The sequence below is a fragment of the Pseudomonas sp. OA65 genome (assembly GCF_017498305.1).
GTDB lineage: Bacteria > Pseudomonadota > Gammaproteobacteria > Pseudomonadales > Pseudomonadaceae > Aquipseudomonas > Aquipseudomonas zanjanensis.
This window is the reverse complement of the sequence record NZ_JAGDEZ010000037.1, coordinates 1-52,447: the sequence shown is the minus strand read 5'-3', so window position 1 is coordinate 52,447 and position 52,447 is coordinate 1. Positions and strand designations below refer to the sequence as shown.

General features: G+C 61.6%; 46 protein-coding genes and 1 pseudogene. 24 read left to right on the top strand and 23 right to left on the bottom strand.

Going from position 1 to position 52,447, the window contains the following annotated elements:
• Positions 1–347: 347 nt before the first annotated feature.
• Positions 348–2,120, bottom strand: a complete 1,773-nt coding sequence (locus J3361_RS23795; protein ID WP_207966583.1) for a sigma-54-dependent Fis family transcriptional regulator — start codon at positions 2,118–2,120, stop codon at positions 348–350.
• A gap of 285 nt (positions 2,121–2,405) precedes the next feature.
• Between J3361_RS23795 and J3361_RS23790 the strand changes: the two genes are divergently transcribed.
• The 6 genes from J3361_RS23790 to J3361_RS23765 all read left to right on the top strand — a co-directional run bounded on the left by J3361_RS23790 (position 2,406) and on the right by J3361_RS23765 (position 11,478).
• The gene (locus J3361_RS23790; RefSeq protein WP_207966582.1) at positions 2,406–3,878 is read left to right on the top strand and encodes a benzaldehyde dehydrogenase; all 1,473 of its coding nucleotides are present in this window, start codon (positions 2,406–2,408) and stop codon (positions 3,876–3,878) included.
• A gap of 68 nt (positions 3,879–3,946) precedes the next feature.
• The gene (locus J3361_RS23785) at positions 3,947–4,714 is read left to right on the top strand and encodes a coniferyl-alcohol dehydrogenase (RefSeq protein WP_207966581.1); all 768 of its coding nucleotides are present in this window, start codon (positions 3,947–3,949) and stop codon (positions 4,712–4,714) included.
• Between the two features lie 91 nt (positions 4,715–4,805).
• Positions 4,806–6,455: a DUF1302 domain-containing protein gene (locus J3361_RS23780; RefSeq protein WP_207966580.1), complete on the top strand. Its 1,650-nt coding sequence runs from the start codon at positions 4,806–4,808 to the stop codon at positions 6,453–6,455.
• Positions 6,456–6,470: 15 nt separating this feature from the next.
• Complete coding sequence (locus J3361_RS23775) at positions 6,471–7,832, top strand: DUF1329 domain-containing protein (protein ID WP_207966579.1); 1,362 nt, start codon at positions 6,471–6,473, stop codon at positions 7,830–7,832.
• A gap of 69 nt (positions 7,833–7,901) precedes the next feature.
• Positions 7,902–9,005 (top strand): YCF48-related protein, encoded by a 1,104-nt coding sequence (locus tag J3361_RS23770; protein ID WP_207966578.1) that lies wholly within the window; start codon positions 7,902–7,904, stop codon positions 9,003–9,005.
• A 52-nt stretch (positions 9,006–9,057) separates the two neighbouring features.
• On the top strand, positions 9,058–11,478 hold the full coding sequence (locus tag J3361_RS23765; protein ID WP_207966577.1) for an MMPL family transporter: 2,421 nt from the start codon (positions 9,058–9,060) through the stop codon (positions 11,476–11,478).
• Positions 11,479–12,404: 926 nt separating this feature from the next.
• On the opposite strand, the gene mhpT is transcribed toward J3361_RS23765, so the two are convergent.
• Positions 12,405–13,622, bottom strand: a complete 1,218-nt coding sequence (gene mhpT, locus J3361_RS23760) for a 3-(3-hydroxy-phenyl)propionate transporter MhpT (RefSeq protein WP_207966576.1) — start codon at positions 13,620–13,622, stop codon at positions 12,405–12,407.
• A gap of 314 nt (positions 13,623–13,936) precedes the next feature.
• Between mhpT and J3361_RS23755 the strand changes: the two genes are divergently transcribed.
• Positions 13,937–15,244, top strand: a complete 1,308-nt coding sequence (locus J3361_RS23755; RefSeq protein WP_207966575.1) for an OprD family porin — start codon at positions 13,937–13,939, stop codon at positions 15,242–15,244.
• A gap of 141 nt (positions 15,245–15,385) precedes the next feature.
• Here J3361_RS23755 and J3361_RS23750 read toward each other — a convergent pair whose 3' ends face one another.
• Positions 15,386–15,871 carry a MarR family transcriptional regulator gene (locus J3361_RS23750; RefSeq protein ID WP_207966574.1) on the bottom strand — a complete coding sequence of 162 codons (486 nt, stop codon included), beginning with the start codon at positions 15,869–15,871 and terminating at the stop codon, positions 15,386–15,388.
• A 213-nt stretch (positions 15,872–16,084) separates the two neighbouring features.
• On the opposite strand from J3361_RS23750, the gene J3361_RS23745 reads away from it, so the two are divergent.
• The 3 genes from J3361_RS23745 to J3361_RS23735 all read left to right on the top strand — a co-directional run bounded on the left by J3361_RS23745 (position 16,085) and on the right by J3361_RS23735 (position 20,494).
• Positions 16,085–16,915 (top strand): p-hydroxycinnamoyl CoA hydratase/lyase, encoded by an 831-nt coding sequence (locus J3361_RS23745; RefSeq protein WP_207966573.1) that lies wholly within the window; start codon positions 16,085–16,087, stop codon positions 16,913–16,915.
• 112 nt (positions 16,916–17,027) lie between these two features.
• A complete protein-coding gene (locus tag J3361_RS23740; RefSeq protein WP_207966572.1) occupies positions 17,028–18,476 on the top strand; it encodes an aldehyde dehydrogenase in 1,449 nt (482 codons plus the stop codon).
• Between the two features lie 140 nt (positions 18,477–18,616).
• On the top strand, positions 18,617–20,494 hold the full coding sequence (locus J3361_RS23735; RefSeq protein WP_207966571.1) for a feruloyl-CoA synthase: 1,878 nt from the start codon (positions 18,617–18,619) through the stop codon (positions 20,492–20,494).
• Between the two features lie 179 nt (positions 20,495–20,673).
• Here J3361_RS23735 and J3361_RS23730 read toward each other — a convergent pair whose 3' ends face one another.
• Complete coding sequence (locus J3361_RS23730; RefSeq protein ID WP_207966570.1) at positions 20,674–20,991, bottom strand: DUF883 family protein; 318 nt, start codon at positions 20,989–20,991, stop codon at positions 20,674–20,676.
• A gap of 161 nt (positions 20,992–21,152) precedes the next feature.
• Between J3361_RS23730 and J3361_RS23725 the strand changes: the two genes are divergently transcribed.
• Complete coding sequence (locus J3361_RS23725; RefSeq protein WP_003181187.1) at positions 21,153–21,407, top strand: hypothetical protein; 255 nt, start codon at positions 21,153–21,155, stop codon at positions 21,405–21,407.
• Positions 21,408–21,414: 7 nt separating this feature from the next.
• On the opposite strand, the gene J3361_RS23720 is transcribed toward J3361_RS23725, so the two are convergent.
• The gene (locus J3361_RS23720; protein ID WP_207966569.1) at positions 21,415–22,323 is read right to left on the bottom strand and encodes a LysR substrate-binding domain-containing protein; all 909 of its coding nucleotides are present in this window, start codon (positions 22,321–22,323) and stop codon (positions 21,415–21,417) included.
• Between the two features lie 85 nt (positions 22,324–22,408).
• Between J3361_RS23720 and J3361_RS23715 the strand changes: the two genes are divergently transcribed.
• Positions 22,409–23,332, top strand: a complete 924-nt coding sequence (locus J3361_RS23715) for a carbon-nitrogen hydrolase family protein (RefSeq protein ID WP_207966568.1) — start codon at positions 22,409–22,411, stop codon at positions 23,330–23,332.
• 1 nt (position 23,333) lies between these two features.
• Here J3361_RS23715 and J3361_RS23710 read toward each other — a convergent pair whose 3' ends face one another.
• The gene (locus J3361_RS23710; RefSeq protein WP_207966567.1) at positions 23,334–23,804 is read right to left on the bottom strand and encodes an LEA type 2 family protein; all 471 of its coding nucleotides are present in this window, start codon (positions 23,802–23,804) and stop codon (positions 23,334–23,336) included.
• A gap of 291 nt (positions 23,805–24,095) precedes the next feature.
• Between J3361_RS23710 and J3361_RS23705 the strand changes: the two genes are divergently transcribed.
• The 4 genes from J3361_RS23705 (at position 24,096) to J3361_RS23690 (ending at position 27,129) form a co-directional block, all read left to right on the top strand.
• Positions 24,096–24,812 (top strand): YafY family protein, encoded by a 717-nt coding sequence (locus J3361_RS23705; protein WP_060742566.1) that lies wholly within the window; start codon positions 24,096–24,098, stop codon positions 24,810–24,812.
• Between the two features lie 51 nt (positions 24,813–24,863).
• On the top strand, positions 24,864–25,205 hold the full coding sequence (locus tag J3361_RS23700) for a nuclear transport factor 2 family protein (RefSeq protein WP_053122268.1): 342 nt from the start codon (positions 24,864–24,866) through the stop codon (positions 25,203–25,205).
• A gap of 251 nt (positions 25,206–25,456) precedes the next feature.
• Positions 25,457–26,578, top strand: coding sequence for a cell division protein ZapE (gene zapE, locus J3361_RS23695; RefSeq protein WP_207966566.1), 1,122 nt, complete (start codon positions 25,457–25,459; stop codon positions 26,576–26,578).
• Positions 26,579–26,634: 56 nt separating this feature from the next.
• Positions 26,635–27,129, top strand: coding sequence for a GNAT family N-acetyltransferase (locus tag J3361_RS23690; RefSeq protein ID WP_207966565.1), 495 nt, complete (start codon positions 26,635–26,637; stop codon positions 27,127–27,129).
• Between the two features lie 24 nt (positions 27,130–27,153).
• Here the strand turns inward: J3361_RS23690 and J3361_RS23685 are convergent, their stop codons facing one another.
• The gene (locus J3361_RS23685; RefSeq protein ID WP_207966564.1) at positions 27,154–28,893 is read right to left on the bottom strand and encodes a phosphoethanolamine transferase CptA; all 1,740 of its coding nucleotides are present in this window, start codon (positions 28,891–28,893) and stop codon (positions 27,154–27,156) included.
• Positions 28,894–29,309: 416 nt separating this feature from the next.
• Positions 29,310–29,483 (bottom strand): DUF6026 family protein, encoded by a 174-nt coding sequence (locus J3361_RS23680; protein ID WP_013693491.1) that lies wholly within the window; start codon positions 29,481–29,483, stop codon positions 29,310–29,312.
• 252 nt (positions 29,484–29,735) lie between these two features.
• Here J3361_RS23680 and gnd point away from each other — a divergent pair, with 252 nt between their 5' ends.
• The 3 genes from gnd to J3361_RS23665 are packed head-to-tail and all read left to right on the top strand — an operon-like array spanning position 29,736 to position 33,075.
• On the top strand, positions 29,736–30,740 hold the full coding sequence (gene gnd, locus J3361_RS23675) for a phosphogluconate dehydrogenase (NAD(+)-dependent, decarboxylating) (RefSeq protein WP_347709639.1): 1,005 nt from the start codon (positions 29,736–29,738) through the stop codon (positions 30,738–30,740).
• On the top strand, positions 30,737–32,257 hold the full coding sequence (gene zwf / locus J3361_RS23670; RefSeq protein WP_207966562.1) for a glucose-6-phosphate dehydrogenase: 1,521 nt from the start codon (positions 30,737–30,739) through the stop codon (positions 32,255–32,257). Before gnd ends, zwf begins: the two co-directional genes overlap by 4 nt.
• Positions 32,254–33,075: an HAD family hydrolase gene (locus J3361_RS23665; protein WP_207966561.1), complete on the top strand. Its 822-nt coding sequence runs from the start codon at positions 32,254–32,256 to the stop codon at positions 33,073–33,075. Before zwf ends, J3361_RS23665 begins: the two co-directional genes overlap by 4 nt.
• 166 nt (positions 33,076–33,241) lie before the next feature.
• On the opposite strand, the gene nhaB is transcribed toward J3361_RS23665, so the two are convergent.
• The 3 genes from nhaB to J3361_RS23650 all read right to left on the bottom strand — a co-directional run bounded on the left by nhaB (position 33,242) and on the right by J3361_RS23650 (position 36,579).
• Positions 33,242–34,744, bottom strand: coding sequence for a sodium/proton antiporter NhaB (gene nhaB, locus J3361_RS23660; RefSeq protein ID WP_207966560.1), 1,503 nt, complete (start codon positions 34,742–34,744; stop codon positions 33,242–33,244).
• A 94-nt stretch (positions 34,745–34,838) separates the two neighbouring features.
• Positions 34,839–36,128: a hypothetical protein gene (locus J3361_RS23655; protein ID WP_207966559.1), complete on the bottom strand. Its 1,290-nt coding sequence runs from the start codon at positions 36,126–36,128 to the stop codon at positions 34,839–34,841.
• Between the two features lie 184 nt (positions 36,129–36,312).
• A complete protein-coding gene (locus J3361_RS23650) occupies positions 36,313–36,579 on the bottom strand; it encodes a hypothetical protein (protein WP_013693488.1) in 267 nt (88 codons plus the stop codon).
• Between the two features lie 341 nt (positions 36,580–36,920).
• On the opposite strand from J3361_RS23650, the gene J3361_RS23645 reads away from it, so the two are divergent.
• Positions 36,921–38,246, top strand: a complete 1,326-nt coding sequence (locus tag J3361_RS23645; RefSeq protein ID WP_207966558.1) for a sigma-54 dependent transcriptional regulator — start codon at positions 36,921–36,923, stop codon at positions 38,244–38,246.
• A gap of 163 nt (positions 38,247–38,409) precedes the next feature.
• Here J3361_RS23645 and J3361_RS23640 read toward each other — a convergent pair whose 3' ends face one another.
• From J3361_RS23640 to J3361_RS23600, 9 genes are all read right to left on the bottom strand, one after another.
• Positions 38,410–39,687 (bottom strand): hypothetical protein, encoded by a 1,278-nt coding sequence (locus J3361_RS23640; RefSeq protein ID WP_207966557.1) that lies wholly within the window; start codon positions 39,685–39,687, stop codon positions 38,410–38,412.
• A gap of 46 nt (positions 39,688–39,733) precedes the next feature.
• Positions 39,734–40,480: a hypothetical protein gene (locus tag J3361_RS23635; RefSeq protein WP_060742555.1), complete on the bottom strand. Its 747-nt coding sequence runs from the start codon at positions 40,478–40,480 to the stop codon at positions 39,734–39,736.
• Between the two features lie 58 nt (positions 40,481–40,538).
• Positions 40,539–41,219, bottom strand: coding sequence for a C39 family peptidase (locus J3361_RS23630; RefSeq protein WP_207966556.1), 681 nt, complete (start codon positions 41,217–41,219; stop codon positions 40,539–40,541).
• 234 nt (positions 41,220–41,453) lie between these two features.
• A complete protein-coding gene (locus tag J3361_RS23625; protein WP_207966555.1) occupies positions 41,454–42,431 on the bottom strand; it encodes a heme utilization protein in 978 nt (325 codons plus the stop codon).
• A gap of 62 nt (positions 42,432–42,493) precedes the next feature.
• Positions 42,494–43,087 carry an adhesin gene (locus tag J3361_RS23620; protein WP_207966554.1) on the bottom strand — a complete coding sequence of 198 codons (594 nt, stop codon included), beginning with the start codon at positions 43,085–43,087 and terminating at the stop codon, positions 42,494–42,496.
• A 1-nt stretch (position 43,088) separates the two neighbouring features.
• A complete protein-coding gene (locus J3361_RS23615) occupies positions 43,089–43,535 on the bottom strand; it encodes a hypothetical protein (protein WP_207966553.1) in 447 nt (148 codons plus the stop codon).
• Positions 43,536–43,858: 323 nt separating this feature from the next.
• Entirely contained in the window at positions 43,859–44,383 is a 525-nt protein-coding gene (locus J3361_RS23610; protein WP_207966591.1) for an AAA family ATPase, read from the bottom strand.
• On the bottom strand, positions 44,380–44,943 hold the full coding sequence (pnuC, locus tag J3361_RS23605) for a nicotinamide riboside transporter PnuC (protein WP_207966552.1): 564 nt from the start codon (positions 44,941–44,943) through the stop codon (positions 44,380–44,382). Before pnuC ends, J3361_RS23610 begins: the two co-directional genes overlap by 4 nt.
• Positions 44,944–45,208: 265 nt before the next feature.
• Positions 45,209–46,843: a methyl-accepting chemotaxis protein gene (locus J3361_RS23600; RefSeq protein ID WP_207966551.1), complete on the bottom strand. Its 1,635-nt coding sequence runs from the start codon at positions 46,841–46,843 to the stop codon at positions 45,209–45,211.
• 273 nt (positions 46,844–47,116) lie between these two features.
• Between J3361_RS23600 and J3361_RS23595 the strand changes: the two genes are divergently transcribed.
• Together J3361_RS23595 and J3361_RS23590 are read left to right on the top strand one after the other, a co-directional pair.
• Positions 47,117–47,947 (top strand): undecaprenyl-diphosphate phosphatase, encoded by an 831-nt coding sequence (locus J3361_RS23595; RefSeq protein ID WP_207966550.1) that lies wholly within the window; start codon positions 47,117–47,119, stop codon positions 47,945–47,947.
• Positions 47,944–48,363 (top strand): DUF1294 domain-containing protein, encoded by a 420-nt coding sequence (locus tag J3361_RS23590; RefSeq protein WP_207966549.1) that lies wholly within the window; start codon positions 47,944–47,946, stop codon positions 48,361–48,363. Before J3361_RS23595 ends, J3361_RS23590 begins: the two co-directional genes overlap by 4 nt.
• A gap of 3 nt (positions 48,364–48,366) precedes the next feature.
• On the opposite strand, the gene J3361_RS23585 is transcribed toward J3361_RS23590, so the two are convergent.
• Both J3361_RS23585 and J3361_RS23580 read right to left on the bottom strand, forming a co-directional pair.
• Positions 48,367–48,717 (bottom strand): MmcQ/YjbR family DNA-binding protein, encoded by a 351-nt coding sequence (locus J3361_RS23585; protein WP_013693486.1) that lies wholly within the window; start codon positions 48,715–48,717, stop codon positions 48,367–48,369.
• Entirely contained in the window at positions 48,714–49,622 is a 909-nt protein-coding gene (locus J3361_RS23580; RefSeq protein ID WP_207966548.1) for a LysR substrate-binding domain-containing protein, read from the bottom strand. The genes J3361_RS23585 and J3361_RS23580 overlap by 4 nt, the downstream gene beginning before the upstream one ends.
• A 129-nt stretch (positions 49,623–49,751) precedes the next feature.
• Here J3361_RS23580 and J3361_RS23575 point away from each other — a divergent pair, with 129 nt between their 5' ends.
• On the top strand, positions 49,752–50,360 hold the full coding sequence (locus tag J3361_RS23575) for an FMN-dependent NADH-azoreductase (RefSeq protein ID WP_207966547.1): 609 nt from the start codon (positions 49,752–49,754) through the stop codon (positions 50,358–50,360).
• A gap of 183 nt (positions 50,361–50,543) precedes the next feature.
• Positions 50,544–51,581, top strand: coding sequence for a dienelactone hydrolase (locus tag J3361_RS23570; RefSeq protein ID WP_207966546.1), 1,038 nt, complete (start codon positions 50,544–50,546; stop codon positions 51,579–51,581).
• Between the two features lie 667 nt (positions 51,582–52,248).
• Here J3361_RS23570 and J3361_RS23565 read toward each other — a convergent pair.
• Positions 52,249–52,447, bottom strand: a pseudogene (locus J3361_RS23565) (hypothetical protein); the annotation flags it as partial.

The following is a 52,447-nucleotide window of genomic DNA, read 5'->3' as shown; positions in this document are numbered from 1 at the left end:
CAGACGCCAGTGTGGGAGCGGGCTTGCTCGCGAAGGCGCCAGCCCAGCCAACATCAATGCTAACTGACCCACCGCTTTCGCGAGCAAGCCCGCTCCCACAGGGGATTTGTGCTGGACACAGACTCGCGGTCACCCAGACGCCAGTGTGGGAGCGAGCCTGCTCGCGAAGGCGCCAGCCCAGCCAACATCAATGCTAACTGACCCACCGCCATCGCGAGCAGGCTCGCTCCCACAGGTTATGTTGTTCACTTAAGGCCGTCGACAAACCCGTGGCGAGGGAGCTTGCTCCCGCTGGGCCGCGAAGCGGCGCCAAAACCTACCCTTGCAGCATCTCCCAGGTTCTGTATTTAGTCCGGGACACCCCGTTGATGCTTCTTCAACCGATACGCGAACTGCGCCCGGCTCAGCCCCAGCGAGCGTGCGGCCGCCGCCAGGTTGCCGCTGCTCAGTTGCAGGGCTTCGTTGATCAGCCGCGATTCCAGGCCGTCAATGGAGAAGTCCGCGTCCAGTTGGCTGAGGGACTGGAGCAACGCCGGTTTTTCTGCCACGTCGTTGGCGACCAGGCCCATGGTCGAGAGGCCGCCGAGGTGGTCCACGGAGTACGCATCCACCGGCAATTGCTCATTGCGAAACAGGTGAACCAGATCGATCGCCTGGCCTTCTTCGCTGGCGATCAGGCCGCGTTCAATGAGGTTCTGCAATTCGCGCACGTTGCCCGGAAAGTCATAGCGCAACAGCACCTTCAAGGCGCGCATGGTCAACCCCATCGGCGTGCGGCCGTATTCCTGGCAGAAACGCTTGAGGAAGGCGTTGATCAGCAAAGGTATGTCGTCGCGACGCTCGCGCAGGGGCGGCAGGGCGATGGGGTAGACGTTGAGCCGGTAGAACAGGTCTTCACGGAACGCGCCGTCCGCCACGGCCTTGCGCAAGTCGATGTTGGTGGCCGCCACGACCCGCACATCGACCTTGATGCCCTGGCCGCCGCCAACCCGTTCGATTTCCCGCTCCTGCAAGGCGCGCAGCAGCTTGCTTTGCCCGGCCAGGCTCAGGCAGGTGATCTCGTCCAGAAACAACGTCCCGCCGTGGGCGCGCTCGAAGCGACCGGGACGTGAATGGGTGGCGCCGGTGTAGGCTCCGCGCTCGACGCCGAACAGTTCGGCCTCGATCAGGTTGTCGGGGATGGCCGCGCAGTTGAGGGCGATGAACGGACCGTCACGGCGGCGACTCAGTTGGTGCAGCTGGCGGGCGAACATTTCCTTGCCGACGCCGGACTCGCCGCTGACCAGCACGGTGGCGGGGGTCAAGGCCACCCGTTGCAAGGCCTGGGTCGCGGCGTTGAAGGCGGCGCTGGCGCCGATCAGCGGCTGTTCGCTGTCCGGCAGCGGGGCGGTTCCGGCGACGTTGTCGGACTGAGTATCGGCGCGCGGAACGACCGTCGTCGGTGATGCATTGAGGTAGTTCAGGTCCTGCTCGATGTCACCCCATTGCTCGGCAGTCTTGCCGATGACTCGGCAGCGTTCATGACCCATGCCCCGGCATTCCACTTCGCGAAAGACCACCAGTTGGCCGAACAGCCCGCTGACGAATCCGATGGCGTAGCCCAGTTCGGTCCAGCACACCGGATCCTGCCCGGTGCCATAGGCGGCGACATGCTCATCGGCCTCGCAGGAGTGATGCCAGAGAAATTCACCTTCATAGAACCCCGAGTCGGCGTCGAATTTGAAATGCAGCGGCTCGACCTTGGTCATGCCTTCGAGGGTATGCAGGTGCGTGCCGGCGCGGAACACCGCCGCGGCATCGGCGTGGGGCCAGCGTTCACGAATCAGCCGGGCGTCGCGGGCGCCGGAGGAATAGCCGGTGCGGGTGAGCATGCCGCGGGCCTGCTCCAGCCCCTGGCGCTCGATGATTTCCCGGCGCAACGCACCGAAGGAGGAACTGTGCAGCAGCAACATGCGCTGGTCGTTGAGCCAGATACGGCCATCGTCGGGGGAGAAAAACAGGCACGCGGTGAGCTCTGCCGTGGTGGGCGAACTGCTGTCGCTCAGCTCTTTGCTGTCGCCCCGTGGATGGAAATGCTCGGTGGCGATCCGGTCCGGCAACTGGCAGTGGGGATTATTCATTGTTATGCCCCTGATGACGCAGTGATCGAAATGATCACCTGGCGAGATAGTTATTAAGCATAACTTTATCAAATGAACAAGCGGCAGCTGGCCAACGGCCAGGACAGCGACGGCTCCCGCCCCGTCGTGTCCGGCGAAGAACCCTGAGCCAGAGCCCTGCGCCAGGTTTATCAAGGCCTGCGGGCAAAACCGGCACAGCGCTTGCTCAAGCACTTGCACGGCGTTTGCGTCGACACCGTCCAGGTGCGGCAAACGATGACAACAACAAAGAGCCGGGAGTGTTAAATGTCTGCATCCAAGAGCCACCTGTTGTCCCAGGTGATCGAGTCGGAATGTGTCTTCAACGGTGACTGGGTGCCTGCCTCGGGCCCGCTGCAAACGATCATCGAACCGGCCACCGGTGAGCGGCTGATGCGCTGTGCCACGGCCGACACCGCCGACATCGCCAAGGCCAGTCGCGACGCAGCCCTCGCTCAGCCGGCATGGGCGGCCCTGGGCCCGCGGCAACGGGCGGCGATCTTCCGCAAGGCCGCCGATGTAGCCGAGCAGTCCTTCGACGAACTGGCGTTGTACGTGGCCCGGGAGACCGGCGCTGCACTGTTCAAGGGACAGCACGAGGTACGCGAAGCCATCGTGCTGTTGCACCAGGCCGCCGGCTTGCTGTCCCAGGCCCATGGGGTGGTCTTGCCCAGCGAGGCGGGGCGCCTGTCCTATGCGCGGCGCCAGCCCCACGGCGTGGTCGGGGTAATTTCACCCTTCAACTTTCCCTTGGTGCTGTCCATGCGCTCTGTCGCGCCGGCCCTGGCGGCGGGCAACGCGGTGGTGCTCAAGCCGGATCCGCAGACCCCGGTGAGTGGCGGTTTCCTCATCGCCTGCTTGTTCGAGGCGGCAGGCCTGCCCAAGGGCTTGTTGCAAGTGTTGCCCGGCGCGGCGGATGCCGGTGAGGCGCTGTGCCGCGACCCTAACGTGCGCATGATCGCCTTCACCGGTTCCACCGGCGCCGGGCGCAAGGTCGCTGAAGTGGCCGGGCGCAACCTGAAGAAGGTCGCCCTGGAGTTGGGTGGCAAGAACCCGCTGATCATTCTCGAAGACGCCGACCTCGACCTCGCGGCTCGGAACGCAGCCTGGGGCGCCTGGCTGCACCAAGGGCAGATTTGCATGGCCACCGGCTTGATCCTCGCCCATGAATCCATCGCCGCCGAGCTGACCCGCAAACTGGTGGAAAAGGCCCAGGCCATGACGACTGGCAACGCTGCCCGGGAAGAAGCCGCGATGGGGCCGCTGATCAATCAGCGGCAGTTGCAACGGGTCCACGACATCGTCAGCGACACCGTGCTTGCCGGGGCTCGGCTGGAAGCGGGCGGCGACCACGATCGGCTGTTCTACGAGGCCACTGTGCTCAGCGGCGTGAAGCCGGGCATGCGTGCTTTCGACGAAGAGATCTTCGGGCCCGTGGCCACGGTGGTCAGCTTCGCCACCGACGACGAAGCCATCGAGTTGGCCAATCGCACCGAGTATGGCTTGGCCGCAGCGATCATTTCACCGTCGGTGGGCCGGGCCATGGCCATCGGTGAGCGGTTGCAGTGCGGCATGTTGCACATCAATGACCAGACCGTCGCCGATGAGTGCGTCAACCCGTTCGGCGGACGTGGCGCCTCGGGCAATGGCGGCAGTGTCGGCGGCCCGGCGGACTGGGACGAATACACCCAATGGCAGTGGGTCACGGTCAAGGACACGGCGCCGGTCTACCCGTTCTGACCGGCCGTTTTTACCGGGCTCGATGAGCTGGGCCCGGCGGGTACACAACAATAAGAAGAGGACTCAACATGAAACTCGACAACAAGATTGTGCTGGTGACGGGGGTCTCGTCGGGTATCGGTGCTGCCACGGCGAGCTTGCTGCGTGCCCACGGCGCCCAGGTGATCGGCGTGGACCTCAAGGCGCCGCACATGACCCTGGACGGTTTTGTACAGGGCGACTTGAGCAGCGCCGAGAACATCGACCGTTTGCTGCCACAGCTGCCCGCACGGCTCGACAGCCTGTGCAACATTGCCGGTGTGCCGGGCACCGCCAATCCGCGACTGCTGGCGCGGGTCAACTACCTTGGGCTGCGCCATTTGAGCGGTGCGCTGCTGCCGCGTATCAATGCTGGCGGCAGCATCGTCAATATCGCCTCGATCCTCGGCGCCGAATGGCCGCTGCGTCTGGAACAGCACAAGGCGCTGGCGCGCATCGAGGATTTTGCCGCCGCGCAAGCCTGGCTGGCCGACCACCCGGTGCCGGACCAGACCTGCTACCAGTACTTCAAGGAAGCCTTGATCGTCTGGAACTACCTGCAGGCCCAGCCCTGGTTCCTCGAGCATTCGGTGCGCATGAACAGTGTCGCCCCAGGCCCGGTGTTCACGCCCATTCTCGACGACTTCGTGAGCATGCTCGGCGAGGCCCGGACCCAGGCCGATGCCCACCGCATGAAACGTCCCGCCTACGCCGATGAGGTGGCGGCGGTGATCGCGTTCCTGTGTGCCGACGAGTCGCGCTGGATCAACGGCGTGAACCTGCCGGTCGATGGGGGATTGGCCTCCACCTACATCTGAACTGCGCACCTGTGGAAAGCGGCGCAAGCCGCGACCTGAGCGTGTTGGCTGCCAAAGCCATGCCCAAAAATAACAATAATGAGAAGCGTCCATGGATAACGTCAAAGAGAGCTTTCGTTTCAAGCATTGCGCGCTGTTCCTGGCGTTATGCAGCACCGGTGTGATGGTCGATCGGGTCGAGGCCATGCAAATGGACCTGGGTGACTCTGACTGGAAACTGCGCTGGGACAACACCATCAAGTACAGCCAGGCCTGGCGCCTGCAAGGGCAGGACAGCCGCTTGGTCAACGCGCCGACCGCCAACGGCCTGTACCCCTCGATCCAGAGCCAGGGTGACAAGAACTTCAGTCGCGGCCTGGTCTCCAATCGCCTGGACCTGTTCTCCGAAATGGACCTCAGCCGGCAAAACTATGGTCTGCGAGTGAGCGGCGCGGCCTGGTACGACGATATCTACAACCAGGACACCGACAGCAGCGAGCAACCGCATTTCCTCAGCGAAACCCGCGAGCTCCACGGTCGCGACGCGGAAATTCTCGATGCCTTCGTGTTCGTGCGCGGTGATCTGGGTGAAGACTCCCAGGGCGTGGCGCGCCTGGGCCGCCACAGCCTGATCTACGGCGAAAGCCTGTTCTACGGTGGCAACGGCATCGCCAATGCCCAGGGGCCGACCGACGTCGTCAAGTTGCTCAGCGTGCCGGGTACGCAGTTCAAGGAGATCCTGCGCCCGGTCAACCAGATCTCCGGGCAGTTGCAGATCAACCCGCAGTTGTCCGTGGGCGCTTACTATCAGTTCGAGTGGGAGCGTTCCAACCTGCCCGGTGCCGGCAGCTACCTGAGCGACGTCGATGCCATCGGTTATGGCAGCGGTCCGCTGCGCGAAGTCTTTGGCAACGACACGGTGAATGGCGGTGACCTGAAACCGCGCAATTCAGGGCAGGGCGGTATGCAGATCCGCTTCAAGCCGAGCGGCACCGAGCTGGAGCTGGGTTTCTACGCGGCCCAGTATCACGATAAAGCGCCGATCGGGTTGTATGCCTACCTGGACGGTCCGGCGGCAGCGGCCAGCGGGTTGCCGATCCTGGGTTCCTATCGTCAGGTCTACGCCGAAGACATCAAGACGGCCGGCGTCAGTTTCTCCACCGCCTATGGCCCGTTCAACTTTGCCGGTGAAACATCGTTGCGCTGGAACGCGCCGCTGGTGAGCAACCTGCAAGTGGTGGCCCCCGGCGTGGAGGCCGATGGTGGCGACAATGAGTTGTTCGCCAGGGGCAAGACCGCCCACGCCAACCTGTCGGCGATTTACCTGTTATCGCCCAATGCGTTCTGGGACGGCGGCTCGGCCTTGGCCGAACTGGCTTGGAACCGCACCCTGAGCGTGACCAAGAACCCGGCCGCCCTGGATTCCAACACCACCCGCGATGCCACGGCGCTGCGCGTGCTGCTGGAGCCCGCGTACTTCCAGATTATCGACGGGATCGACCTGACGGTGCCGATCGGCATGGGGATCGTGCTCGATGGGCGCTCATCGGCCGTCAACAAATCCGGCTTCGGCAACACCCATTCCGGTGACTGGAGTGTCGGGCTCAAAGCCACCTACCTGCAACGCTGGGACGTCGGCCTCAATTACGTGAACTTCTTCGGTGCCCCGAAAGCCGGGCTGCGCGAGGACGGCAATTTCAGTTACGGACAGTCGTTGGCCGACCGCGACTTCGTCTCGCTCTACGTGAAAACCTCATTCTAATAAGGTGGATTCGCCATGCAGAACACAGCTTTCCTGAACACCTGCGTCCTGACCCTGGCCCTCGCCGGCATGGGGCTGGCGCAGGCAGCGGTGTCGCCCGAACAGGCCGCCCGTTTGAAAACCGATCTGACCCCCCTGGGCGGCGAGCGTGCCGGCAACGCCGATGGCAGCATTCCGGCATGGCAGGGCGGTTACACCCAGGTCACGCCTGGCTACAAATCGGGCGACAAGCGCGCCGATCCGTTCGCCAGCGAGAAACCGCTGTATTCGATCAAGGCCGCGAACATGGAGCAGTACGCCGGCGAATTGGCCGAAGGCACCAAGTTGCTGCTGAAAAAGTACCCGGACTACCGCCTGGACGTGTACCCGACCCATCGCTCGGCTGCCGCGCCGCAATGGGTCTATGACAACACCAGCAAGAACGCCACCCGCGCCACGCTGGACGTGGACAGTGAGAAGGTCTCCAGTGCGTACGGCGGCATCCCGTTCCCGATCCCGGAAAACGGTGCGCAGGTGCTATGGAATTATCGGTTGTCCTGGCAGGGCGGTGACACCATCAGCTCGCCTTTCGATACCTGGCTGATGACCGCCGGTGGCAAGAAAGTCCAGGCGACCCGGGCCCAATACACCTACCAGTTTCCCTACTACGTCGAAGGCGGCAGCCTGGAAAACTATTCGGGCAAGTACCTGCTGGGCAAGCTGTTCACCGAGTTGCCGTCATCCAAGGCCGGCGAAGGCCTGATGACCCATTGGGACCTGGACCCGGCCAATCGGGCGGCCTGGCAGTACCTGGTTGGTCAGCGCCGGGTTCGTCGGGCGCCGAACATTGCCTATGACACGCCGGACTTCGTGACCTCCGGCGTCGGCTTGTTCGACGAAGCATTCATGCTGTTCGGGCCGACCGATCGTTATGACCTCAAGCTGGTGGGCAAGAAAGAGCTGATCGTCGCCTACAACAATAACCGCGCTGCGTTGGCCAAGAGCGACGACCTGGTCAAGGCGAACTTCCTCAACCCCGATCTGGTGCGTTGGGAGAAACATCGGGTCTGGGTGGTCGAGGCCACGCTCAAATCCGGCAAGCGCCATGTCGTGCCACGTCGCACTTACTACGTCGACGAGGACTCCTGGCAGATCCTGATGGCCGACGGTTATGACGCCCAGGGCAAGCTCGGCCGGCAGATGTATTCGCTGACGCTGCTGGCACCGGACCTGCCGGCCCTGACCGCCCAGGTCATGTGGGGCAGCTACAACCTCGACACGGGGGCCTACTTCCTCAACTCATCGAGCAACGACCTGGCCGTTCAATACCAGAAGGTCGCGAAGCCTTCAGCGTCCTATTTCACCCCGGATGCCATGGCCAACGAAAACATGCGTTGAACCGGTGGCGGCCGTGACGAGGAGGTGGTTCGTCGCGGTCGCTAACGATTTTCCAGGCGGAATAACGATATGAACGTTGAAAAAATCTTTGCGCGCCGCGGTCCGTTATGGGGGGCTTGCGCCTTGCTCGGATGCCTGTTGGCGAGCGTGCCTTGGGTCGCACAGGCCACGACCCTGGCGGTGCTGCAGCAACCGGCACTGCCGACGGCCAAGGCCCCACGCGCGGTCTTGCTCGGGCTGGGCCGGGCCGGCGAACGCCTGGTGGCGGTGGGCGAGCGTGGGATCGTGCTGCTTTCCGATGACGCAGGCGTGACATGGCGCCAGGCCAAGGTGCCGGTCAGCGTCAGCCTGACGGCAGTGCAGTTCGTCGATGCCGAGCAGGGCTGGGCGGTCGGTCATCTGGGCGTGGTGCTGCACACCCAGGACGGCGGCGAAACCTGGCAAAAACAACTCGACGGCGAGCGTGCCATCGCCCTGGCGGTGCAAGTCGCTGAGCGCGATGCCAACCAACCTGACGGTGCCAGCCACTTGGCGCAGGCACGGCACATGCTCGATGACGGGCCGGACAAGCCGTTTCTTGACTTGTACTTCAGTGACCGCCTCCACGGCTACGTCGTGGGTGCCTACAACCAGATCTTCCGTACCGACGATGGCGGGCGCAGTTGGCAACCGTGGATGCAGCATGTGGACAATCCCCAGGGCTTGAATCTGTATGGCATCCGCGCCTTGGGCAAGGATTTGCTGCTGGTGGGGGAGCGCGGCCTGTTGTTGCGTTCGACCGATGCCGGGCAGTCATTCCAGGCCTTGAAATCACCTTATGAAGGCAGCTTTTTCGGCCTGCTCGGCACCCGTGATGGGGCCTTGATTGTCTATGGCCTGCGTGGCAACGCCTGGTGGTCAGATGACCGTGGCGGCAGTTGGCGACGTCTGGAAACCGGCATCGAATCAACCTTGGTAAGCGCCCTCGAACTGCGCGACGGCGGCCTGCTGTTGGCGAGCCAGAGTGGCGAGCTTCTCTTCAGTCATGACCAGGGACGCAGCTTCGACAAACGTCAGAGTCGCAGCGGCGGGACCGTCGCTGCCGTGCAACAGGCGGTCGATGGCAGCCTGGCCAGCGTCGGCTTGAGCGGCGTGGCCGCTGACCAGGATCCGCGTGCCTCGGGTAAACCTTGAAATTTCACGGTGTAGCGCTATCGGGCCACGGCTCGTGCAACAGGAGTCAAACTTGAAAGACGACAGAACCCAAACCGTGATCGGCCGCCAGGAAGACTTCGACCGGGCGTCGGGCAACTTCGCCGAGCGGGCGATCTTCAACCATCGACCGCTGGTGATCCTGCTGTGCCTGCTGGTGACCTTGGTGCTTGGTTGGCAAGCCACGCGCATCGGCATCAATGCCAGCTACGAGAAGACCATTCCCACCGGGCATCCTTATGTCGCCAATTTCCTCGAGAACCGCAGTGAGTTGAGCGGCCTGGGCAACTCGCTACGCATTGCCGTGGAGGTCAAGCAGGGGAGTATTTTCACTAAGGATTACCTCGACACCCTGGCCAAGCTCAACGACGAGCTTTATCTGTTGCCGGGTGTCGACCGTCCCTACATGAAGTCGCTATGGACCCCGACCACGCGCTGGACCGCCGTGACCGAAGAAGGCCTGGACGGCGGCACGGTGATCCCCGACGACTACGACGGCTCGGCCGCCAGCATCGAGCAGGTGCGGACCAACGTGGGCCGCTCCGGGGAAGTCGGTCAATTGGTTGCGGGCAACTTCAAGTCCAGCGTGATCTTCGTGCCGTTGCTGGAAATCAATCCGCAGACGGGCAAGGCGCTGGATTACGGCGAATTCTCCCGGCAACTGGAGGCGCTACGGGACAAGTACCAGACCGACGACCTGCGGATTCACATCACCGGCTTTACCAAAATCGTCGGCGACCTGATCGAGGGGATGACCCAAGTCCTGCTGTTCTTCGTGGTGGCGGTCCTGGTGACGGTACTGGTGCTGTTCGGCTACACCCGTTGCGCGCGCAGCACCCTGGTGGTGGTGACGTGTTCACTGGCGGCGGTGCTTTGGCAACTGGGGCTGCTTGCCTTGCTCGGTTATGAGTTGGACCCGTACTCGGCACTGGTGCCGTTCCTGGTCTTCGCCATTGGCATGAGCCATGGTGCGCAGAAGATGAACGGCATCATGCAGGACATCGGCCGAGGTACGCACCGGGTGGTCGCCGCGCGTTATACCTTCCGCCGGTTGTTCGCTGCCGGCATCACCGCGTTGCTCTGTGATGCGGTCGGTTTTGCGGTGCTGCTGCTGATCAACATCCGAGTGATCCAGGACCTGGCGATCACCGCCAGCCTCGGTGTGGCGGTGCTGATTTTCACCAACCTGATTCTGCTGCCGATCCTGCTCAGCTACATCGGCGTCAGCCCGGCGGCGGCGCAACGCAGCCTGAGTGCGGAAACCACCGAACAGCAGGCGCAAATCAAGCACCCGCTGTGGCGCCTGCTCGATCTGTTCACCCAACGGCGCTGGGCCATTGGCGCCATGCTGGTTGGCTTGGTGTTGGCGGCGTTTGGTTTTGCCGTGAGCCTGCACCTGAAGATCGGCGACCTGGACCCCGGCGCTCCGGAGCTGCGGGCCGACTCCCGCTACAACCGCGATGCGCTGTTCATGACGCAAAACTACGCGGCCAGCTCGGACATCTTCGTGGTCATGATCAAGACACCGGAGGATCAGTGCACCCGTTACGCCAGCCTGTCCGCGGTAGACGCGCTGGCCTGGCAACTGGAGCAATTGCCCGGCGTGGAGTCGACCACCTCGATGGCGGCGCTGAGCAAGATCGCCACGGCCGGTTACAACGAAGGCAACTTCAAATGGTATGAACTGATCCCCAACGACGGTGCGCTGGGTGCTGTGCAAACCCGTGCACCGCGGGAGTTGTTCAACCAGGGTTGCTCGATGCTGTCGCTGTACGTCTACCTGGCCGATCACAAGGCTGACACATTGAACCGGGTGGTGGAGGCCAGCGAGCAATTCATTGCCGAGCATCAGATGCCGGAGGTCAAGTTCATGCTGGCGGCCGGCAGCGCGGGCATCGAAGCGGCGACCAATATCGTGGTGAAGAAGTCCATGCGCGAGATGCTGTTCTGGGTCTACGGTGCGGTCAGCCTCCTGTGTTTGCTGACCTTCCGCAGCTGGCGGGCGACCCTGTGCGCGATGCTGCCGCTGATGCTCACCTCGATCCTGTGCGAGGCGCTGATGGTGGGGCTGGGCATGGGGGTGAAAGTCGCGACACTGCCGGTCATTGCATTGGGCGTGGGCATTGGCGTCGATTATGCGCTCTACGTGTTGAGCGTGATCCTGGCGCGGATGCGTGCCGGCGACACCCTGGCCCAGGCGTATTACCAGGCGCTGCTGTTCACGGGCAAGGTGGTGTTGCTGACGGGCATGACCTTGGCGGTGGCGGTGTCGACCTGGGCGTTTTCGCCGATCAAGTTTCAGGCTGACATGGGGGTGTTGCTGGCCTTTATGTTCCTGGTGAACATGCTTGGGGCCTTGATTCTGCTGCCGGCCTTGGCTTGGTTGCTGTTGCCGCAGAGGGTGTTTGTAAAAAAGCCTGTGCTTAGTCGGCGGGAGCGGTGGGTTAGGGGGTGATGTTTTCTCAGGGCGAATATCCGTTATTTGGGTAACGGCTACTTAGGGTTCCGCCCTTACGGCGGCTCACTTTTTTTCAAACGCCAAAAAAAGTAAGCAAAAAAGGCTTGCCCCACCACTCGGTGCCTCGCTTAGGCTCTGCATGCCCGAACGAAGGCATTGCTCCGTGGGCCCGCCGCGAAGGGCCATCCATGGCCCAGCGCGGCTATCCCGGCATCCATGCCGGGATGCCCACTGCGCAATACCTGCGCTCGGCCAGCGTGGTTAACGGGGCCTCAAGATCAAAAGCCAAGCCGAGGCGGCCTTAAAGCCGACCTGGCTCTCCCGCTCGTACACCCATCAGATCTGTGGGAGCAAAGCTTGCTCGCGATAGCGGTGGTTCAGTCACATGAATGTTGTGCTGGCAGGCCTCTTCGCGAGCAGGCTCGCTCCCACAGTGGTTCTGTGTTGGACATGAATTTTGTATTCACTGGAGATTGAATGTGGGAGCGAGCCTGCTCGCGATGGCGGTGTATCAGTTTGCAGTGATGTTGACTGTGCCGGCCTCTTCGCGAGCAAGCCCGCTCCCACACTGGATTTTCAGCAGGCACAAAAATTCAGGTGTACCGTGCCCCCCTGTGGGAGCGAGCCTGCTCGCGATGGCGGTGTATCAGTTTGCAGTGATGTTGACTGTGCCGGCCTCTTCGCGAGCAAGCCCGCTCCCACACTGGATTTTCAGCAGGCACAAAAATTCAGGTGTACCGTGCCCCCCTGTGGGAGCGAGCCTGCTCGCGAAGAGGCTGGCACAGCCAACATTTTCATTGACTGAGCCACCGCCATCGCGAGCAAGCTTTGCTCCCACAGATCTGATATCTGATAGGGGACGACCCGCCGTCACGGCGGAACCATAAGCGGCCGTTACCGCAGCAACGGATATTCACACCAAGTCAAACAACCGATTTCGCCGCACCCAACCCCGGCCCAGCCGAATAACGAACCACACTAAGAACAGCCAACGTAGCAACCACCAACCCCGGAGAAGTCGCCAGCAATACAGCAGTGGTCCCACCCCCGGCTGCCAGGATCTGCCCAGCGGCCAAAGGCCCGGCAACCGACCCCAGGCGTCCGATGGCCACCGCGGCACCCACCCCCGTCGCACGCACCGCCGTAGGATAGGAGGGCGGTGCCAACGCATAGAGAACCAACTGCGCAGCCATGACAAACAACCCGGCGGCAAACCCGGCGATGGCCATTGGCACGATGCCAACGGACAACCCGACCCCGGCCAGGGCGCTCAGCAGACCAGCGTAGACAAACAGCACCACCTTGACCCCATTGCAACGGTCCAGCAACAGGCCGCCCAGCAACGAGCCAAGGGCTCCGCCAATGTTGAAGAGCATCTGCACCAGGCCGGCCTGGGGTTTGCTGAAGCCCTGTTCAAGTAGCAACGATGGCAGCCAGTTGAGCAACATGTACATCACCGTCAGGGTGAAGAAGTAGCTCAGCCACAGTGCCAAGGTCGTACGGCCGCGACCTTCACCGAACAGTGCCTGGGCGGTGGAACCGCGCGAGGAGCCGCTGTCACCCTGTGCCTGACGAAAGGCGCTGGATTCGGGAAGCCACAGAAGCATCAGCGGGACCACCAGCAAGGGCGCCAACCCGCCGATGAAAAACGTCATCTGCCAGTGCTCGCCGAACAGCATCGCGACCACTGCCGCCAACGCACCACCCAACGGCACCCCCGCGTACATCACGCTGATGGCCGTGCCCCGGCGCTGCTCGCCCACGGCTTCGGCGCACAAGGCAATGAGGTTGGGCAGGGCGGCACCCAAGCCCAGGCCGGTCATGAAGCGCACCAGTAACAGGCTGGAGAAATGTTCGACATAAGCGGTGCTGAGGGAGAACACCCCGAACAGCAAGACCGCGGCGATGAGGATTTTCTTGCGGCCGATGCGATCAGCGATCCAGCCACCGAAGAAAGCGCCCGGCAGCAACCCGATGATGCCGGCGCTGAACACCCAGCCCATCATTTTCGGGTCGAGGGCAAACGTCTGTCGCAACCCTGCGGCGGCGGTCCCGGCTGATTGCAGGTCGAAACCCTCGATCAACGCAACGATGAAACACAAGGTGATGGTCAGCGTCGCACGACGCGCCGGACGGTCCATGGGCAAATCCTCTTATTGTTTTTGTAAGGGAACACCGGCTCGGAGAAAAACCGGCGGGTGCATTTAAGATTAACAAAGCTAACTAAAAAATGAAGGGCGCGGACGGGGCGTCTAAAACTGGCCAGTTCACGATGAAAATCAGCAGCTTGGCAAGAATTCGGGGGTGGATTAGTAGATTAGTTAATTATATTAATGTTCGATTATCGGTCACTCCGGATTGACGAAGCGCCCGTGCCGTTTCCATTCTTTGCTCGCACGGCCCCCCTCGCCAAGGTTGGGCCGATCAAAACAACAACAAAAAATGGACACCAAACATGCCAAACCTTGCCCGGGATGCGCTGAAGGCGCGCCCTGTTTCATCGCTTGTCCCTCTGCTGGCCTGTCTCGGATTGAGCCTGGGTTCTCCGGTCTCGTGGGCGGAAGGTTTCATCGACGACAGCCACGGCACCTTGACCTTGCGCAACTACTACATGGACCGCGACTACAAGGACGACGGCGCCAAGACCGCGGCCAGGGAATGGGCCCAAGGCGTGTTCATGAACGTCGAGTCGGGGTTCACCCCAGGCACGGTCGGGTTCGGCCTCGACGTGAGGGGATTGCTGGGCATCAAGCTCGACTCGTCGCCGGATCGTAGCGGCACTGAACTGTTGCCGGTGTCGAGCAGCGACAAGCGCGCGGCGGATGAGTATTCGCGCCTGGGCGTGACCGGCAAGCTGCGTTTCGCGCAAACCACGGTGAAGACCGGCGACGTGTCGATTTTCCTGCCGTTTGCCTTTGCCAGCCCGTCGCGGCTGCTGCCGCAGACCTTCCGCGGCACGACCCTCAGCTCCAAGGATTTCGATGGCTTGACGTTGAACACCGGATATATCGACCGCATCGCCCGGCGCGATTCCACCGATTACCAGCCCATGAGCATCGCCTCGCCCAATCGTCGTTTCAACGGTGCGGCGACTTCATCCCATATGGCCTATGTGGGCGGCGACTACCAGGTCAACAAAGACCTCAGCCTGCGTGCCTATCACGCCGAAGTAGCGGATCTGTACCAACAGAACACCCTGGCGTTGCTGCACAACCTGCCGTTGGGCGACGGTGTTCTAACCACCGACCTGCGCAGTTTTTTCAGTGATGAAGACGGCGCGGCCAAGGCAGGCAAGGTGGATAACCGCAACGTTTCGGCGCTGGTTGGGTATCGTCTGGGCGGGCACCGCGTCAGCCTCGGCTACATGCACGCCAGTGGCGATACGGCCACGCCTTATGTGTCCGGCACCGAGCTGATGGGCTTGAGTGAAATGACCATGAGCTCGGATTTCCTCAATGCCAAGGAGCGCACCTGGCAGGCGATCCATGATTACGACTTCGCGGCCATGGGCGTGCCGGGCCTGAGGAGCCGACTGCGTTATGTGCGTGGTGACCACATCGAGCTGGCGGCCCTCAATGCCGAGGATCGCAAGGAACGCGAGTTCCAGATGGAGCTGGGATACGTGATCCAGAGCGGCCCACTGAAAAACGTCGGGCTGCTGGCGCGCAAATCGATCTACCGCAACGACTTCCCGGGCACGGCGGCGTTTCGCGATGAGAACCAGACCCGCTTTCTGGTGACGTACAGCGTGCCGATCTGGTGAGTTTTGAGGTGCCTGGCGAGCTGTTGTGGGAGCAAGGCTTGCCCGCGATGTACGCACCGCGGTTCTTCAGAAATCGAGGTGCCTTCGTCGCGAGCAAGCTTTGCTCCCACATAGCGGGAGCAAGCGCCCTCGCCACAGGGGTTATTGATAAACCTTTTTCAACAACCGCAGCAACTCCTCACGCTCAGCCGCTGAGAGGGCCGTGGTGGAATCAAGGTCGCTCTGGACGGCGATGTGCTTGAGTTCCTTGAGCAGGGTTTCGCCGGTCTTGCTCAGGAAAATGCCATAGGAGCGCTTGTCCGGTTTGCAGCGCACACGCACAGCCAGGGCGCGGCTTTCCAGCTTGTTTAGCAGCGGCACCACCTGCGGCGGTTCGATCGCCAGGGCCTTGGCCAGGTCGGCCTGCATCAGGCCGGGATTCTGGTCAATGATCGCCAGGGCTGAAAACTGGGCGGGGCGCAGGTCGTGGACGGCGAGCCGGCCAATCAGGTTCTGGAACAGTTTCAACTGGGCGCGACGCAGGGCATAGCCGATCAGCTCGTCCAGCGCGGAGTCCAGCGGTGCCTGCGCGTCGGTACCGGCGACCAGCGGCTCGGCGGGTTCGGCAAGCTTGGAAGACTTGGCCATCGAAGTGAGCTTCCTCAAGGTAAGTGATTAATAAGGCTATGCAGTTTGCCGAGGTTGCGGCGCGCTGGCTATGGGCTTGGGCACATTCAGTTTTTTGAATCTTCAACCCAGTCTCTGAAAAATACAGATAAACCGATTAATAGTTAATTGACATAACTATTTTTCCGGTTTAGTTTTTGATCATCTTCAGCCAAGAACAAGAGAGCACGCATCATGAGCAATTACGAAGGTCGCTGGACAACGGTCAAGGTCGATATCGAAGAGGGCATCGCTTGGGTCACCCTTAACCGCCCGGAAAAACGCAACGCCATGAGCCCGACCCTCAACCGCGAGATGATCGACGTGCTCGAGACCCTGGAGCAGGATCCAGCGGCCGGCGTATTGGTGCTGACCGGCGCCGGTGATGCCTGGACTGCTGGCATGGACCTCAAGGAATACTTCCGCGAAGTGGATGCGGGGCCGGAAATCCTCCAGGAAAAGATCCGTCGCGAAGCGTCGCAATGGCAGTGGAAACTGCTGCGCATGTACGCCAAGCCGACCATCGCCATGGTCAATGGCTGGTGCTTCGGTGGTGGTTTCAGCCCGCTGGTGGCGTGCGACCTGGCGATCTGCGCCGACGAAGCGACCTTCGGCCTCTCGGAAATCAACTGGGGCATTCCGCCGGGCAACCTGGTCAGCAAGGCCATGGCCGACACCGTGGGCCATCGCCAATCGCTGTACTACATCATGACCGGCAAGACCTTCGGCGGGCAGAAAGCCGCCGAGATGGGCTTGGTCAATGAAAGCGTACCCCTGGCGCAGCTGCGCGAAGTCACCGTGGAACTGGCGCGCAATCTTCTGGAAAAAAACCCGGTGGTGCTGCGGGCCGCCAAGCATGGCTTCAAACGCTGCCGCGAACTGACTTGGGAGCAGAACGAGGATTACCTGTACGCCAAGCTCGACCAGTCGCGCCTGCTCGACACCGAGGGTGGCCGCGAGCAGGGCATGAAACAGTTCCTGGACGACAAGAGCATCAAGCCGGGCCTGCAAACCTATAAGCGATGAGCTGCAAGCTTCAAGCTTCAAGCTTCAAGCTGCAGGTGCAACTCGAACCGCTTCTACTTGAAGCTTGCAGCTTGTGGCTTAAAACTGCGTTCTCATAACTAGGAGTCATCTCATGCTGGACGTGCCCCTGTTGATTGGCGGCCAGTCGTGCCCGGCCCGTGACGGCCGGACCTTCGAGCGCTGCAACCCGGTGACAGGTGAGGTGGTGTCTCGCGTGGCTGCCGCCACCCTGGAAGACGCCGATGCCGCCGTGGCCGCAGCCCAAGCGGCGTTTCCCGCCTGGGCCGCGCTGGCGCCCAACGAGCGCCGTACACGTCTGTTGCGTGCGGCCGAGCAATTGCAGGTCCGCAGTGGTGAATTTATCGCCGCCACTGGTGAGACCGGCGCCATGGCCAACTGGTACGGCTTCAACGTGCACCTGGCGGCGAACATGCTGCGTGAAGCCGCGTCCATGACGACCCAGATCAACGGCGAAATCATTCCTTCCGACGTGCCCGGCAGTTTCGCCATGGCCCTGCGTCAGCCTTGTGGCGTGGTGCTGGGCATCGCCCCTTGGAACGCTCCGGTGATTCTTGCGACCCGCGCCATCGCCATGCCCCTGGCCTGCGGTAACACCGTGGTACTCAAGGCTTCCGAGATCAGCCCGGCGGTGCACCGCTTGATTGGCCAGGTGCTCCAAGACGCCGGGCTGGGCGACGGCGTGGTCAACGTGATCTGCAATGCCCCGGCGGATGCGCCAGCCATTGTCGAACGGTTGATCGCCAACCCGGCGGTGCGCCGAGTGAACTTCACCGGCTCGACCCATGTCGGGCGCATCGTCGGTGAATTGTCGGCGCGCCATCTCAAGCCGGCGTTGCTGGAACTAGGCGGCAAGGCGCCGCTGCTGGTATTGGACGACGCCGACCTGGACGCCGCCGTACAAGCAGCGGCCTTCGGGGCCTACTTCAACCAGGGGCAGATCTGCATGTCCACCGAGCGATTGATCGTCGATGCCCGCGTGGCGGATGCGTTCGTCGCCAAGTTGACCGCCAAGATCGCCACCTTGCGTGCCGGCGATCCGGCGGCTGGCGATTCGGTGCTGGGCTCGTTGGTCGATGCCAGTGCTGGCCAGCGCATCAAGGGGCTGATCGACGATGCCTTGGCCAAAGGCGCGACGCTGGTCACCGGTGGGCAGTTGGAGGGCAGCATCCTGCAGCCGACCTTGCTCGACGGCGTCACCCCGCAAATGCGCCTGTACCGTGAAGAGTCCTTCGGGCCGGTGGCAGTGCTGCTGCGCGGTGACGGCGATGAAGAACTGCTGCACTTGGCCAACGATTCCGAGTTCGGCCTGTCGGCCGCCATCTTCAGTCGCGACACGAGCCGCGCCCTGGCCTTGGCCCAGCGGGTCGAGTCGGGCATTTGCCACATCAACGGGCCGACGGTGCACGACGAGGCGCAGATGCCCTTCGGCGGGGTCAAGTCCAGCGGTTACGGCAGCTTTGGCGGCAAGGCGTCCATCGAGCATTTCACCCAGTTGCGTTGGGTGACCTTGCAGAACGGTCCGCGGCATTACCCGATCTGAAACCCGTCGCATCACGGGCGGTCGAGCCTCGAAAGCCGCCGCCCGGATGCAGGCCAGAATAATAATGACAAGGCCGCAGCCCAGGCTGCCACGCTCCGCTCGCATCGCGACCCGAGTGTGCCTTGGTGGAGGAAATGTACGTGAGTTCCGAGTCCAGATCGTCCTCCCGACCCGAGGCCGGGCGTTATCGCCAGGTGTCGATTGGTCATCCTGCTGTCGAAGTCCGGGAAGAGCGCGGCGTCTTGCACATGCGCTCCCTGGAACCCCTGGCCCCATTGCCCGCGCGTTTGCTCGAGCGCCTGGTGCACTGGGCCGAGGTGCGCCCACAGCAGACCTTTATCGCGGCCCGTGAAGCGGGCGGTGACTGGCGTCGCGTCAGCTATGCGCAGATGCTCGACAGCGTCCGGGCCATCGCCCAAAGCCTGCTGAGTTACGGATTGTCGGCGGAGAAACCCTTGGCGTTGCTCTCCGGCAACGACATCGAGCACCTGCAAATGGCCCTTGGCGCGATGTACGCCGGGATTCCCTATTGCCCGGTGTCGCCGGCCTATTCCTTGCTGTCCCAGGATTTCGCCAAGCTGCGCCACGTCTGCGATCTGTTGCAGCCGGGTCTGGTGTTTGTCAGCGAAGCCGCACCGTTCGAACGGGCGATCAATGCCGTATTGCCGGCGGACGTCCCCTTGATTACCGTGCGTGGCGAGATGGCCGGCCGGCCCAGGACAAGCTTCGCCAGCCTGCTGGCCCAACCTGGTGGCGTCGAGGCCGAGCAGGCGTTCGCCGCTACCGGCCCGGACAGCATTGCCAAGTTTCTGTTTACTTCCGGCTCCACCAAGCTGCCCAAGGCGGTAATCACCACCCAGCGCATGCTGTGTGCCAATCAGCAGATGCTGCTGCAGACCTTTCCAGTGTTCGGCGAGACGCCGCCAGTGCTGGTGGACTGGCTGCCGTGGAACCACACCTTCGGTGGCAGTCACAACCTCGGCATCGTGCTGTACAACGGCGGGACGTTCTACCTGGACGACGGTAAACCCACCGCCCAGGGCTTTGCCGAAACCTTGCGCAACCTCAAGGAAATTTCGCCGACTGCCTACCTGACCGTGCCCAAGGGTTGGGAGGAATTGGTCAGCGCCCTGGAGCGGGACGGTGAATTGCGCGAGCGTTTTTTCAAGCGTATCAGCCTGTTCTTCTTTGCCGCGGCGGGCTTGTCGCAAACGACCTGGGACCGGCTCGACAGGGTCGCCGAACAGCATTGCGGCGAACGTATCCGCATGATGGCCGGCCTGGGCATGACCGAGGCGTCGCCGTCCTGCACCTTCACCACCGGGCCCTTGTCCATGGCCGGCTACATCGGCCTGCCGGCGCCTGGTTGCGAAGTCCGGATGGTGCCGGTGGACGGCAAGTTCGAGGGGCGCTTTCGCGGGCCGCACATCATGCCTGGCTACTGGCGCTCGCCGCAGCAGACTGCCGAGGTGTTCGACGAGGACGGTTTCTACTGCTCGGGGGACGCGATCAAGCTGGCCGATGCGAGCAATCCGCAACTGGGACTGATGTTCGATGGGCGGATCGCCGAGGATTTCAAATTGTCCTCCGGGGTATTCGTCAGCGTCGGCCCGTTGCGCAACCGAGCGGTGCTGGAAGGCACGCCCTATGTCCAGGACCTGGTGATCACCGCACCGGATCGCGAATGCCTGGGCGCACTGGTGTTTCCACGACTTGCGGAATGCCGACGCCTGTCAGGCCTGGGGGCGGAGGCCAGCGATGCCCAGGTCCTTGCCAGCCCGCCGGTACGCCGATGGTTCGCTGACTGGCTGCAGCGCCTGAACCGCGAAGCCAGTGGCAACGCCAGCCGTGTGGAGTGGATTGCGCTGCTCGATGAGCCGGCCTCCATCGACCGCGGTGAAATCACCGACAAGGGCTCGATCAACCAGCGGGCGGTGTTGCAGTGGCGGGCAGGGAAGGTCGAGGCGTTGTATCGCGGGGAGGATGTGTCGATCCTGCGGGTGGGGCCTGTGGCTTAAGGCGATACCTTGTGGATGGTTAGACATTGCATGCCATTCAACAGATCCCTGTGGGAGCGAGCCTGCTCGCGAAGGCGGTGGTTCAGCAGCATTGAGGCCGGCTGACATACCGCCATCGCGAGCAGGCTCGCTCCCACAGTTTTAATCAGTCTTATAATTGTGGGAACTCTGGAAGAGTGTTAACGCCGCCCCAACAGCAAGCCCACCACCAGCCCGAACCCCGCGGAAATCGCCACAGTCTGCCACGGGTGGCCGCCGATATAGACCTCGGTGGCATCGACCATCGGACGGGTGCGCTCCCGGGCGCTGGCGACCGAATCGAGGGCCTGTTGCAGTTTCTGGGAGATCTGGCCTCGCAGGTCTTCAGCTTCTTCGCCCACCAACGAGGCACTGCTTTTGAGCAGCTTCTCCGATTCTTCAATCAACGCCTTCAGTTCGCTGAAGGCTTGATCCTTGATTTGCTCTCCGTTCGTTTGCACGGTGCCTTTACGGGCCATGGAAGTACTCCTTGTGGATTGATGGCATTGAACAATGGAGTGTTGCGCTTGTACAAAAGTTGCAGCGCTCGGGCCTGATAGGGCCCTCCATCGCAAATCGTGGTTAAGACGTTTCCCTGCAAGGTGTAAGATGGCGCCTATTTACGCAACAGGTAATTCCCATGAGCTTCAATCTGGCTGACAAGCCCCTGGCCGAGCGCGCCGCGCTGGAAGACGAAAAATCCCGACTCTTTGAACTGTGGCAGAACAATTTGGGCAAAGCCAAGGGCGATGCCGCCCGCCTGTTCGGCGAGCGCTCCAAGCGCAAGGGCAAGTGGGCCGAGTGGGTGCGTGCCGAACTGGACGGCATGTCGCCGCCGGAATACGCCAACATGGTGCGCAGTGAAGTCAATCGCCTGATGGCCGCCAACAAGTAAGTAAGCTTCAGGCGAACGTGGCGGTAATGGCCTCGCGAACCTTGATCACCGCTGGGTCCATTTGCGTTTGGGTTCGCCAGCCCAGTTCGATGGGGTAGCGGGGCAAGGCCAGGGGGCAGGGCAGCAAAGCCAGGCCGCTGAGGTCGGCGATGGCCCGGGCGGCGTGGGTCGGAATCGTCGCCACGGCCTGGCTGCCCTTGAGCAGGAACGGCAACGCCGCAAAGTGCGTGGTCGAGGCGCAAACGCGCCGACTCAGGCCAAGCCCGGCCAGCCCCTCGTCGGTGATGCCGATGAAGCCCCCCGAAGACACCAGCAGATGCTCGCGGGCCACGAAGTCCTCCAGGCTGAGGGTTTGTTGGTCTTGGGCCAGGCTCACCGCGTCCAGGAGGCAGGCGTAGTCGCCTTCGCCCAACACCTGGCGGCTGAGCAACCGTTGGGCGAAACCGCCCGCCGTGATCGCCAGGTCAAAGTCGCGCTCCATCAAGGCCCGGCCAACGATCTGGCTGTGGGTCTGGCGGAAAATCAAGCGCAGGCCCGGCGCGCGGCGAGCCACTTCCTCGATCAGGCGGCGTCCATGGGCAATCTCGAAATCGTCCGACAGGCCGACGATGACCGAACGACCGTCATAATGACTGGCGTCCGGGTCGATCATCGCCAGGCTCTGGCGACATTTATCCAGGGCTTCGCTGATCACTGGTTTCAGTTGATTGGCCCGCAACGTCGGTGCCAGCCCCCGTCCCGTACGCACGAACAATTGATCGCCATACACATCGCGAAGCCGGCGCAATGCGGCGCTGATGGCCGATTGCGTTACCCCCAGGCGTACGGCGGCGCGGCTGGCGCTGGATTCGTCATGCAGAGCTTCGAAGATCTTGAGCAGGTTGAGGTCGATGTCAGCGATATTCACGGGGTTCATAACATTTAGCAGTGTTCGGGGCTTTATTCATGATCGGTCGCTGCTTGAGAATCAGCAACACCTGATGATCAAGGAGTTTAAACCCATGCCCAAATCCATTGTGGCTGCCCTGCAGATCGGCTCGTTGCCCGGTGGCAAGGACGAGACCCTGGCGCAGATCCTTTCCTACGAAGACGCCATTCGCCAATCCGGTGCGCGCCTGGTAGTGATGCCTGAAGCACTGCTGGGTGGCTATCCCAAGGGCGAGGGGTTCGGGACGCAACTGGGTTACCGGCTGCCGGAGGGGCGCGAGGCGTTTGCCCGCTATTTTGCCAACGCCATTGATGTGCCCGGCGTGGAAACCGAAGCGCTGGCTGGGCTGTCGGCGCGTTCCGGGACGAGCCTGGTACTGGGCGTCATCGAGCGGGTCGGTAGCACCCTGTACTGCACCGCACTGTATTTCGAACCCGATGCGGGCCTCGTGGCCCGGCACCGCAAGTTGATGCCTACCGGCACCGAGCGGCTGATCTGGGGCAAGGGCGATGGCTCGACCTTGCCGGTGATCGACAGCCAGGTCGGCCGGGTCGGCGCCGCGGTGTGCTGGGAGAACATGATGCCGCTGCTGCGCACCGCGATGTACGCCAAGGGCGTGGAAGTCTGGTGCGCACCGACAGTTGATGAGCGGGAGATGTGGCAGGTGACCATGCGCCATATCGCCCACGAAGGGCGCTGTTTTGTGGTCAGTGCCTGTCAGGTCCAGGCGTCGCCGCAGTCCCTGGGTATCGACGTCGCGCACTGGCCGGCCGAGCGGCCGCTGATCGCCGGGGGCAGTGTGATTGTCGGGCCGATGGGAGATGTGCTCGCCGGGCCGCTGAAAGACACCGCCGGGTTATTGACCGCCGAAATCGACACTGATGATCTGGTGCGGGCACGCTACGACTATGACGTGGTCGGGCACTACGCCAGGCCGGACGTGTTCGAACTGGTGGTGGACGAACGCGCCAAGCCCGGCGTGCGCTTCACGGCGTGATTCACCACGTCGCCGCGGAGCCCGGCAGCTCGAGGGTCCCGCGGTCGACGAAGCGCATCGTGCCGAACATGCCGCCGGCGAGCTTGCCCTTGAGCACATAGGGCAGGTTGTCCAGGCTTTGGGTCTGGCTCAGGCCCAGGGTCTGGCGCAGCACGGAAAACGCCGAAATGCTCACCGGCACACTCAGGACCGCTTCGGAAAAGCGCGGGATCGAACCGGCCTGGTCACTGACCCCGGTCGCCAGGCTACGACCGTTGACCTCCAGGTCCAAGGCCATGCCGTTATAGTCGATGGCGGTTTCGTTGGGGTTCTGCACACGCAGCTTCACGGCGAAGCGCACCTCCAAGCCTTGGTTGGGCAATGGCTCGATGCCGACCACGTTGATGTTCAGCGGGTCACGGTGCGGGAAGAGGGCGCAGGCGCTCAGGCTGAGCATGATCAGGAAAACGGAAAGGCCGAGGATTCTGCGCATGGATAGACTCTCAGTGGATGAAAAAACTCGGAAGCGATTGAGCACGATACCCTGGCGAGAGCGCTTTTGTGGCGAGGGAGCTTGCTCCCGCTCGGTTGCGCAGCAACCGCAACAGCTTGGGCCGCTGCGCAGCCCAGCGGGAGCAAGCTCCCTCGCCACAAAAGCCCACACACCACAAAGACTCATTCCACAGATTCATACCACACTGACTCATCCGTCAAAGGGCTCCTGACAGTTTCTGACACCAGCCTCTGCTAATCTGCGTCATCTTTTCTTTGCGGACAGTCCATCGTGTCGCGTACCACTCGGCTGCTCACTTTGTTGCAAGTCCTGCGGGGCAAGCGTTGCCCAGTCACCGCCGCGACATTGGCGGGGGAACTGAACGTCTCCGAGCGCACCTTGTACCGCGACATTGCCGAACTCACGGCCCTTGGCGCGCCGATCCAGGGCGAGGCGGGCATCGGTTATGTGTTGCGCAGCGGCCTGTTCCTGCCACCACTGATGTTCACTGCCGATGAAATCGAGGCCATTGTGCTGGGCTTGCGTTACGTGGATCAGCGCGCCGACGAGGTGCTGGGCAAGGCCGCCGCCGACGCGCTGGCGAAGGTTGCCGCGGTGCTGGCCCCGGATGTGCGGGACGCGTTGCGCAACCCCACGGTGCTGCCTGGCCCGCCGGGTTATGGCTATCCGCAGAACACCGTGGAGCTGAATGTCTACCGCCAGGCCATTCGCGCCCAGGCCAAGCTGCACATCGACTACGCCGATGTGAACAAGACCCCGAGCCAACGGCTGATCTGGCCGCTGGCCCTGGGCTTTTTCAATGAGGCGCGGGTGGTGGTGGCCTGGTGCGAATTGCGCGGCGCCTATCGGACCTTTCGCACCGACCGGATTGCCTCGGCCACCGAGCAGGGCGAGCGCTATCCAGGCCGGCGCAGCGATTTGCTGCGGGACTGGTTTGCACTGATGAAGCTGGACGAAACCGGGCGTTTCACTCCTGACAAAAACTGACACAACGCTGTTCTAGCATGGTGCCAGATCGATAAAACAAGGAGCCATGCCATGTCCAACCCCGTCTCTTCCCTGGCCCCGGCCATCGCCGGCTACATCGCGGCTGCCAATGCCCGTGACAGTTCGGCGGTGACGCGTTTCTTCGCCGAGGACGCCAATGTCTTCGATGAAGGCCAACACCGTGTCGGCACCCAGGCCATCGCCCAATGGATGGAAGACACCGCCCAGCGCTTCCAGCCGCGCGTCGAGGTCCTCAATGTGCAGCAGCGCACGGGCAAGGTGCTGGTGCACAACCTGATCTCCGGCACATTCCCTGGCAGCCCGCTGGAGCTGCGTTATACCTTCCGGCTCGATGAGCAGGGCAAGATCAGTCGGTTGGATATTTCTATTTAACATCCTGCCCCCTGAAATGAGTGCTGTTGTGCCAGGAGGTGAACGCTGTTGTGGCGAGGGAGCTTGCTCCCGCTGGGCCGGTCCGACGCTTCGGGCGCAGCGGCCCCAAGTTTTTGCGGTTGCTGCGCAACCGAGCGGGAGCAAGCTCCCTCGCCACAGGGGGTCGCGTTGAGTCCACAAGCAGGTGAATGACTCATCACCCCATGCTGTCATGGCATACTTCCCACCTTCGTTTTCCGGATCCGGGCCGTATGACTTTTGACTCCCCCTTGGGTGCCTGGCAGCATGCCATCGAACACCACGGTTTCGTCCAGGATGAGGCCCAGGAATTGGCCATCATGGCCCTGGAACAATGCCACCAGGCGTTACACGAAGGGCGCAAGTCGATCAAGGGCGTTTATCTCTGGGGTCCGGTGGGGCGTGGCAAGACCTGGCTGATGGACCGCTTTTACGAAAGCCTCAAGGTGCCGGCCCGTCGTCAGCACTTCCATCATTTCATGGCGTGGGTGCATCAGCGTTCATTCCAGCTCACCGGCACGCCGGACCCTTTGCAGGCCCTGGCCCGGGAGTTGAGCGCCGAAGTACAGGTGCTGTGTTTCGACGAACTGTTCGTCAACGACATTGGCGACGCAATCATCCTCGGGCGCTTGTTCCAGGTGATGTTCGAGCTGGGCATGGTGATGGTGAGTACCTCCAACCTGCCGCCGGAAGAGCTTTATGCCAACGGCCACAACCGTGAGCGCTTCCTGCCGACCATCACCGCGATCAAGCAGCACATGCAGGTCGTGCCGGTGAACGGCTGGCAAGACCATCGCCAGCACCCGGGCCAATTGCAGCAGCGTTACTGGTTGCGCGATCCAGGGCAACCCGACCCGCTGGGCGATGTCTTTGACCTGTTGACCGCCGGGCAGGTGTCGAGCCGCGCGCCGATCGAAGTGGGCCATCGTCTGCTTGAATCGGTCCAGGCCAGCGATACCGTGCTCTGGAGCCGTTACGCCGACGTGTGCGAACAACCGTTCTCAGCGTTGGATTTCATGGCGCTGTGCGACCGCTTCGGCGTCATCCTGCTCAGTGACGTGCCCTGCCTGAGTGCCGAACAGCGCGAAGGGCGCATTGCCCGTGGTACCGAGGATGGCGTTGAACGGGTCGTGGCCGGTGATCGTGAGTTGCCGCAGTTGTCGGTCCACGACGACGGCGTACGGCGGTTCATTGCCTTGGTCGATGAATGTTATGACCGCAAGGTGCCGCTGTGCCTTTCGGCGGCGGTGCCGATGGATGAGTTGTACACCGAGGGCTATCTGCAATTCCCGTTTCGCCGTACGCTCAGTCGCCTCCAGGAAATGCAAATGCAACGTTTTGGTCAGTACGCCTGACCTGTATCCCGCCGACGGCATTGTGCCGCGGTACTACTGAAGTGAGATGGAAGGTCATGGAAGAAGCCAAGGACATCCTTGTTCTACAAGCCAGCTACACCAACCCGGTCCACGCCGAAGCGATCTGTCATGTGCTTAACGGGTATGCACAGGACCCGATGGGTGGCGGGCATCCGTTGCCGGCCGAGGTGCTGCTGCACCTGCCTGAGGAACTGGCCAAGCGCCCTCATGCCTTCAGCGTGCTGGCGTTCGTCAACGGCGTACCGGCGGGGCTGGTCAATTGCTTCGAAGGGTTTTCAACCTTTGCCTGCCGGCCCCTGGTGAATATCCATGACGTGGCGGTCATGCCGGAATTTCGCGGCCTCGGGTTGAGCCAGAAGATGCTGCAGAAGGTCGAGGACATCGCCCGTCAGCGCGGTTGCTGCAAGATCACCTTGGAAGTACTCGAGGGTAATGCCGTGGCCCAGGCCAGCTACGCCAAGTTCGGCTTTGCCGCCGGCATGTTCGACCCGGCCCACGGAATCATGCAGTTCTGGATCAAGCCCCTGTAAAAGCGCGCTCCTGGTTGGTCGCAATTATTTTTGCACCACTTCAGCCAATGGCGCCTTGGGCTGCATCAGGCTGAAGTCGATCAGGGCCTTGCGCGGGGTTTGATACGGGTTGCCGATCAGTAGCGGACGGTCCTTGAAGTCATCGCTGACCAGGCTCTTGCTGCGATCGAGCTCGTCGAAACTCAAGCCGGCCAAGTCCGCCCAGGTGTGAATCAGGTGCGAGCTGCTGTAGGGCCGCGACAGGTCGCCGGCAAAATTCCAGTCATGGTTTTCGCGCCACTTGGGCGAAGCCCAGGCCATGAAGGGAATGGTGTACATCGGTGCGGTCGGCTTGCCTTCGTTACGACCCAGCGTGCCGTGGCCAGGCGAGTCGAACACGTCTTCACCATGGTCCGACAGGTACAGCAGGAAGCCATTGGGATCGGTCTTGGCATAATCCTTGATCAGGCTGGACACGACGAAGTCGTTGTACAGCACCGCGTTATCGTAGCTGTTGTACGTCGGGACCTGATCGTCACCCAGGCTCGCCGGTACGCCTTGGCGGTCGGTGAACTTGTTGAAGGTCGGCGGGTACCGGTACTGGTAGCTCATGTGGGTGCCGAGCAGGTGCACCACGATCAGTTTGCGTGGGGCGCTGTCGGCCAGGGCCTTGTTGAATGGCTCGATCACATCGCCATCGTACTGCGCAGCATTCTGGTTGCGGTTGTTGTTCAGGTACACCTGTTCGTCGGCCTGTTGGGAAAAGGTCGTGAGCATGGTGTTGCGCTTGGTCATGGTCTGCTGGTTGGTGATCCAGAAGGTCTTGTAGCCGGCCTGCTTCATCATGCTCACCAGCGAAGGTGTGCTCAGGTACAGGTCCGGGCTCTCTTCGTCGGCGAACGTCAGCACCTGTTGCAGCGCCTCGATGGTGTAGGGCCGCGGGGTGATGACGTTGCTGAACACCGAAAGCTGGTCCTTGAGCTTGTCCAGCTCCGGCGTGGTTTCCCGCGGGTAACCGTAGAGGCTCATGCGCTGGCGATTGGTGGATTCGCCGATCACCAGCACCAGGGTGGCCGGCTGTTCAGCCATGGCATCCTTGAGATTGCTCAGAGGAGCAATCTTGCTCGCGCTGTGGAGCATGCCTTGCATGTTCTGCAACTGCTCACCATAACGGCGATAGGCCACCAGCATCTGCCAGGGCACCGCCGGCTCGATTCGATCTTCGAACTTCTCCAGGCCGCCGGCGAAGCTGCCGGTGCGCAGGGTCTGCTTGACCAGCGGATAGCCGACCACGGCGAGCACGATGACGGTTGCCGCTACAAAGGCCTGGCCCCGAGGCAGGTACACCGGGCGCAGGCGAGTCCAGAGCCAATAACCCACGGCGGTATGGGCCAGGAACGCCGCCACCATCCACCAGGCAAAATACTGGGTCAGGTACTCGCCGGCTTCAGACACGTTCGACTCGAACATGATGAAGATGACGCTCTGGGAAAATTCCTGCTGGTAAATGAAGAAGTAGCCCAGGCTGGCCATGGAGCAGGCCCACAGCACCACGCCGATCAATGCGGCGAACAAGCGCGTACGGGCAGGGAAGAGCAACAGGGGCGCCAGCCACACCGCACTCATCACGAACGCTTGGCGAAAGCCGGTGAAACCGGAGGTGTCGCTCAGCAGAATGAGCAGTTGGGTGATGCCCGAGAAGTACCAGAAGAACAGAAACAGCCAGCCGAATCCGGCCCAGTCGAAACCTTTCGCAGTCGTTTTGCTGCGTTTGAACAAGCTCATCAAGCGCTCCAGCCTATATCGACGAAGCTGCCGGCACCGGATTGGTAACCGCAGGCTTGCGCCAAGCAATCTTAAAGGCGGGGAGTATTACGAGGAGGTTGTGAAAAGTTTGTTAGTTTTTCGGTTACAAAACGCAGGTGAGGTGTAAGTGCACCTGTGGTGAGGGCATATCCGTGTGAGCAAGACCTGTGGGGCAAGCCTTGGGAGCATGGCCTGTGGGAGCATGGCTTGCCCGCGATGAACGATAACGCGGTTTGGCTGTTCAACCGCGGCGCGACTATCGCGGGCAAGCCTTGCTCCCACAGAACCTTGCTCCCACAGATAAATGTTCTCGTCACACATGCGCATGGCAGGTTTACATGGAAATGACACCAGTCTGCCCAGCGCCACTTCCCGACGTTATGCCGCTGGGGCGGTTACCGAGCCAGGGACTGGCTCTGGTGGGACAGCTGTGCGTGTTGCAGCTGCATGCGCAGTTGCGTCACTTCATCAAGCAGTAGATCGCGTTCTTCCTTGAGTAGGCGCAATTCATCGCGACGAATGGTCACATAAAGGGTTTGGGGGGGACGTGCGGTAACGACTGGGCCCATTGCTCACCTCGCAAATGGCGTACATCAACTAGAGAGATGTCGCCAGTTTTTTTGGTCGACACCTCTTTATCGGCGCCGATTCTGAATACTTTTGCTCGTGAATGGAACTTTTTTATTTTTCATGGTCGCCGTGTCTTCGGCCGGTTTTTGAACGTTATCCTTTGTGATCGGGCGATTTACCCGGAAACTATGCAGTAATGCTCTGGACTAACCTCCACAAGTCACCTTGAGCTAAACCTTTGACACACCTTTATTTGTAGTAGGGAGCATCAGCACATGCAACTCGGGATCATTGGACTGGGCCGCATGGGCGGCAATATTGCGCGGCGCCTGATGCTCAATGGGCACACCACCGTCGTCTATGACCGCAATACCGCTTTTGTCGAAAACCTGAGCCAGGAAGGCGCCACGGGCGTGGCGGACCTGCCGGCACTGGTCGCCGGCCTGGACAAGCCTCGGGCGGTCTGGGTCATGTTGCCGGCCGGCGCACCCACCGAAGACACCATCAATGTGCTCAGCGAGCTGCTCGAGCCAGGCGATGTGATCATTGATGGTGGCAACACGTACTACAAAGACGACATCCGCCGTGCCCAGGCCCTGTCGGAAAAAGGCCTGAGCTACATCGATGTCGGTACTTCCGGCGGTGTCTGGGGCCTGGAGCGCGGCTACTGCATGATGATTGGCGGTGAGCCCGAGGTCGTGAAACGCCTGGACCCGCTGTTCGACAGCCTGGCACCGGGCATGGGCAATATCCCACGCACCCGTGACCGTAAATCCGACGATGACCGCGCTGAACGTGGCTACATCCACGCAGGTCCGGCCGGTGCGGGGCATTTCGTGAAGATGATCCACAACGGCATCGAGTACGGCATGATGCAGGCCTTCGCCGAGGGCTTCGACATTCTCAAGACCAAATCCAGCGAAAGTCTGCCACCGGAGCAGCGTTTCGACCTGAACGTGGCCGATATCGCCGAAGTCTGGCGCCGTGGCAGCGTGGTCTCGTCCTGGCTGCTGGACTTGACTGCCGACGCCTTGGCCAGCGATCCGAAACTGGAGGGTTTCTCCGGCGAAGTCGCCGACAGCGGTGAAGGGCGCTGGACCATCGAGGCGGCCATCGAGCAAGCGGTGCCGGTGCCGGTCCTGTCCAGTTCGCTGTTCGCCCGTTTCCGCTCGCGCCAGCAAAGCACCTACGGCGACAAAATGCTCTCGGCCATGCGCTTCGGCTTTGGCGGCCACGTGGAGACGCCGAAAAAATGACCTCGATCGCCAGCAAATCCAAGGCAGAACCCGCGCCGCCGACCACGTTGTTTTTGTTCGGCGCCCATGGTGATCTGGTCAAGCGCCTGCTGATGCCGGCGTTGTACCACCTCAGTCGCGACGGTCTGCTGGGCGATGGGCTGCGCATCATCGGGGTTGACCACAACGCCATCAGCGATGTGGATTTCGCCAAGAAACTCGAGGATTTCATCCGCAACGAAGCGGCGAGCAAGGGCGGTGACGCCGCCCGCGCGCTCGACCCGGCGCTGTGGGCCAAGCTGGCCCAGGGCATCAGCTACGTCCAGGGTGATTTTCTCGATGAGGGCACCTACCAGGCGCTGGCGGCAAAAATCGCCGCCAGCGGCACCGGCAACGCGGTCTTCTACCTGGCGACCGCGCCGCGCTTTTTCAGTGAAGTGGTCAGCCGCCTCGGTGCGGCCGGGCTACTTCAGGAACAGGAGGGGGCTTTCCGGCGGGTGGTGATCGAAAAACCCTTCGGTTCCGACCTGCACACCGCCGAAGCGCTGAACGCCTGCCTGCTCAAGGTCATGAGCGAGAAACAGATCTATCGCATCGACCATTACCTGGGCAAGGAGACGGTGCAGAACATTCTGGTCAGCCGCTTCTCCAATAGCCTGTTCGAAGCGTTCTGGAACAACCACTACATCGACCACGTACAAATCACCGCCGCCGAAACCGTCGGCGTGGAAACCCGTGGCAGTTTTTATGAACACACCGGCGCCCTGCGGGACATGGTGCCAAACCATCTTTTCCAACTGCTGGCGATGGTGGCCATGGAGCCGCCAGCGGCGTTTGGTGCTGACGCGGTACGTGGGGAAAAGGCCAAGGTCGTCGGGGCGATCCGGCCCTGGTCGGTGGAGCAGGCCCGGGCCAACTCGGTCCGTGGCCAGTACACTTCGGGTGAAGTCGGCGGCAAGGCGGTAACCGGTTATCGCCAGGAAGCCAACGTGGCTCCCGACAGCAACACCGAGACCTACGTCGCCCTCAAGGTCATGATCGATAATTGGCGTTGGGTAGGCGTGCCGTTTTACCTGCGCACCGGCAAGCGCATGAGCGTGCGGGACACGGAGATCGTCATCTGTTTCAAGCCGGCGCCTTACGCGCAGTTTCGCGACACCGAAGTCGACGAACTGCAACCGACGTACTTGAGAATCCAGATTCAGCCCAATGAAGGCATGTGGTTCGACCTGCTGGCCAAGCGGCCGGGGCCGGCCCTCGACATGGCCAATATCGAATTGGGCTTTGCCTACAAGGATTTCTTCGAAATGCAGCCATCCACGGGTTACGAGACCCTGATCTACGATTGCCTGACCGGCGACCAGACCCTGTTCCAGCGCGCCGACAACATCGAAAACGGCTGGCGCGCCGTGCAGCCATTCCTCGATGCCTGGCAACAGGACGCGACGGTCCAGCCCTACAAAGCCGGTGAAGATGGCCCGGCGGCCGCCGATGACCTGCTGACCCGCGACAGTCGCGTCTGGCATGGCCTCGGATGAGTGGCCTGCTGAAGCACCCCATCCGATTGTTACTCAGCGACATGGACGGCACGCTGCTGCTGCCTGATCACAGTCTCAACCAGCGCACCATTGAAGCGGTTCGCTCGTTGCGTGAGGCCGGTGTGCTGTTCAGCCTCGCCACCGGGCGACCGCCGCGGGCCATGTTGCAGCAGATCGAGGCCTTGGGTGTCGACCTGCCTACGGCGGCGTTCAATGGCGGCACGCTGGTTCATCCCGACGGCAGCTTCCTTGCGGTCCATTACCTGCCGCCCGAGGCCGCGCTGGCCACGCTGGCGTTGTACGCCGATCAGCCGGGCATCGAAGTCTGGGTATTTGCCGATGGTGATTGGCTGGTGCGCGACGCCAACGGCCCGATGGTGCCGGTGGAGACACGGGGCCTGGGCTATCCGCCGGTAGAGGTCGAGAGTTTCGAGCCGTATCTGGAGCGGATCGATAAGATTGTCGCCACCAGCGCCAACACCGACCTACTGGTGGAGTTGGAAGCTCGGCTGCACCCGCTGCTCAAGGGCCAGGCCCAGGTGTCGCGTTCGCAACCGATCTATCTGGATGTGACGGCGATGAAGGCGAACAAAGGTGAGGCGTTGTCGACGCTGGCCGAGTTCCTGGGCGTGCCGTTGGAGCAGACCGCAGCCATGGGCGACGGTGGCAATGACCCGGCGATGTTTCACCGGGCGGGATTGTCGATTGCCATGGGGCAGGCGGAAGAGGCGATCAGGCGCCAGGCCGATGTCGTGACCGCCGCCGTGACCGAAGACGGTGCGGCCTTGGCGATCGAGCGGTACATCCTGCCGCGATAGACCGCCCAGGCCTTTGGGGAGAAGGGGAATTTATTCCCACTGTGGGAGCAAAGCTTGCTCGCGAAACAGGCGCCTCGGCTCTCGAGAGACCGCATCGCCTTCATCGCGGGCAAGCCTTGCTCCCACAGGGGCTCGCCACAGGTTTTGCTTCTTCTCAGCAGTATTTCTACAACCAGTACGTCACCGCATACCACCCCAAACCACCCATCACCACCGTGTAGGGTACGGCCATCCAGACCATCCGCCCATAGGACAGGCGAATCAGTGGCGCAATCGCCGAGGTCAGCAGGAACAGGAAGGCAGCCTGGCCGTTCGGTGTGGCGACGCTCGGCAGGTTGGTGCCGGTGTTGATAGCCACCGCCAGGGTTTCGAACTGTTCGCGGCTCATGTGGCCGGAGACGAAGGCCTGCTTGACCTCGGTGATGTAGATGGTCGCCACGAACACGTTGTCGCTGATGGCCGAGAGCACGCCGTTGGCAATGAACAGCATGCCAGGCTGCTGGTCGGCGGGCAGGGCCAGGACCCATTGGATCAGCGGCGTGAACAATTGCTGGTCGTGAATGACCGCCACCACCGCAAAGAACACCACCAGCAGCGACGTGAACGGCATGGCGTCCTTGAACGCATTGCCCAGCCGATGTTCGTCGGTGATGCCGGTGAAGGCGGTAATCAACACAATGATCATCAGGCCGATCAGGCCGACTTCGGCTATGTGTAGGGCCAGGGCGACGATCAGGATCAGGGCGGCAAGGCCTTGGACGATCAGGGCCGCGCGTTGGCGTGCGGTGCGTTCGCGATTGTCCTGCTCGGCGTAATCGGCGAGCACGGCGCGTACGTTGTCCGGCAGCAGGGTGCCATAACCGAACCAGCGCAGCTTCTCCAGCGCTACACAGGTCAGCAGCCCGGCCGCCAGCACCGGCACGGATACTGGTGCGACTTTCAGGAAAAACTCGGCGAAATGCCAGCCCATCTCATGGCCGATCAGCAGGTTCTGCGGTTCGCCCACCAAGGTGCAGACGCCGCCCAGCGCCGTGCCCACGGCGCCATGCATCAGCAGACTGCGCAGGAAGGCCCGGAACTGCTCCAGGTCGCTATGGTGCAGCGAGGGCAGGTCATGGTCTTCATCAACACTGCTGTCCTGGCGCGGATCGTTACCCGACGCCACGCGGTGGTACACCGAATAGAACCCCACGGCGGCACTGATGATCACTGCCGTGACGGTCAAGGCGTCGAGGAAGGCCGAAAGGAACGCTGAGAGAAAGCAGAACATCAGGGCCAGTATGGCCTTGGAACGCACGCCCAGGAGCAGGCGCGAGAACAGGAACAGCAGCAGGTCCTTCATGAAATAGATCCCCGCCACCATGAACATCAGCAGCAGGATGACCGGGAAGTTATGCAGCAATTCGTCGTATAGGGCCTTGGGGGTGGTCATGCCCAACGCCAGGGCTTCGACCATCAGCAGGCCGCCGGGCATCAGCGGGTAGCATTTGAGGGCCATGGCCAGGGTAAAGATGAATTCCAGCACGATCATCCAACCGGCAACGACCGGGCCCAGGGTCCACAGTGTGACGGCATTGAGGACCAGAAAGGTGATGATGCACGCCTTGTACCAGCGCGGGGAATGCCCCAGAAAGTTATGCGCGAAAGCCTGAGCCATTGGACCGGACATCGGCTGCTCCTTTTAGTTAGAAGCGCGCAACTTGCCGTAAGAAATGCGGAATATCAAGCGTAGGATGAATCCCGTTCGCTCGCGACAATCCGACTCAGGCCCAATACCGCGCAATCACCGCCCGATAATGACCCTGGAGTGAGTAGCCGCCTACCAGGATTCTGCCGTCAGCCTGCACTGCCAGGGCGGTGGCGGTGTCCAGACTGTAGCCGAGTCGCGTACGAACCCAGCCCTTGCCTTGACCGAAATCCGGGTCGAGGCTGGCATCCGGCAAGTGCCGGGCAAGCACGAAGTCAGCCTCGATACCGCCGATGGTGGCGCCGGCGGTCAACAGCTTGCCGTCCGCTTGCAACTGGGCGGCGGTCCACTGACTGGCGTTGCGCCCGATCGCCATGAGTTGACACTGGCCCTGATTGCAATGACGGTCCGGCTTGCCGTCCGGGCGAACTTTCAGGGACAGGCTATGCATCGGATCGCGACTGCTGCCGAACGCCTGCAGATCACCGTTCGCATCCTCGACGATCTGGCTGATCATCGCGCTGTGACCCTGGGCCAGGATGGACAGGAAGCCCTCTTCGCCGAAGCTGTCATCGAGCCTGCCGCTGCTGTCATAGCGGGCTATCAAGCCATGTTGGGGCAGGTCGATGGCGCCACCGACGACAATATGGCCGTCAGCCTGGAGCGTCAGGCAGCCGAGCCAGGTATTTTTCAACAAGCGTCGGACCATCACGAAACCGCGACCGTTGAATGAGGTGTCCAGGGCCCCGTCCGGCAGGAGTCGGATCAGTACGCCGACATGGTCGGACAATTGGTAATGATGGTTGGCGAGCAAGAGGATCCGGCCATCGGCCTGCACTTGCATGTCGCAGGCCTCGAGACCTGGCACGCCGGGCGGCAGCCAGGGGTCGCGCAGGCCTTGGGAGAGATTGCCGCAGAGCCGGATGATGTGCCGGCCGGCGTTGCCGAAGCTCTGGACGGCACGGCCTTGCGGATCGAACAGCGCCAGGGCGGGCAGGGTGTGTTCGTTGTTTTCGTAGTGCAGGCCCGACAGCAGGATATGCCCGTCGGGCAGCTCGATCACCTTGCCCGCCGTCGCTTCGAAGCCGTGGTCAAACGCGTCGATCACGCAGCCACGGCTGCCGAAAGTCGGGTCGGTCGAACCGTCGTGGTTGAGTCGCGCCAGCCCGAATCGGCTGCCGTGGGCCGTCTCGATCCTGGCTGCCACCAGGATTCGTCCGGCTCGGTCGAGGGTCAGCCCGGTGATCAGGCTCGAGGTGCTGTCTTGGAAATGAACCCAGGCTTTGCCGTTGGCGGCAAAGCCTGGATCAAGTTGCCCGGGGTGGGCCATGGTCTTGGGGAGCACGAACGCGAACTGGTTGAGCATGCCTGCCTCTCCTTGCGTGTCGACCGGCCCGGAAGGGCGATGACTGCATGAGGGCAACATTCAATCCCTGAATGGGACAATGCACAACTGTCAGTTCCTACAGATGCTGCGGCGCTACGTGCCATAACAATGGCTTTACAACCCAATGCCAAGCCTGCAATCGATAACAGGCTTTATCCGGGCTTTATTCTGGCATCGACCAGGATTGCAAGGTGTAGCCTTCCTGGCTCAATTCGGCACGGGCCTGTTTCAACAGATCGGCCAATTGGACCGGGTCGGTATAGGCGCTGCTTGGAATCTGAGTGCGGCCAATATGAGTATTGGTGCGGTCGATGACGGTCAGGCTAAGTTCACCGTTACCGTCTTGTGGAGCCCAGGCCACGCATTGGAAAGGACGGAATGCGCGGTCGGCAATCAAAAGAGCTTCGTTGATACGGAGCGGGGCGTTCATGGCGTTTTCTCTTCAGTGTGCCCAAACAAATGATGTGCCGTCGGTTGGGCGTACCGTGCGGCTGGTTACTTGTACTGATGTCCCGAACCCGTAGGCGGGTCACACATTATTTAAATAAATTTCGATTTTCTTTCAGACCAGGCTTTTGCACTTTTGTTTGAAAGCACCCTGAAAGAAAAGCGCCTGTGACAACTAACGAAACGCGCGCTTATAACCACTTTAACGCGATCTCGATAATCAATTGATACAAGGGCGCGTCAACTTCTTGCTACTGTTACAAGCAGGTTTGCCAAACGCCTGTTTCTAATCATATTTCCTTATTTTGGCGCCAAGGATCAGTCATGATCGAAGCCAGTACGTCACGTCGTCTGCTCGTGGTTGATCCCTGCGACGATTGCCATCGCCTTTTGCCAGGGCTGCGCAGCATTGGTTGGGATGTGGACAGTTGCGCCCTTGAACACGCCGGCGATCGGACCTGTGACGTCGGTCTGTTGCGCTTGCAACCGTTTCACCTGGAGCGCCCGGAAGCGGTCAAGGAGTTGATCAGCCGTAGCGGCACGGAGTGGATCGCCGTGCTCAGCCAGGAAGTCTTGCGCCTGCAAAACGTCGGCGATTTCGTCTGCGAATGGTTTTTCGACTTCCACACCTTGCCCTTTGACGTATCCAGGGTCCAGGTGACCCTGGGCCGGGCGTTTGGCATGGCGCGCCTGCGAGGCCAGGGCTCGATTCACATCGACCAGCCCGAACATGAACTGCTGGGCGACAGCAAGCCGATTCGCGAATTGCGCAAGTTGTTGAGCAAGTTGGCGCCGGCCGAGTCGCCAGTGTTGATTCGCGGTGAGAGCGGCACTGGCAAGGAGTTGGTGGCGCGCACCCTGCATTGCCAGTCGCATCGACGCAACAAGCCGTTCATCGCTATCAACTGCGGTGCCATTCCGGAGCACCTGATCCAGTCCGAATTGTTCGGTCATGAGAAGGGTGCATTTACCGGCGCTCACCAACGCAAGATCGGGCGGATCGAGGCGGCCCACGGAGGCACGCTGTTTCTCGATGAAATCGGCGACCTGCCGTTGGAGTTGCAGGCCAACCTGCTGCGTTTCCTCCAGGAAAAACACATCGAGCGGGTCGGCGGCAGCCAGCCAATTGCCGTCGATGTGCGGGTCTTGGCGGCCACCCACGTGGACCTTGAGGCGGCCATCGAGCACAAGCGATTTCGCGAGGACCTGTATTACCGCTTGAACGTGCTGCAAGTGCTCATGGCACCCTTGCGCGAACGTCATGGCGACCTGGCGATGCTGGCCAGTCACTTTTCCCATTTCTACAGCCAGGAAACCGGCCGTCGTCCCCGCAGCTTCAGCGACGATGCGCTGGTGGCGATGGGCATGCATGACTGGCCCGGCAATGTGCGGGAGCTGGCCAATCGCGTCCGTCGCGGATTGGTGCTGGCCGAAGGGCGCCAGATCGAAGCCCGGGACCTCGGCCTGGCCAGCCAGCAGGGCATCGCGGCGCCGATGGGGACGCTGGAGGATTACAAGACCCGCGCCGAGCGCCAGGCCCTGAGCGATGTGCTCAACCGTCACAGCGACAACCTGAGCGTGGCCGCCCGGGTGCTGGGCGTGTCCCGGCCGACGTTCTATCGTCTGCTGCACAAGCATCAGATCCGCTAGAACTGCCTACAAACAACTCATTGTGGGAGCGGGCTTGCTCGCGAAGGCGTAGTGTCAGGTTGATCAATATCACTGACACACCGCTTTCGCGAGCAAGCCCGCTCCCACAATGGTTTTGCAGTGTCCTTGGGATATGTGTGCCCTTCACATATCCCTGAGGGCATCAGAAGTAATACGGGAATTTCAGGCTAAAGGTGAAGTCCGGCGCATCGTCCGTCAGCCCGATGGACAGGTTGGGCACGATGGTCAGGTTATCGGACGCGGCGACGGTCATGCCGATGTTGAAGTAACCGGCATTGGCGTCGCTGGAGGTCACCGATTCCCAGTCGCCGCCGTCCTGCTTGAGTTTGCTTTTCTTCTGGATCAGGTCAGAGACCGAGAACGACATGCTCATCTTCTCGTTCAACGCAAAGGCAACGCCCGCGCCGATCTGGAAGCTGTCGCCGATCCGCACCTTGCCCGGCACTTTCTGGTTGACCGTGGAGCTGATGTCGTCGAATGACTCCTCCAGGTTGTGGGTGTAGGACAGGCTGCCGAACAAGACGGCCGGGTCGAAGGTCTTGACCAGCGAGAGCCCGGGCGTAATCGACCACACACCGTTGCCGGTGGGCAAGTCGTCAGGCACGAACAGGTTGGTGTTGGCCTGGGATTGGCGCAGCTTGATACCAAACGGGTCCTTGCCGGTGGGGGCCTTGACCCGCAAGGTGACCACCGCGTCTGGAGCGTTGATCGACTCATCCATGAACTTGTAGGCGACGCCGAAGTTGACGTCGCCGATGGTCGGATCGCGGGTCACGGTTTCTTCGCTGGTGACCCCGGCCGCACCGTTGTTCGCGCCGCCTGACTGGTAGGTGGATTCGCGGTAGACCACCGGCACGTTGAGGTCGAACTGCCAGCGATTGTCGAAGTTATACCGACCGGTGAGGTCCAGCGTCCAGGTGTCGGCCTTGATCCGGTCCAGGTTGATGTTGCCCAGGAAAATCGAATCCAGGGCCAGGAAACCGTTGAGGATCAGTTGCCGCGTGTCATAGCGCGAATAGGTCACGCCGGTCTCGAAACTGAACTTGCCACCGCCGAAGAAGCCGCTGGCCTCGTCATAGAGGTTGGAGACACTTTGGGCCGGCTGGGAATCGTCGGCCAGGGATTGCCCATAGCCACTGCCGCCAGCTGTTGTGGCACCGCCGGCGGTCTGGTTGCCTTTCATGTCAGCCGGCGATTTGGCCAGGCGCTTGGGCTGCGGCGCGGCGGGTTGGTCCTCCATTTGGCGAACCCGCTGTTCGAGTACCGCCAGGGCCTTTTGCTGGACCTCGTATCGTTGCTTGAGCTCGAGGAGTTCCTGTTTCAGGGCCTCGATATCGGCATCCGGCGCCGCCTGCAACACGGCCGCCGGAAACAACGTGCTTAAACACATCACAGCGCGCAACGATACGGATCGATACATGAAATATGCCGTCCCTATTTGCCCAATGATCGGAAACCAGCGTAGTTCAATAACCGAGGTTACGGAGGCCGCGTAGTTGGGTCAGGTTGCAGTCCAATGCGCCGGCACTGGGGCCGTTGTTGTTCAGCACCACGTTGAGCTGCGTCATGTTGTTGACCAGGTTGCTGTTACCCAACAGGCGGGTGTTTTGCAGCAAGCCGCCCTGGGCCACTTGTTGCAAGGTGCCGCCCTGGTTGTGGCTGGCCTGGATCGCCATCTGCACGCCGTTGCCGGTGGCAGTGACCGCGACGCTGCCGGCGGCGTTGCTGCCGCTGATGGTCTGGCCCTTGGTCAACAATTGGCCTTGGGAGGGGACGAGCGCGGGGGCCTGGTTGCTCTCCTTCACATTGATGTTGACGTTGTTGTAGGCCGTGTTGCCGTCGCCGGCGGCACGTACGCTCTGGGTCACGCCCTGGCTCGTGCCAAGGCCTGCGCCACCGGTGATATTGCCGCTGCCCTGTTCCGGGACGCTGCCGTTGCCGGTCTGCTTGATGGTGGAGACATAGAACTCGGGTTTGACGGTGGCGGCTTGGATTTGCATCGTGCTGGTGGCGCCGATCAGGTCGCCGCTGGCGTTGCGCCAGGTACTGCTCATGACGATGCCGAAGCTGATGACGCGGCCGGGCATGACATAACGACCACGCAGCTCGGCGAGCTCCTGGTCCTTGACTTCGATGGGTTTGAAGCCGGCATGGGCATAGCCCGAGGCAGTCGCGAGCAGGCAGGCCAGCGACAGCCAGTGTGAAGTTTTCATGTGCTGCTCCCGGAGCGTCCTGCTCCTTTTTGTACTTATTGTTGGCAGTGGTCGGCGATTAGAAAAAGTCGCTCTGTATGAAGCCGAAATCCATCAGTTCCGCATCCCTGACCGGGTTGAAACCGTCCAGCTTGTTACGGGCTGTCAGGGGTTGAGGAGGGCTGCGTAGCGCATTGGTCTTGTCATAGCCCGGGCCGACGATCGCGAAGACGATGCCGTTCCAGCCTTTGACGAACTCATCGTGGGAATAACGTTTGTGCCCCAGCACCGGGTCGCCGATGTAGACCCATTGCTTGTCGGCTCGCTGCAATACCACGAAGTGCTTGTAGCCGCGTATTTCCATCAGGACCACCACCGGGATCGTCACCGCTTCGAGTTTCTCTGGCGGTATCCGATAGCCTCGGGCGCGCATGCCGATGGTTTCCACGTAGCGCTTCATGTCCAGCATGGAAAAGCCCTGGGTGCGAACCAGGTCATGGTCGGCATTGACCAGCATGCCTTTGATGACGTGCTCTTCGTCGACATCAAGCCAATAGGCCTGGCGCAGCACCGTGGCCAGTGCGGCGGCACCGCAACTGAAATCGGTTTTCTGCTCGACGATGTCGCTGAACTTGCGCTCGCGTACGCTTTGCACCGGTTTGTAGACCAGCATGCCGCCAGGCAGGGCGGCGACCGGCATCTGCGCCGCTTCGGCCACACAGGCCAGGCAGAGCAGCAGGGAAACGGCAGTGACACGCATGATCAATACGCCTGATGGACATCCGGGAAAAAAGCCCCGTTTCCCAGCGGCACCGTTCGTCCAGAGCATTGAAATGAGTCCGTGGCGAGGGAGCTTGCTCCCGCTGGGCTGCGGAGCGGCCCCAAGTTTTTGCGGTTGCTGCGCAACCGAGCGGGAGCAAGCTCCCTCGCCACAAGATTCATCCAAACCCTGGGGAACAGCATTGCTGTTGCCGGGGCTCCGTTTCACCCGCGCTTACATGCAAGCCTTGCAGCCAGCCGCGATGGACAGCGAGTTGCTTTGCTGGTTGCCCACACCGGCCGACACGTTGGCGCCACCGTTACCGGAGAAGCCGTTCATGGAGTTGGTCATGGTGGCGTTGTTGATCACAGGGTTCTTCCAACCGTCGCGGGTCAGCACCTGCTGGGTGTTGCTGCCGGCCAGTTCGAAAGTCCCCACGGCGGAGAACTTGAACTTGTCGTCATCGTGGCCACCGCCGTAGCCGCCTTTGTTGCCCCAGCCGCCGTCGTCTTCGACGGTACCGGTGCCTTTGGCCTTGAACGTGCCGGAGGCGCTGGAGGTGCTGGTGAGGGTGTCGGTCTTGTAGGTCCGTACGCCCTTGTTGTCTACCACAAGGCCGCTGGAGGACTGATCGGCCGAAGCGGCAGCTTCTGCGACACGGCCACCCGATACGGCGATGGCCAGGTTGTTTTTCTGCTGGTTGAAGTTGCCGGCGGTCACGTTGATGCCGATATTACCGGAGCCATCGTTGCCGGCATTGGTGAGCGAGGCATTGTTTTGAGTCGAGTTGTTTTTGACATAATTGTTGCTATTGACTTGCGTGGCGCTGGAAACAGCAACAGCCGAACCGAAGATGAAGCTTTCGTCGGCAGTGGCCAGGGCGGCAGCGTTGTCCTGTTGGTTGCCGTCGCCGCCGGCGATGTTGGCGCCCATGTTGCCGTTGCTGCCATTGAGCGAATCAGTGGCTTCAGCGGTGTTGCGGGTGGCCTGGTTGGTCACGGTGTTGCCATCACTGTTCTGCACATCCAGCACGGTCGCGCCAGCCCCGGCCGTGATCGAGAGCAGTTGCTCGAACGAGGGACCTCTTGGGCCTTGATTGCCGTGACCATTACCGTGGCCGTTACCGTTGCCACGTCCATCGGCCTGTGCAGCCATTGCCATGACAGCGGCGAGAGCGAAAACCAATGGTTTGAGTGCCATTGTAGGTTTCATGGTGTTTCTCCTTGCATGTCGTTGGTTAAGTGTTGGTACTTTCTTATGCCCACTGCGCCGGATCAGTCAGCGACCCGGATGCTCAGGGTGTTAGCCATGCGGTTCCCCACCCCGGCACTCTGGTTCACCTGAATCACCCCTCGGCTGCCGGTGAAGGCCTGGTCGCTGGTAACGACCTGGCGACTGCCGGTTGGGGCGCCAGTTGCACCTGAGTTCGGTAGCAACGCCACGTTCTGTTGAGACAGGGCGCTGTCGTCCATGCTCTGCGGATGGGCGCTGATGCCCACCCGCATGACATTGGCCATCTGGTTATTGGCCCCGGCAGACTGGTTCACGCCCAGCACGCCGTTGCCGTTGGTAAAGGAGTGGCCACCGATACGGGCGGTGGCGTTGATGGAGGGGTTGGCCTGGGTGTCGATGCTTTGCTGTACGCGGGTGCTGGCCTGGGCGTGGCTGCCAATGGCGATGGCCCGGGTATTGGTCTGTTGGATCTGGTCGCCGGCCGCCTGGTTGACGTTGAAGTTGCCGGTGTACTGGCCGCCGGAATTCTGCAGGTTGGCGTTGCTGACCACCGCCACGCCCGGATCGGCAAATACGGTGAAAGAACTGAGCAGGGAAAGCATGACCAGGGCGAGCATAAACAGGACGGGCTTCATGTCACTGACCTCCCGCCAACCGACCCAACGGGGCCAGGCCGGAACTCAGCGAGCGGTTGATGGTGCCGGAGATCGCGCCGCCGCTGCCGCCACCGTGGCCGGCATTCATGCCCGGCATGCCATTGGGGTTGGTGACCACGTTCAGGCCCTGCACACCGGTATTGGGGGTGACGATGTTGCGGATCGACGAACCACTGGCCACGCTGGCGAACTCGCCATCGCTCAGTTCGGTGCTATTGGTCGCCTGGTTGATGCGTTCGGAGGGGTTGGCATTGACGGTGGTCGGGTAGGGATCTTTGCCACCGTTGCGCCCGATTGCGATGGGTTGCACGTCACGGCTGAGCACGATGACGCCGTTGCCCTCGGCCTGCGTTGGCAGGCTGAGTGTGGCGCTGGCGGCGCAGCCGATCACGAGCAGACAGGTCAAACTTCTTTTGAAAGTCCCCACGGCATCGATTCCTTCTTCGGTGGGCTGGCCCTGGTCCAGCGTTGCGAAGTGGGGAAGAGCAGATGTTGTGCCGGTTTTTGAATCGCCTTTTGATTCAATGAGTTAGGTTTTGACGTAGGGAGTGGAGGAAGGAAGCTGTTTCAGCAGTGAGACAAGGCCGATGGCGGCCAACTGCCTGCGCGCTGTTCCAGGGCTCTGGATCCAGGCTTCTGGGAGGGTGTTTCAGTGACTTGACAGTCTTGATGACAATCATCTGAAACGATGTTGGATCCGGGTTTGCTGCGAGCGAGCTGTTTCAAACTTGAGACGAATCATCCCTGCGCTCAGGCTTCAATCAGTTGGGCGACGGTCGCGAACACGTGCTGCTGACGTTGCTCCCAGTTGCCCCGAATGACCTGGAACGGTTGTCGATGTCGACTCAGCCACGCCTCGATTGCGTCGAAAAATGCCAACCGTTTTTCCAGCTCGGGTTGGCAACGCAAGCCGTCGCCGCTCCATTCGACCTGCTCGGGGCTCAACAGCAGGTGCAAGTCGTAATGACGGGCCAGCAACGCCGGTTCGAGCCAGTCCGGGCAGTCGCCGAAGAGGGTCTGGCTCCAGAGGATGTTGCTCAACAGGTGGGTGTCGAGGATCAATAACGCTGGCCGACGAGCGCGGGCTTCGTCTTCCCAGGCCAATTGGCCGGAGGCGATGTCGGTGATGTCCGCAAGGCACGTATCGCGCTGGGTCTGTTCCATGAAATGGCGCACGTACTCGTCCACCCGCACACCACCAAAATGCTCCTGTAGTTGCGCCGCCAGCCAGCTCTTGCCGCTGGATTCCGGGCCGGTCAGGACCACCACCTTCATGCGCGCAGCGCCGGGTCGGCGCGCCATTCCCGCCAGCCTTGTACCGCCAGCAACGTGAACAGTGCGTAGAGCGCGGCGGTCAGGTGCAAGCCCTTGTAGATGAACAGGCCGACGAAGATCACGTCCAGGACGATCCACAACGGCCAGCATTGCACGCGTTTTTGCGCCATCCACCACTGGGCCACGAGGCTGAAACCGGTGAGCGCGGCGTCGAGCCAGGGCTGGGCAGCGTCGGTCCAGTGGGCCATGGCGGCCCCCAACAGCAGGCTGCCCGACGCGCCGATGGCCAGGCCGAGCAATACCGACGGGCCGCCGAGGCGGCTGACCTGACGCCCATCATGATTGCGCCCGGCACGGGTCCATTGCCACCAGCCGTAGAGTTGCAACACCGCGTAGACCACCTGCAGCAGCATGTCCGAGTACAACTTCACCTCGAAAAAAATCCAGCTGTACAGCAGCACCATGACCAAGCCGATCGGCCAGCACCAGGGGTTCTGCTTGACAGTCAACCAGACAGCGATCACGCCGAGGGCTGCGGCAAACAGTTCAAGCCCGGACATGGCGGTTCCTTGGGGAAAGAGGAGAGGGCGGCGATTGTAAACGCTATGGCGTGGAGAGCTCCAATACCATTGTTGAATGGGCGGGCGCATTCGCGAGCAGGCTCGCTCCCACAGGGGACTTGTGGTGAGCACCGAACCCGAGGCCAGCACAAAACCCCTGTGGGAGCGAGCCTGCTCGCGATGAGGCCCTTTCAGTCAGCATTGATGTTGAATGAAGGACCGCCATCGCGAGCAAGCTCGCTCCCACAGGGGGATTTACCGGTCTTTAGACCCGGAACTGCTTGAGCAACCCGTTAAGCTGTTCACTCAGCGCCTTCAGGCGGCTGCTTGCCTGGCTGGACTGTTCGGCGGCCATGGCGGTGCTGTGGGACAGTCCGGCGGCCTGGGTGACGTTCTGGTTGATGTCTTCCACTACATGGGCCTGTTGCAGGGTGGCGCTGGCGATGGAGGCGTTCAGGCTGTTGAGGTTGCGCAGGGCCTGGCCGATGGCGTTAAGGCTGGCACCCGCCAGGCCGGCCTGTTCGATGGTCAGTTGCGAGGCGCGGCTGCTGTCGCCGATGACTTTCACGGCGGCTTCGGAATGGGTTTGCAGGCGCTCGATCATCGATTGGATCTCAGCGGTGGACTTCTGCGTACGCTGGGCCAGCAGTCGCACCTCATCGGCGACCACCGCAAAGCCCCGGCCTTGCTCGCCGGCGCGGGCGGCTTCGATCGCGGCGTTGAGGGCCAGCAGGTTGGTCTGCTCGGCAATGGAGCGAATCACCTCCAGCACGCTGCCGATCTGGGTGCTTTCACTCGCCAGGGTACGGATCACTTCCACCGCCTGGTCGATGGTCTGGGACAGGCGATCGATCTGCTGCAAGCTGCCGTCGATGTTGACCTGGCCTTGCTGGGCCTGGGATTCAGCGTCGCGCATCTCGCTGGCGGCGTGCTCGGCATTCTTGGCCACGTCCTGCACGCCATAGGTCACTTCATTGATCGCGGTGGCCACCAGTTCCATTTGTTGCGACTGCTGCTGGCTGCGTTCCTGGGCCTGAGAGGCGTCGTTGCCCAATTCGTTGGAAGATTGCCCCAGCTCACTGGCCGAGGCCTGCAACTGGCTCACCACCTGGCGCAACTTGGCGGTAAAGGCATTGAAATGCCGGGCCAGTTGGGTGACTTCGTCCTGGCCGTGGGTATCGAGGGTACGGGTCAGGTCGCTCTCGCCGCTGGCGATGTTGGCCATGGCGTTGACGGTCTCTTGGAGCGGGCGGACGATGCTGCGCACGATCAAGGTCAGCAGGAGGCCCATGACCAGGGTGATTGCCAGCCCAATCAACGAAGCCTTGATCAACTGGGACTGGAATTCTGCCTGGACGTCATCCACGTACACGCCGGAACCGATGATCCAGCCCCACGGTTCGAACAGCTTGACATAGGAAGTCTTGCCCACCGGTGCTTCGGCGCCTGGTTTCGGCCAGAGGTAGTTGATCATGCCGGCGCCCTTGGCCTTGGCGATGGCGACCATCTCGTTGAACAACGCGTAGCCGTTCGGGTCGCGGATCGCCGAGAGGTTCTGGCCTTCAAGCTTCGGGTTGGTCGGGTGCATGACCATGACCGGCGTCAGGTCGTTGATCCAGAAATAGTCACTCTGGTCGTAGCGCAGGCCTCGCACCGCGCTGAGGGCTTGCTTCTGCGCCGCCTCACGGGTCAGGGTCCCAGCGGTTTCCAGCCCATGGTAGTAGCTCAGCACGCCACTGGCGGTCTGCACCACGTGCTGGGTCTTCTGCACCTTGGCCTGATACAAATCCGTGTGGATCTGCTTGAGCATAAACGCGCCGAGCGTGAACAACATCACGACGGCCACCACCAGGATGAGCCACAAGCGTCGGCTGATCGACACACTGCGCAAGCTATTCATACGCTGTCACTCCGGTTTCTTATTCTTGTCATTAACGACGGGCGGCACTTTAGCGCCTGGCGGCTATCCATGATTGACCTGGGTCATAACGCGGCAGCGTTATCAGGGCTTGTCTGATAGGATTTCGGCCCCGCGGCGCAAAACCTGAGCCTGTTCTGATTTTTTCATTGGTTTTTTTTGAAAGATCGCAGCTATCGTGCAGCCGCTGCGTGGGCCTGTATGACACTTGAATTTGATAAGACCTGCTTGAACAGCGTCTTTTTTGGGGGATGAATGGATTTGTGGACTGCCTTTTCGGCACTGATTCTTGGCGTAGTGGAAGGCTTGACGGAGTTTCTGCCGATTTCCAGCACGGGGCACCAGATCATCGTCGCCGACTTGCTCGAGTTCGGTGGCGAACGTGCGATGGCATTCAACATCATCATCCAGCTCGGCGCGATCCTTGCGGTGGTCTGGGAGTTCCGGCGCAAGATCTTCGACGTGGTATTGGGCTTGCCGACGCAACCCAACGCCCGCCGGTTCACCGCCAACCTGCTGATTGCCTTCTTTCCCGCCGTGATATTGGGCGTGCTGCTTGCCGACTGGATCCACCACTATCTGTTCAACCCGATCACCGTCGCCGCGGCGCTGGTGGTGGGCGGCCTGGTGATGCTCTGGGCCGAGAAGCGCCAGCACCAGGTGCATGCTGAAACGGTGGACGATATTTCCTGGAAGGATGCGTTGAAGGTCGGCTTTGCCCAGTGCATTGCGATGATCCCGGGTACGTCACGTTCCGGCGCGACCATTATCGGTGGCTTGCTGTTCGGCCTGTCGCGTAAAACCGCTACCGAGTTCTCGTTCTTCCTGGCGATGCCGACCATGGTCGGCGCGGCTGTGTACTCGGGTTACAAATACCGCGAGTTGTTTGTCCCGGCGGATTTTCCGGTATTCGCCGTCGGTTTCGTCACAGCGTTCATCTTCGCCATGATCGCAGTCAAGGGCCTGCTGCGGTTCATCGCCAGTCATAGCTACGCGGTGTTCGCCTGGTATCGCATCGCCTTCGGCTTGTTGATCCTGGCCACCTGGCAGTTCGGCTGGGTGGACTGGACCGCCGCCAAGCCATGAACGAATCAGGCTCTCGCACACGCGCTGGAGGCAATGCCGGTGGCGCGGTGCAACACCTGCGGCTCAAATTGATGGTGTTTGTGCTGGTTTGCGCCTTGCCGCTGTTCGGCTCGCTGCTGTTCGGTCTGCGGGGTGTGTCGTGGGTGCCGATGGCAGCCTATGGCGTCGTCAGCCTGGTGGCGTTCCTGCTGTATTGGAGCGACAAGCGCAAGGCTCGCGCCGACGCCTGGCGCACCCCGGAGAACGTGCTGCATGCGCTGGAGCTGGCCGGTGGCTGGCCCGGGGCCTTGCTCGCCCAGCAGTTGTTTCGCCACAAGACCCGCAAAGTCTCGTTTCAAGTGGTGTTCTGGTTCATCGTGCTGCTGCACCAGGTGTTCTGGATCGACCAGTTGTTCCTGGGCAGCTATCTATTTTGAAGGCTAGAGCAACAAGCCCACCTGCGTGCGCTTGGGCAATTTGCTCACTACCAGTTGATGTGAGCGTTGCAGCAGGCCACGCAGTTCTTCGGCCCCCAGCGGATAAGGCACCTGCATGATGACCCACTGGGCCCGCGCCAGGTAAGGCGCGGGGTGAATGCCCGGGCGGTCGCAGTGACCCAGGAACAGATCCTTGTCAACCTTGAACGCCAACGAGTCGCCCCGCAGGCCCTGCAGGGCGAACATCTTGTTCCCGGCAATGGAAAATACCCTCACGCCACCCCATTTGTAGTCTTCCCTGGCACCCGGCAAGCCCAGGCAAAACTGCGCGACATCCTCTTCGCTCAACCTCATAGCGTTCTATCTCCACAGCCCTCGAAGGCTTCCACCAAATGATCGATCCAGGCGCGCACCGCCGGCAACATGCCGCGCCGATGGGGGTAGACCGCCTGGAGCCAACCGTCGGGCAACGACCATCCAGGCAACAGCTCCACCAGTGTGCCGTCACGCAATTCCTGCTCGCAATACATGCTCGGCAATAAAGTGAAGCCCAGTCCGGCGAGGGCGCAGGCACGGCGCACGATGAAGTCGTCAATGCCCAGGCGGGCTTCCAGGCTCAGTTCGGCCTGTTGCCCATCGGCCTTGACCAAGCGTAGATGCACCAGGCGATCGGCTTCCAGCGCCCCTAGCACCGGCAGTTGTTCGAGGTCGTCCGGGGTCTCGATCCGTCGCCCTTCGACGAAGACTGGGCTGGCCACCAGCATCAGCCGTGCCCGGCGCAAACGCCGGGTCATCAGCAGCGGGTCTTCGTCCCCCAGGTCGCGTACGCGCAACGCGACATCGATGCCTTCGCCGATCAGGTCCACCCGCCGGTTGAGCAGGGTCATTTCCAATTGCACCAAGGGGTATTTCGCCAGGAAGGTTTCGATCACCACCGGCAGGAACTGGTGGGCCAGGCCCACCGGGCTCGACACCCGTAATCGACCGCGTGGCTCGCTGGACATGCTCGCCACCGCTTCGTCGGCCATCTCGGCCTCCAGCAACATGGCCTGGCAGTGGCGCAGATAACGTTCGCCCACCGCCGTCAGTTTCAACTGCCGCGTGGTGCGCTGGAGCAGGCGGGCGCCGAGGCGTTCTTCCAGCTCGGCGATGCGCCGCGACAACCGTGATTTCGGAATGCCCAGCAAGCGCCCGGCCGCCGCGAAACCGTCAGCTTCGACGACTTTGGCGAAATAATACAAATCATTGAGGTCTTGCATGTCGAACTCGATTGTCCTGTCAGTGGGACAAACTATCGCATTTATATGGACTTATCGAGTATTGGCTTCATCGATAGGATGGTCGCCAATTGATCGCCCGGTTGCGGTCCTCACTTGGAGAGCACTCACATGAAACTGCTGCACATTGATTCGAGCATCCTCGGCGACAACTCCGCTTCTCGCCAATTGAGCCGTGAAGTGGTTGAAGCCTGGAAAGCTGCCGAGCCAGGTATCACCGTCACTTACCGTGACCTGGCCGCCGACGCCATCAGCCATTTCTCCGCCCAGACGCTGGTTGCTGCCGGCACCAGCGCCGAATTGCGCGATGCGGCCCTGAAGCACGAAGCCGATCTCAGCGCCTCGGCGATGGCCGAGTTCCTGGCGGCTGATGCGGTGGTCATCGCGGCGCCGATGTACAACTTCAGCATTCCGACCCAGCTCAAGGCCTGGATCGATCGCATTGCCGTTGCCGGCCAAACGTTCCGCTACACCGAAGCCGGTCCCGAAGGCCTGTGCGGTGGCAAGAAACTGGTGATCGTCTCCACGGCGGGCGGTTTGCATGCCGGCCAACCGAGCGGCGTGGGTCATGAGGACTATCTCAAGCTGATGTTCGGTTTCCTCGGCATCACCGATATCGAATTCGTCCGTGCCGAAGGCCTGGCCTACGGTGACGACATGCGCACCAAAGCCATGAGCGAAGCCACGTTGCAGATTGGTCAGCAATTCGCCGCTGCGTAAAACCTGCGTAAAGGCACCAAGCACTTCGGGCAACCTTCGCAAAACCCTGTATTCTCGTCGCCATTGGATGGCCGGGATGCAGGGTTTTGCTGCATTCGGCGCCGGGGATCTGGCGCAGGTTATGCACGGCCAAGAGTGCGAGCGGCGGGGCCTTCCCGTGCGCTGGTGAGGGTGGAACATTCGATGACACGTTTTGGTGCAGCGTTGCTGCTTTGCTTGTTTGCCAGTTTCGCTTCAGTGCAGGCCGCACCGGGGCCGCATCGGCACTGGAGCGCCGGTTTCCATGAGCTGAGCTTTCTTGATCCGCTGGATCAGCAGCCGATGCACGCGATTGCCTTTTATCCGTCCACCGACCGCGAACAATCCAGCCTGGTTGGCGGCTACCAGATCGATGCCGCACCAGACGCGCAAATCGCCATCGGCCGCTTTCCGCTGCTGATGCTCTCCCATGGCAACACCGGCACACCGCTGGCCTTGCATGATCTCGCCACCTCGCTGGCGCGCAAGGGGTTTGTCGTGGTGGCGGTGATTCATCCCGGCGACAATGCCCAGGATCACAGCCGGCTTGGCACGTTGAGCAACCTGTACGGGCGGCCGATCCAGATTTCCGAAGCCATCACCGCGACGCTCAATGACCCGATGCTCTCGCCGTTCGTCCACGCCGGGCAGGTTGGGGTGATCGGTTATTCGGCCGGTGGCGAGACCGCTTTGATCCTGTCCGGTGCGACGCCGGATCTCAATCGCTTGCGGCGTTACTGCAAGGAGCGGCCGGAAGATCGTGACGCCTGCAACACCCAGGGCGAACTGATCGCCGACCGTGATGACCTGCAACCCGTGGCCGACTCCAGGGTCCGGGCATTGCTGCTGATGGCGCCGTTAAGCCTGAAGTTCGGCCGGCATACATTGGCCGATGTCCATGTGCCGGTGCTGCTGTATAGCGGTGATGGTGACAATCTCGTGGCTTTTGACAAAAACGCCGCCGCGTTGGCCCGCAAGCTGCCCACCGCGCCGGATTTCAAGACCCTGGCCGGCGCGGGGCATTTTGTCTTCATGGCGCCGTGTACCGATGAGCAAGTCGCTGCGATGCCGGCGCTTTGCACGGATGCCGATGGGGTCGATCGCAAGGACATTCACCGCACCATGATTACCGAGGCCAGCCGCTTTTTCGGCGAGGCCTTGGGTAAGGCGACCCGGGCGGGGATGAAGACGGCTGATCAATAAGGTCATGCTGTTCACTTAGCGTTTAGCGTTTAGCGTTTAGCGTTCAGGCTGATCTTCCGTTCCGAGAGGCATGGTTTGTACGTAAGGTTGATGTGTATATCCGTTTCAGCGGTAACGGCTACTTATGGTTCCGCCCTTACGGCGGCTCACTTTTGAGAAGCGCAAAAGTAAGCAAAACGCTCTTGCCCCACCACTCGGCACCTCGCTTAGGCTCGGTGTGCCCTCACTCCGGCATTGTTCCGTGGGCCGCCGCGAAGGGCCATCCATGGCCCAGCGCGGCTATCCCGGCATCCATGCCGGGATGCCCACTCCACAATGCCTGCGTTCGGCCAGCGTGGTTTAACGGGGCGTCCAGATCAAGATCAAAATCAAGATCAAAAGCAAAGCAAAGCAAGAGCCGGGTATATCCAGTATCTATGTGACGGAGCCACCGCTATCGCGAGCAGGCTCGCTCCCACAGTGGAGCGATGTCGTACGCAAAATGTGCGGCCACATTGGATCTTCAGCAGACACAAGATTCATGTGCACCACAAAACCTGTGGGAGCGAGCTTGCTCGCGATGAGGTCGACACATCCAACATCACCGCAAACTGACACACCGTCTTCGCGAGCAAGCTTTGCTCCCACAGATCTGATGGGTGTACGACCGGAAGAGCCAGGTCGGCTCTCAGGCCGCCTCGGCGAGGACGTTGATCTCGGGCGCCCCGTTAACCACGATGGCCGAACGAAGGTATTGTGGAGTGGGCACCTCGGCATGGATGCCGAGGTAGCCGCGCTGGGCCATGGATGGCCCTTCGCGGCGGCCCACGGAGCAATGCCGGAGTGAGGGCACACCGAGCCTTAGCGAGGTGCCGAGTGGTGGGGCA

Bases quoted from the DNA above. Each gene is read 5' to 3' on its own strand.
- J3361_RS23795 (WP_207966583.1), bottom strand. From the start codon at position 2,120: ATGAATAATCCCCACTGCCAGTTGCCGGACCGGATCGCCACCGAGCAT.
- J3361_RS23790 (WP_207966582.1), top strand. From the start codon at position 2,406: ATGTCTGCATCCAAGAGCCACCTGTTGTCCCAGGTGATCGAGTCGGAA.
- J3361_RS23785 (WP_207966581.1), top strand. From the start codon at position 3,947: ATGAAACTCGACAACAAGATTGTGCTGGTGACGGGGGTCTCGTCGGGT.
- J3361_RS23780 (WP_207966580.1), top strand. From the start codon at position 4,806: ATGGATAACGTCAAAGAGAGCTTTCGTTTCAAGCATTGCGCGCTGTTC.
- J3361_RS23775 (WP_207966579.1), top strand. From the start codon at position 6,471: ATGCAGAACACAGCTTTCCTGAACACCTGCGTCCTGACCCTGGCCCTC.
- J3361_RS23770 (WP_207966578.1), top strand. From the start codon at position 7,902: ATGAACGTTGAAAAAATCTTTGCGCGCCGCGGTCCGTTATGGGGGGCT.
- mhpT (WP_207966576.1), bottom strand. From the start codon at position 13,622: ATGGACCGTCCGGCGCGTCGTGCGACGCTGACCATCACCTTGTGTTTC.
- J3361_RS23755 (WP_207966575.1), top strand. From the start codon at position 13,937: ATGCCAAACCTTGCCCGGGATGCGCTGAAGGCGCGCCCTGTTTCATCG.
- J3361_RS23750 (WP_207966574.1), bottom strand. From the start codon at position 15,871: ATGGCCAAGTCTTCCAAGCTTGCCGAACCCGCCGAGCCGCTGGTCGCC.
- J3361_RS23745 (WP_207966573.1), top strand. From the start codon at position 16,085: ATGAGCAATTACGAAGGTCGCTGGACAACGGTCAAGGTCGATATCGAA.
- J3361_RS23740 (WP_207966572.1), top strand. From the start codon at position 17,028: ATGCTGGACGTGCCCCTGTTGATTGGCGGCCAGTCGTGCCCGGCCCGT.
- J3361_RS23730 (WP_207966570.1), bottom strand. From the start codon at position 20,991: ATGGCCCGTAAAGGCACCGTGCAAACGAACGGAGAGCAAATCAAGGAT.
- J3361_RS23725 (WP_003181187.1), top strand. From the start codon at position 21,153: ATGAGCTTCAATCTGGCTGACAAGCCCCTGGCCGAGCGCGCCGCGCTG.
- J3361_RS23720 (WP_207966569.1), bottom strand. From the start codon at position 22,323: ATGAACCCCGTGAATATCGCTGACATCGACCTCAACCTGCTCAAGATC.
- J3361_RS23715 (WP_207966568.1), top strand. From the start codon at position 22,409: ATGCCCAAATCCATTGTGGCTGCCCTGCAGATCGGCTCGTTGCCCGGT.
- J3361_RS23710 (WP_207966567.1), bottom strand. From the start codon at position 23,804: ATGCGCAGAATCCTCGGCCTTTCCGTTTTCCTGATCATGCTCAGCCTG.
- J3361_RS23700 (WP_053122268.1), top strand. From the start codon at position 24,864: ATGTCCAACCCCGTCTCTTCCCTGGCCCCGGCCATCGCCGGCTACATC.
- zapE (WP_207966566.1), top strand. From the start codon at position 25,457: ATGACTTTTGACTCCCCCTTGGGTGCCTGGCAGCATGCCATCGAACAC.
- J3361_RS23690 (WP_207966565.1), top strand. From the start codon at position 26,635: ATGGAAGAAGCCAAGGACATCCTTGTTCTACAAGCCAGCTACACCAAC.
- J3361_RS23685 (WP_207966564.1), bottom strand. From the start codon at position 28,893: ATGAGCTTGTTCAAACGCAGCAAAACGACTGCGAAAGGTTTCGACTGG.
- J3361_RS23680 (WP_013693491.1), bottom strand. From the start codon at position 29,483: ATGGGCCCAGTCGTTACCGCACGTCCCCCCCAAACCCTTTATGTGACC.
- zwf (WP_207966562.1), top strand. From the start codon at position 30,737: ATGACCTCGATCGCCAGCAAATCCAAGGCAGAACCCGCGCCGCCGACC.
- J3361_RS23665 (WP_207966561.1), top strand. From the start codon at position 32,254: ATGAGTGGCCTGCTGAAGCACCCCATCCGATTGTTACTCAGCGACATG.
- nhaB (WP_207966560.1), bottom strand. From the start codon at position 34,744: ATGTCCGGTCCAATGGCTCAGGCTTTCGCGCATAACTTTCTGGGGCAT.
- J3361_RS23655 (WP_207966559.1), bottom strand. From the start codon at position 36,128: ATGCTCAACCAGTTCGCGTTCGTGCTCCCCAAGACCATGGCCCACCCC.
- J3361_RS23650 (WP_013693488.1), bottom strand. From the start codon at position 36,579: ATGAACGCCCCGCTCCGTATCAACGAAGCTCTTTTGATTGCCGACCGC.
- J3361_RS23645 (WP_207966558.1), top strand. From the start codon at position 36,921: ATGATCGAAGCCAGTACGTCACGTCGTCTGCTCGTGGTTGATCCCTGC.
- J3361_RS23640 (WP_207966557.1), bottom strand. From the start codon at position 39,687: ATGTATCGATCCGTATCGTTGCGCGCTGTGATGTGTTTAAGCACGTTG.
- J3361_RS23635 (WP_060742555.1), bottom strand. From the start codon at position 40,480: ATGAAAACTTCACACTGGCTGTCGCTGGCCTGCCTGCTCGCGACTGCC.
- J3361_RS23630 (WP_207966556.1), bottom strand. From the start codon at position 41,219: ATGCGTGTCACTGCCGTTTCCCTGCTGCTCTGCCTGGCCTGTGTGGCC.
- J3361_RS23625 (WP_207966555.1), bottom strand. From the start codon at position 42,431: ATGAAACCTACAATGGCACTCAAACCATTGGTTTTCGCTCTCGCCGCT.
- J3361_RS23620 (WP_207966554.1), bottom strand. From the start codon at position 43,087: ATGAAGCCCGTCCTGTTTATGCTCGCCCTGGTCATGCTTTCCCTGCTC.
- J3361_RS23610 (WP_207966591.1), bottom strand. From the start codon at position 44,383: ATGAAGGTGGTGGTCCTGACCGGCCCGGAATCCAGCGGCAAGAGCTGG.
- pnuC (WP_207966552.1), bottom strand. From the start codon at position 44,943: ATGTCCGGGCTTGAACTGTTTGCCGCAGCCCTCGGCGTGATCGCTGTC.
- J3361_RS23600 (WP_207966551.1), bottom strand. From the start codon at position 46,843: ATGAATAGCTTGCGCAGTGTGTCGATCAGCCGACGCTTGTGGCTCATC.
- J3361_RS23595 (WP_207966550.1), top strand. From the start codon at position 47,117: ATGGATTTGTGGACTGCCTTTTCGGCACTGATTCTTGGCGTAGTGGAA.
- J3361_RS23590 (WP_207966549.1), top strand. From the start codon at position 47,944: ATGAACGAATCAGGCTCTCGCACACGCGCTGGAGGCAATGCCGGTGGC.
- J3361_RS23585 (WP_013693486.1), bottom strand. From the start codon at position 48,717: ATGAGGTTGAGCGAAGAGGATGTCGCGCAGTTTTGCCTGGGCTTGCCG.
- J3361_RS23580 (WP_207966548.1), bottom strand. From the start codon at position 49,622: ATGCAAGACCTCAATGATTTGTATTATTTCGCCAAAGTCGTCGAAGCT.
- J3361_RS23575 (WP_207966547.1), top strand. From the start codon at position 49,752: ATGAAACTGCTGCACATTGATTCGAGCATCCTCGGCGACAACTCCGCT.
- J3361_RS23570 (WP_207966546.1), top strand. From the start codon at position 50,544: ATGACACGTTTTGGTGCAGCGTTGCTGCTTTGCTTGTTTGCCAGTTTC.